The sequence below is a fragment of the Gemmobacter aquatilis genome (assembly GCF_900110025.1).
GTDB classification, from domain to species: domain Bacteria; phylum Pseudomonadota; class Alphaproteobacteria; order Rhodobacterales; family Rhodobacteraceae; genus Gemmobacter; species Gemmobacter aquatilis.
The window spans coordinates 520,241-575,190 of sequence record NZ_FOCE01000001.1 but is presented as its reverse complement, the minus strand read 5'-3'; the positions used below and the strand labels follow the sequence as shown (position 1 = coordinate 575,190).

General features: G+C 65.9%; 53 protein-coding genes, 1 tRNA gene and 1 riboswitch (2 of these 55 running past the window's edge). Of the genes, 32 read left to right on the top strand and 22 right to left on the bottom strand.

What is annotated here, in order from left to right:
• A protein-coding gene (gene dxs, locus BMX43_RS02885; protein WP_091296452.1) for a 1-deoxy-D-xylulose-5-phosphate synthase crosses the window boundary here: on the top strand, nucleotides 1-605 show its 3' end. 1,309 nt of this gene lie to the left of the window's left edge; the window shows 605 of its 1,914 coding nt (coding positions 1,310-1,914); its start codon lies off the left edge, out of view; the stop codon is at nucleotides 603-605.
• A gap of 306 nt (nucleotides 606-911) precedes the next feature.
• Complete coding sequence (locus BMX43_RS02880; RefSeq protein ID WP_091296450.1) at nucleotides 912-1,853, top strand: HNH endonuclease; 942 nt, start codon at nucleotides 912-914, stop codon at nucleotides 1,851-1,853.
• 84 nt (nucleotides 1,854-1,937) lie between these two features.
• Here BMX43_RS02880 and BMX43_RS02875 read toward each other — a convergent pair whose 3' ends face one another.
• Entirely contained in the window at nucleotides 1,938-2,225 is a 288-nt protein-coding gene (locus BMX43_RS02875; protein WP_091297141.1) for an HU family DNA-binding protein, read from the bottom strand.
• Nucleotides 2,226-2,372: 147 nt separating this feature from the next.
• Nucleotides 2,373-3,863, bottom strand: a complete 1,491-nt coding sequence (locus BMX43_RS02870) for an AMP nucleosidase (protein WP_091296447.1) — start codon at nucleotides 3,861-3,863, stop codon at nucleotides 2,373-2,375.
• Between the two features lie 144 nt (nucleotides 3,864-4,007).
• Here BMX43_RS02870 and BMX43_RS02865 point away from each other — a divergent pair, with 144 nt between their 5' ends.
• The 4 genes from BMX43_RS02865 to BMX43_RS02850 all read left to right on the top strand — a co-directional run bounded on the left by BMX43_RS02865 (nucleotide 4,008) and on the right by BMX43_RS02850 (nucleotide 7,521).
• Complete coding sequence (locus BMX43_RS02865) at nucleotides 4,008-4,862, top strand: SDR family oxidoreductase (protein WP_091297139.1); 855 nt, start codon at nucleotides 4,008-4,010, stop codon at nucleotides 4,860-4,862.
• A 70-nt stretch (nucleotides 4,863-4,932) separates the two neighbouring features.
• Complete coding sequence (locus tag BMX43_RS02860; RefSeq protein ID WP_091297136.1) at nucleotides 4,933-5,820, top strand: cation diffusion facilitator family transporter; 888 nt, start codon at nucleotides 4,933-4,935, stop codon at nucleotides 5,818-5,820.
• 90 nt (nucleotides 5,821-5,910) lie between these two features.
• Nucleotides 5,911-6,576 carry an exopolysaccharide biosynthesis protein gene (locus tag BMX43_RS02855; protein WP_091296445.1) on the top strand — a complete coding sequence of 222 codons (666 nt, stop codon included), beginning with the start codon at nucleotides 5,911-5,913 and terminating at the stop codon, nucleotides 6,574-6,576.
• A gap of 75 nt (nucleotides 6,577-6,651) precedes the next feature.
• Nucleotides 6,652-7,521, top strand: a complete 870-nt coding sequence (locus BMX43_RS02850; RefSeq protein WP_091296442.1) for a DMT family transporter — start codon at nucleotides 6,652-6,654, stop codon at nucleotides 7,519-7,521.
• 3 nt (nucleotides 7,522-7,524) lie between these two features.
• On the opposite strand, the gene BMX43_RS02845 is transcribed toward BMX43_RS02850, so the two are convergent.
• Nucleotides 7,525-8,133: a glutathione S-transferase family protein gene (locus BMX43_RS02845; protein WP_091296439.1), complete on the bottom strand. Its 609-nt coding sequence runs from the start codon at nucleotides 8,131-8,133 to the stop codon at nucleotides 7,525-7,527.
• 70 nt (nucleotides 8,134-8,203) lie between these two features.
• On the opposite strand from BMX43_RS02845, the gene BMX43_RS02840 reads away from it, so the two are divergent.
• Entirely contained in the window at nucleotides 8,204-8,884 is a 681-nt protein-coding gene (locus tag BMX43_RS02840) for a helix-turn-helix transcriptional regulator (RefSeq protein WP_091296437.1), read from the top strand.
• Here the strand turns inward: BMX43_RS02840 and aroC are convergent.
• The gene (gene aroC, locus BMX43_RS02835) at nucleotides 8,881-9,981 is read right to left on the bottom strand and encodes a chorismate synthase (RefSeq protein WP_091296434.1); all 1,101 of its coding nucleotides are present in this window, start codon (nucleotides 9,979-9,981) and stop codon (nucleotides 8,881-8,883) included. The genes BMX43_RS02840 and aroC overlap by 4 nt on opposite strands.
• 251 nt (nucleotides 9,982-10,232) lie before the next feature.
• Nucleotides 10,233-10,331: riboswitch (TPP riboswitch) on the top strand.
• Nucleotides 10,332-10,369: 38 nt separating this feature from the next.
• Here aroC and thiB point away from each other — a divergent pair.
• The 3 genes from thiB to BMX43_RS02820 are packed head-to-tail and all read left to right on the top strand — an operon-like array spanning nucleotide 10,370 to nucleotide 13,531.
• Complete coding sequence (gene thiB, locus BMX43_RS02830) at nucleotides 10,370-11,350, top strand: thiamine ABC transporter substrate binding subunit (RefSeq protein WP_091297128.1); 981 nt, start codon at nucleotides 10,370-10,372, stop codon at nucleotides 11,348-11,350.
• Nucleotides 11,326-12,864: an ABC transporter permease subunit gene (locus tag BMX43_RS02825; RefSeq protein ID WP_091296432.1), complete on the top strand. Its 1,539-nt coding sequence runs from the start codon at nucleotides 11,326-11,328 to the stop codon at nucleotides 12,862-12,864. Before thiB ends, BMX43_RS02825 begins: the two co-directional genes overlap by 25 nt.
• On the top strand, nucleotides 12,851-13,531 hold the full coding sequence (locus BMX43_RS02820) for a thiamine ABC transporter ATP-binding protein (protein WP_091297132.1): 681 nt from the start codon (nucleotides 12,851-12,853) through the stop codon (nucleotides 13,529-13,531). The genes BMX43_RS02825 and BMX43_RS02820 overlap by 14 nt, the downstream gene beginning before the upstream one ends.
• Nucleotides 13,532-13,656: 125 nt before the next feature.
• Here the strand turns inward: BMX43_RS02820 and BMX43_RS02815 are convergent, their stop codons facing one another.
• The 3 genes from BMX43_RS02815 to petA are packed head-to-tail and all read right to left on the bottom strand — an operon-like array spanning nucleotide 13,657 to nucleotide 16,348.
• Nucleotides 13,657-14,442 (bottom strand): cytochrome c1, encoded by a 786-nt coding sequence (locus tag BMX43_RS02815; RefSeq protein ID WP_091296430.1) that lies wholly within the window; start codon nucleotides 14,440-14,442, stop codon nucleotides 13,657-13,659.
• A 19-nt stretch (nucleotides 14,443-14,461) separates the two neighbouring features.
• On the bottom strand, nucleotides 14,462-15,775 hold the full coding sequence (petB, locus tag BMX43_RS02810) for a cytochrome b (RefSeq protein ID WP_091296428.1): 1,314 nt from the start codon (nucleotides 15,773-15,775) through the stop codon (nucleotides 14,462-14,464).
• Between the two features lie 12 nt (nucleotides 15,776-15,787).
• The gene (petA, locus tag BMX43_RS02805; RefSeq protein ID WP_091296426.1) at nucleotides 15,788-16,348 is read right to left on the bottom strand and encodes a ubiquinol-cytochrome c reductase iron-sulfur subunit; all 561 of its coding nucleotides are present in this window, start codon (nucleotides 16,346-16,348) and stop codon (nucleotides 15,788-15,790) included.
• Nucleotides 16,349-16,621: 273 nt separating this feature from the next.
• On the opposite strand from petA, the gene BMX43_RS02800 reads away from it, so the two are divergent.
• Nucleotides 16,622-17,215 (top strand): phosphatase PAP2 family protein, encoded by a 594-nt coding sequence (locus BMX43_RS02800; RefSeq protein WP_091296424.1) that lies wholly within the window; start codon nucleotides 16,622-16,624, stop codon nucleotides 17,213-17,215.
• A 29-nt stretch (nucleotides 17,216-17,244) separates the two neighbouring features.
• Here BMX43_RS02800 and BMX43_RS02795 read toward each other — a convergent pair whose 3' ends face one another.
• On the bottom strand, nucleotides 17,245-17,856 hold the full coding sequence (locus tag BMX43_RS02795; RefSeq protein WP_091296422.1) for a glutathione S-transferase: 612 nt from the start codon (nucleotides 17,854-17,856) through the stop codon (nucleotides 17,245-17,247).
• Between the two features lie 120 nt (nucleotides 17,857-17,976).
• Between BMX43_RS02795 and BMX43_RS02790 the strand changes: the two genes are divergently transcribed.
• Complete coding sequence (locus BMX43_RS02790) at nucleotides 17,977-18,543, top strand: peroxidase-related enzyme (RefSeq protein ID WP_091297124.1); 567 nt, start codon at nucleotides 17,977-17,979, stop codon at nucleotides 18,541-18,543.
• Nucleotides 18,544-18,629: 86 nt separating this feature from the next.
• Here BMX43_RS02790 and ykgO read toward each other — a convergent pair whose 3' ends face one another.
• Both ykgO and BMX43_RS02780 read right to left on the bottom strand, forming a co-directional pair.
• Entirely contained in the window at nucleotides 18,630-18,755 is a 126-nt protein-coding gene (ykgO, locus tag BMX43_RS02785; protein WP_050521456.1) for a type B 50S ribosomal protein L36, read from the bottom strand.
• Nucleotides 18,756-18,822: 67 nt separating this feature from the next.
• A tRNA-Val gene (locus tag BMX43_RS02780) sits at nucleotides 18,823-18,897 on the bottom strand.
• Nucleotides 18,898-19,040: 143 nt separating this feature from the next.
• Here BMX43_RS02780 and BMX43_RS02775 point away from each other — a divergent pair.
• On the top strand, nucleotides 19,041-19,913 hold the full coding sequence (locus BMX43_RS02775) for an N-formylglutamate amidohydrolase (protein WP_091296420.1): 873 nt from the start codon (nucleotides 19,041-19,043) through the stop codon (nucleotides 19,911-19,913).
• 83 nt (nucleotides 19,914-19,996) lie between these two features.
• On the opposite strand, the gene BMX43_RS02770 is transcribed toward BMX43_RS02775, so the two are convergent.
• Nucleotides 19,997-21,250: a DNA polymerase IV gene (locus BMX43_RS02770; RefSeq protein WP_091296418.1), complete on the bottom strand. Its 1,254-nt coding sequence runs from the start codon at nucleotides 21,248-21,250 to the stop codon at nucleotides 19,997-19,999.
• A gap of 147 nt (nucleotides 21,251-21,397) precedes the next feature.
• Entirely contained in the window at nucleotides 21,398-22,927 is a 1,530-nt protein-coding gene (locus BMX43_RS02765) for a D-amino acid dehydrogenase (protein ID WP_139201515.1), read from the bottom strand.
• A gap of 32 nt (nucleotides 22,928-22,959) precedes the next feature.
• On the opposite strand from BMX43_RS02765, the gene BMX43_RS02760 reads away from it, so the two are divergent.
• The 3 genes from BMX43_RS02760 to BMX43_RS02750 all read left to right on the top strand — a co-directional run bounded on the left by BMX43_RS02760 (nucleotide 22,960) and on the right by BMX43_RS02750 (nucleotide 24,534).
• Nucleotides 22,960-23,841 (top strand): SPFH domain-containing protein, encoded by an 882-nt coding sequence (locus tag BMX43_RS02760; protein ID WP_091296415.1) that lies wholly within the window; start codon nucleotides 22,960-22,962, stop codon nucleotides 23,839-23,841.
• Nucleotides 23,841-24,101 (top strand): NfeD family protein, encoded by a 261-nt coding sequence (locus BMX43_RS02755; protein ID WP_091296412.1) that lies wholly within the window; start codon nucleotides 23,841-23,843, stop codon nucleotides 24,099-24,101. The genes BMX43_RS02760 and BMX43_RS02755 overlap by 1 nt, the downstream gene beginning before the upstream one ends.
• Nucleotides 24,102-24,192: 91 nt before the next feature.
• Nucleotides 24,193-24,534: a hypothetical protein gene (locus BMX43_RS02750; protein WP_091296409.1), complete on the top strand. Its 342-nt coding sequence runs from the start codon at nucleotides 24,193-24,195 to the stop codon at nucleotides 24,532-24,534.
• 87 nt (nucleotides 24,535-24,621) lie between these two features.
• Here the strand turns inward: BMX43_RS02750 and pyrF are convergent, their stop codons facing one another.
• Entirely contained in the window at nucleotides 24,622-25,317 is a 696-nt protein-coding gene (pyrF, locus tag BMX43_RS02745; RefSeq protein ID WP_091296406.1) for an orotidine-5'-phosphate decarboxylase, read from the bottom strand.
• A gap of 226 nt (nucleotides 25,318-25,543) precedes the next feature.
• On the opposite strand from pyrF, the gene BMX43_RS02740 reads away from it, so the two are divergent.
• From BMX43_RS02740 to BMX43_RS02730, 3 genes are read left to right on the top strand one after another with little or no spacing between them, the layout of a single operon-like run.
• Nucleotides 25,544-26,317 carry a hypothetical protein gene (locus BMX43_RS02740; protein WP_091296404.1) on the top strand — a complete coding sequence of 258 codons (774 nt, stop codon included), beginning with the start codon at nucleotides 25,544-25,546 and terminating at the stop codon, nucleotides 26,315-26,317.
• Between the two features lie 4 nt (nucleotides 26,318-26,321).
• The gene (locus BMX43_RS02735; protein WP_091296402.1) at nucleotides 26,322-27,005 is read left to right on the top strand and encodes a hypothetical protein; all 684 of its coding nucleotides are present in this window, start codon (nucleotides 26,322-26,324) and stop codon (nucleotides 27,003-27,005) included.
• Nucleotides 26,989-27,843, top strand: a complete 855-nt coding sequence (locus BMX43_RS02730) for a TolB family protein (protein WP_245749349.1) — start codon at nucleotides 26,989-26,991, stop codon at nucleotides 27,841-27,843. Before BMX43_RS02735 ends, BMX43_RS02730 begins: the two co-directional genes overlap by 17 nt.
• Here BMX43_RS02730 and BMX43_RS02725 read toward each other — a convergent pair.
• Nucleotides 27,825-28,211 (bottom strand): hypothetical protein, encoded by a 387-nt coding sequence (locus BMX43_RS02725; protein ID WP_091296400.1) that lies wholly within the window; start codon nucleotides 28,209-28,211, stop codon nucleotides 27,825-27,827. The genes BMX43_RS02730 and BMX43_RS02725 overlap by 19 nt on opposite strands.
• Nucleotides 28,212-28,410: 199 nt before the next feature.
• Here BMX43_RS02725 and BMX43_RS02720 point away from each other — a divergent pair, with 199 nt between their 5' ends.
• Nucleotides 28,411-28,806, top strand: a complete 396-nt coding sequence (locus BMX43_RS02720) for a rhodanese-like domain-containing protein (protein ID WP_091296397.1) — start codon at nucleotides 28,411-28,413, stop codon at nucleotides 28,804-28,806.
• Between the two features lie 159 nt (nucleotides 28,807-28,965).
• A complete protein-coding gene (clpB, locus tag BMX43_RS02715) occupies nucleotides 28,966-31,581 on the top strand; it encodes an ATP-dependent chaperone ClpB (protein WP_091296395.1) in 2,616 nt (871 codons plus the stop codon).
• A 33-nt stretch (nucleotides 31,582-31,614) separates the two neighbouring features.
• Here the strand turns inward: clpB and BMX43_RS02710 are convergent, their stop codons facing one another.
• From BMX43_RS02710 to BMX43_RS02695, 4 genes are all read right to left on the bottom strand, one after another.
• The gene (locus BMX43_RS02710) at nucleotides 31,615-32,490 is read right to left on the bottom strand and encodes a transglutaminase family protein (RefSeq protein WP_091296393.1); all 876 of its coding nucleotides are present in this window, start codon (nucleotides 32,488-32,490) and stop codon (nucleotides 31,615-31,617) included.
• A gap of 4 nt (nucleotides 32,491-32,494) precedes the next feature.
• On the bottom strand, nucleotides 32,495-34,885 hold the full coding sequence (locus BMX43_RS02705) for a circularly permuted type 2 ATP-grasp protein (RefSeq protein ID WP_091296391.1): 2,391 nt from the start codon (nucleotides 34,883-34,885) through the stop codon (nucleotides 32,495-32,497).
• A 15-nt stretch (nucleotides 34,886-34,900) separates the two neighbouring features.
• The gene (locus BMX43_RS02700; RefSeq protein WP_091296389.1) at nucleotides 34,901-38,332 is read right to left on the bottom strand and encodes a transglutaminase family protein; all 3,432 of its coding nucleotides are present in this window, start codon (nucleotides 38,330-38,332) and stop codon (nucleotides 34,901-34,903) included.
• A 161-nt stretch (nucleotides 38,333-38,493) separates the two neighbouring features.
• Nucleotides 38,494-39,114, bottom strand: coding sequence for a thiamine phosphate synthase (locus BMX43_RS02695; protein ID WP_091296386.1), 621 nt, complete (start codon nucleotides 39,112-39,114; stop codon nucleotides 38,494-38,496).
• Between the two features lie 338 nt (nucleotides 39,115-39,452).
• Here BMX43_RS02695 and BMX43_RS02690 point away from each other — a divergent pair, with 338 nt between their 5' ends.
• The 5 genes from BMX43_RS02690 (at nucleotide 39,453) to BMX43_RS02670 (ending at nucleotide 44,893) form a co-directional block, all read left to right on the top strand.
• Entirely contained in the window at nucleotides 39,453-40,199 is a 747-nt protein-coding gene (locus BMX43_RS02690; RefSeq protein WP_091296382.1) for an RNA methyltransferase, read from the top strand.
• An 88-nt stretch (nucleotides 40,200-40,287) separates the two neighbouring features.
• Complete coding sequence (locus tag BMX43_RS02685; protein ID WP_091296379.1) at nucleotides 40,288-41,025, top strand: calcium-binding protein; 738 nt, start codon at nucleotides 40,288-40,290, stop codon at nucleotides 41,023-41,025.
• 65 nt (nucleotides 41,026-41,090) lie between these two features.
• Nucleotides 41,091-42,245 (top strand): heme A synthase, encoded by a 1,155-nt coding sequence (ctaA, locus tag BMX43_RS02680; RefSeq protein ID WP_091296375.1) that lies wholly within the window; start codon nucleotides 41,091-41,093, stop codon nucleotides 42,243-42,245.
• Nucleotides 42,245-43,714, top strand: coding sequence for a carboxypeptidase M32 (locus tag BMX43_RS02675; protein ID WP_091296372.1), 1,470 nt, complete (start codon nucleotides 42,245-42,247; stop codon nucleotides 43,712-43,714). Before ctaA ends, BMX43_RS02675 begins: the two co-directional genes overlap by 1 nt.
• Nucleotides 43,715-44,893: an MFS transporter gene (locus BMX43_RS02670; protein WP_091296369.1), complete on the top strand. Its 1,179-nt coding sequence runs from the start codon at nucleotides 43,715-43,717 to the stop codon at nucleotides 44,891-44,893.
• A gap of 2 nt (nucleotides 44,894-44,895) precedes the next feature.
• Here the strand turns inward: BMX43_RS02670 and BMX43_RS02665 are convergent, their stop codons facing one another.
• Nucleotides 44,896-45,930 (bottom strand): dipeptidase, encoded by a 1,035-nt coding sequence (locus BMX43_RS02665; RefSeq protein ID WP_091296366.1) that lies wholly within the window; start codon nucleotides 45,928-45,930, stop codon nucleotides 44,896-44,898.
• 155 nt (nucleotides 45,931-46,085) lie between these two features.
• Here BMX43_RS02665 and BMX43_RS02660 point away from each other — a divergent pair, with 155 nt between their 5' ends.
• Genes BMX43_RS02660 through BMX43_RS02640 form a run of 5 tightly spaced genes read left to right on the top strand, consistent with a single transcriptional unit; the run spans nucleotide 46,086 to nucleotide 51,270 of the window.
• Nucleotides 46,086-47,684 carry an ABC transporter substrate-binding protein gene (locus tag BMX43_RS02660; protein WP_091296363.1) on the top strand — a complete coding sequence of 533 codons (1,599 nt, stop codon included), beginning with the start codon at nucleotides 46,086-46,088 and terminating at the stop codon, nucleotides 47,682-47,684.
• A gap of 45 nt (nucleotides 47,685-47,729) precedes the next feature.
• On the top strand, nucleotides 47,730-48,785 hold the full coding sequence (locus BMX43_RS02655) for an ABC transporter permease (protein ID WP_091296359.1): 1,056 nt from the start codon (nucleotides 47,730-47,732) through the stop codon (nucleotides 48,783-48,785).
• Between the two features lie 4 nt (nucleotides 48,786-48,789).
• Nucleotides 48,790-49,692, top strand: coding sequence for a nickel transporter permease (gene nikC, locus BMX43_RS02650; RefSeq protein ID WP_091296356.1), 903 nt, complete (start codon nucleotides 48,790-48,792; stop codon nucleotides 49,690-49,692).
• Nucleotides 49,689-50,519, top strand: coding sequence for an ABC transporter ATP-binding protein (locus BMX43_RS02645; RefSeq protein WP_091296353.1), 831 nt, complete (start codon nucleotides 49,689-49,691; stop codon nucleotides 50,517-50,519). The genes nikC and BMX43_RS02645 overlap by 4 nt, the downstream gene beginning before the upstream one ends.
• 1 nt (nucleotide 50,520) lies before the next feature.
• Nucleotides 50,521-51,270 carry an ABC transporter ATP-binding protein gene (locus tag BMX43_RS02640; RefSeq protein WP_091296350.1) on the top strand — a complete coding sequence of 250 codons (750 nt, stop codon included), beginning with the start codon at nucleotides 50,521-50,523 and terminating at the stop codon, nucleotides 51,268-51,270.
• A 9-nt stretch (nucleotides 51,271-51,279) separates the two neighbouring features.
• Here the strand turns inward: BMX43_RS02640 and BMX43_RS02635 are convergent, their stop codons facing one another.
• Nucleotides 51,280-52,170, bottom strand: coding sequence for a LysR family transcriptional regulator (locus tag BMX43_RS02635; protein WP_175482001.1), 891 nt, complete (start codon nucleotides 52,168-52,170; stop codon nucleotides 51,280-51,282).
• 217 nt (nucleotides 52,171-52,387) lie between these two features.
• Between BMX43_RS02635 and BMX43_RS02630 the strand changes: the two genes are divergently transcribed.
• A complete protein-coding gene (locus BMX43_RS02630; protein ID WP_091296344.1) occupies nucleotides 52,388-52,900 on the top strand; it encodes a hypothetical protein in 513 nt (170 codons plus the stop codon).
• Between the two features lie 102 nt (nucleotides 52,901-53,002).
• Here BMX43_RS02630 and BMX43_RS02625 read toward each other — a convergent pair whose 3' ends face one another.
• The gene (locus BMX43_RS02625) at nucleotides 53,003-53,710 is read right to left on the bottom strand and encodes a response regulator transcription factor (protein ID WP_091296341.1); all 708 of its coding nucleotides are present in this window, start codon (nucleotides 53,708-53,710) and stop codon (nucleotides 53,003-53,005) included.
• Nucleotides 53,707-54,950: the 3' portion of a PAS-domain containing protein gene (locus tag BMX43_RS02620; protein ID WP_091296337.1), read on the bottom strand. 673 nt of this gene lie beyond the right edge of the window; only the last 1,244 of its 1,917 coding nucleotides appear in the window; its start codon lies beyond the right edge, outside the window; it ends in the stop codon at nucleotides 53,707-53,709. The genes BMX43_RS02625 and BMX43_RS02620 overlap by 4 nt, the downstream gene beginning before the upstream one ends.

The window sequence follows — 54,950 nt, the reverse complement described above, 5'->3', positions numbered from 1 at the left end:
ACGTGGCCTTCATGGCCAATCTGCCGGGCATGGTGGTGATGGCGGCGGCGGACGAGGCGGAGCTGGTGCATATGGTTGCCACCGCCGCTGCCTATGACGAAGGCCCCAGCGCCTTCCGCTTTCCGCGCGGCGATGGTGTGGGGGTGGAACTGCCGGAACGCGGTGTGCCGCTGGAGATCGGCAAGGGCCGGGTGGTGCGCGAGGGCAGCCGCGTGGCGCTGCTGTCCTTTGGCACGCGGCTGGCCGAGGTTCTGGTGGCGACCGAGGCGCTGGCGGCGCGCGGCATCGCCTGCACCGTGGCCGATGCGCGCTTTGCCAAACCGCTGGACCGCGCGCTGATCCTGCAACTGGCGCGGCACCACGAGGCGCTGATCTGCATCGAGGAAGGCGCCGTCGGCGGCTTTGGCAGCCATGTGGCGCAATTGCTGGCGGATGAGGGCGTGTTCGACCACGGGCTGAAGTTCCGCTCGATGGTGCTGCCCGACACGTTCATCGATCAGGCCAGCCCCGAGGCGATGTATGCCGTGGCCGGGATGAACGCGCCGCAGATCGAGGCGAAGGTGCTGGAAGCGCTGGGCGTCGCGGTGGTGGGGTTGCGGGCGTAGGGGGGCCGGTTGAACCCGCCCCCTGCCCGAGCAGGCCGCGATTAGCGATCCGGGCAGGCCTGCCCTGTGTGGGGGGTGCTTGTTTTGCAGGAGAGATATGGCTGGACTTTCGATGTGGTCGGGGTGGTGGCGTGGAGTGCCCGAAACGGACAAGATAACCACCGACTACCCTACCGCTAGAACGGCGATCATTGCTCCTGGGAAACAAGTCAACGTATAACCCTGTGGTCGCCCTCACCTCGGGAAGGTCGGGTTGCGCGGTAGGGGTGTAGGCCCTAGCATGATGCAACCCATTGTAGGTGCATCATGCCAACGGATCTTAAATCAGCATCCTTGTTAGAAATTTCGCAAGAACTCACCCGCTTCAATTATGAGTTGCGCGGGCTTTTTCGCTGCCCAACATGTCTTTGCGATTATCCAATTAATAGTAAAGAAATTACTGAGGAACATATTATTCCAGACTCAAACGGTGGAAGGATAACGACATTCCTTTGCAAGAAGTGCAACAGTTTGTTTGGCCACAAGCAAACGAGGTGGCTTTCTGATTGGATTGAGTTGAGTGAGAGCAATACACCATTTCATGTTGATCCAAAGAAGCAGCGCGCGCAGTTGATGGCCAGCGGTCTAAAACTTAATGGCGTGATCAAGATCGCAGAAGATGGGGCTATAGAGTTTCAAGCTGACAAAAAAAGATCAAACCCAATTGATTTTGAGGCGTATTGGAGCCGCCCAAAGTCATCCGAGATTACTATCAAAATGCAGGTGTCAGTTTTTGGTAATGAAAACTCGCTTAGGGTAGGATTCCTAACCGCAGCCTACGGACTCTGGTTTAAGAATTTCGGCTATTCATTTGTTCTGCAATCGTCTCTAAACGTCGTCCGGCAACAAATTTTGAATCCAGAGACTGACATAATGAACTGGAATTATCTGATTGAAATGCCGGCAAGAGAGATTGCCAATCCGTGCATTGGCCTAATGCGTTTCGGAGTTGATTATTTTCCGATTGCGCTGATCTATGACCAATTGGTCATTTTACCTTCTCCAAAGCGACCCCATCCATCAAGCACGTCACCTTCGAAAATGTCCAAGAAGGTCATCGGCTTTGCCGAAGCGATCGCCTCGCGGTATCAGCATCGTTGCGTCGGTCCTGCCGTGCTGATCTGCGACGGGCAAGAAGTCATCAATCCTGATCTGATCCCAAACGCAACTATTCCCCCTCAGTACAGTTGGGTTGATCGTTGGGACTGATGCGCTCCCACCCCAACCGCCCACCACCCCCAAAAACAAAAAGCCGCCCCGGAGGGCGGCCTCTGTCTTGCGCAGCACCTGCGATCAGGCGTTGACGCTGTCTTTCAGCGCTTTGGCGATGGTGAATTTCACCTGTTTGTCGGCCGGTTTGGTCACGGTTTCGCCGGTGGCCGGGTTGCGGACCTGACGCTCGGGGCGCTCGCGGCAGACGACCTTGCCCAGACCCGGCAGGGTGACGGCGCCGCCGGTGGCGACTTCGCGGGCCACGACCGAGGCGATGGCGTCCAGCGCGGTGCCGGCCAGTTTCTTGTCGGCGCCCATGGCTTCGGCAAGCGCTGCCACCAGTTGGGTCTTGGTCATCGGTTTGGACATGTCCTGTTCCTTATTCTTGTCCCGCGGACTCGCGGGGTGGCTCTGCCCCCGCAAGGGCAACATGGGCCGTGCTACACAGGGTTTTGCGGCGGATTTCAAGCCCCGATCGCCTGTTTGCGCGGCGTTTTGCCGTGTGGGAAACGCGGCTCAGAGGAATGCGGTTTCCTCGAAGCTGCGCAATTTGCGGCTGTGGATGCGTTCCACCGGCATCTCGCGCAGCGACTCCATCGCGTGGATGCCGATCAGCAGATGGCGCGCGACCTGCGTCTTGTAGAAATCGGTCGCCATGCCGGGCAGCTTCAACTCGCCATGCAGCGGCTTGTCGGACACGCAGAGCAGCGTGCCGTAGGGCACCCGGAAGCGGAAGCCGTTGGCGGCGATGGTGGCGCTTTCCATATCCAGCGCGATGGCGCGCGATTGTGACAGCCGCTGCACCGGTCCGGACTGATCGCGCAGTTCCCAGTTGCGGTTGTCGATGGTGGCGACGGTGCCGGTGCGCATGATGCGTTTGAGCTCGTAGCCCTCCAACTGCGTCACCGCCTCGACCGCGTCTTCCAGCGCGATCTGGATTTCGGCCAGCGCGGGGATCGGCACCCAGATCGGCAGGTCGTCATCCAGAACGTGGTCTTCGCGCAAATAGGCGTGGGCGAGGCAGAAATCGCCCAGCGACTGCGAGTTGCGCAGGCCCGCGCAGTGCCCGACCATCAGCCAGGCATGGGGGCGCAGCACGGCGATATGGTCGGTTGCCGTCTTGGCGTTGGACGGGCCGACGCCGATATTGACCAGCGTGATGCCCTGCCCGTCGGCGCGTTTGAGGTGATAGGTCGGCATCTGCGGCATCTTGGGGAAGACCGGCAAAGCCTCGTCAGGGGTGGTGATCTGGTGATTGCCGGGCGCGACGAAGGCCACATAGCCCGAGGCCGGATCGGCCAGAACCTTGCGGGCATAGGCCTCGAACTCGTCCACATAGAACTGGTAGTTGGTGAACAGGACGTGGTTCTGGAAATGCTCGGGCTGGGTGGCGGTGTAATGCGACAGGCGGGCCAGCGAGTAATCGACGCGCTGCGCGGTGAAGGGGGCGAGCGGGCGCGAGCCGTCGGGATATTCGATCAACTGACCGTTCACGATGTCGTCATTGGTGGTCGAAAGGTCCGGCACGTCGAACACGTCGCGCAGCGGGAAATCCAGCACGCCTTCTTGCGGCACGGTGATGCCCGGGCGGTTTGCCACGGCGAAATGGATCGGGATCGGGGTTTCCGACGGGCCGATCTGCACGGGGACGCCGTGGTTGTGGATCAGCAAGGTGATCTGCTGGATCAGGTAGTTGCGGAACAGATCGGGGCGGGTGATCGTGGTGACATAGGTGCCGGGCTGCGCCACATGGCCGAAGCTGAGCCGCGAGTCGGTCTTGGCGAAGCTGGTCGTGGTAAAGCGGATTTCCGGGTAATAGGCGCGCACGCGGGCTTCGGGCCGGATGCCGGAAATCACTGCGTTGAACTGTTGCGACAGAAAGCCGATTGCCTCGGCATACAGCGATTCCAGCCGGGCAACGGCGGCGGCGGCATCGGTGAAACTGTCATGCGCCGCATCGGACGGCGTGAGATAGGATTGCGAGATCTGGGTCACGTTCTTTTCCATTTTTTCATCGCCTGTTCTGCACCCGGAGCGCTGGGCAAATCAAGCCTTGCGTGACAGCGCTAACGGGGTGGCATCACGGGCGGATGACGCGGCTTGCATCGCGGCGGCAGCGCCGCGACAATGGGGCAAAACAGACGGGGCGGCATGACACAGGTTCTTCTTTCGCTTGGCCATGGCTATTCGGCGCAGGCCTTGGCGGCGCGGCTGCGCCCGCAGGGCTGGCGCATCATCGGCACCACGCGATCCGCCGAAAAGGCGGAGCGGTTGCGCGCACAGGGGGGGGAGCCGCTGATCTGGCCGGGCGACGACCTTGGCCCGGCGCTGGTGCAGGCCGATGCGGTGCTGCTGTCCATCGCACCTGATGCGGCGGGCGACCCGGTGTTCAATGCCCATGCGGCGCAGATCGCGGCGGCCCGGCCCGGCTGGATCGGCTATCTGTCCACCACCGGGGTCTATGGCGACCATGGCGGCGGCTGGGTGGATGAGGATACGCCGCTGACCCCCGGCACCCGGCGCGGGGAACAGCGGGTGCTGGCGGAACGGCAATGGCAGGGGCTGGCGGCGGCGCAGGACCTGCCGCTGCATATCTTCCGGCTGGCAGGGATCTACGGGCCGGGGCGCGGGCCGTTTTCCAAGGTGCGCGACGGCACGGCGCGGCGGATCATCAAGCCCGGCCAGATATTCTCGCGCATTCATGTGGAGGATATTGCGCAGGTGCTGGACGCCTCGATCCAGCGGCCCGATCCGGGGGCGATCTACAACGTCTGCGATGAAGACCCGACGCCGCCCGAGGATGTGCTGGCCCATGCGGCGGAATTGCTGGGTTTGCCGATTCCCCCCGCGATTCCGATCGACGCGGCCGAGATGAACCCGATGCAGCGCAGCTTCTATGCCGAAAGCAAACGGGTGCGGAATGAGCGGTTGGCCCGCGATCTGGGCGTTAAGCTGCGCTATCCGAGTTACCGTGAGGGGTTGGCGGCGCTGCTGGCCGCCGAGTGACTTGCGGCGGCTTGTCGCTGCGGTGCAGAATTGCTATGGCGCGGCCTTTGTCAGCCGCAGCGGGGTCCGCATGTCCTATGTTCTGAAACTCGCCATTGGCAGCATCGTCGTGGGCATCGTGGTACTGGGGCTGAAGGCGCTGGCCTGGTGGATGACCGGCTCTGTCGCGCTGCTGTCGGATGCGCTGGAAAGCACGGTGAATGTGGCCACGGCGATTGCGGCGCTGCTGGCGATCCGCGTGGCGGCGCTGCCGGCGGATGCGAACCACCCCTATGGCCACCACAAGGCGGAGTTCTTCAGCGCGATTCTGGAAGGGGTGATGATCATCATCGCCGCGATGCTGATCCTGAACGAAGCGTGGCAGGGCATGATGGCGCCGAAAGTGCTGCAGGCGCCGCTGGAAGGGCTGCTGGTCAACGGTCTGGCCAGCGTGATCAATGCGGGCTGGTGCTGGGTGCTGATTTCGCGGGGGCGGCGGCATCGTTCGCCTGCGCTGGTGGCCGATGGGCGGCATCTGCTGTCGGATGTCGTGTCTTCGGTCGGGGTGACCTTCGGGGTGCTGATCGCCATTGTCAGCGGCTGGGCCTTGCTGGACCCGCTGATGGCAGGGCTGGTGGCACTGAACATCCTGTGGTCCGGCTGGAAGGTGATGCGGGAATCGATGAGCGGGCTGCTGGATGAATCGGTGCCGGAAGACACGCTGGTACAGGTGCGCGCGATCATCGCCACCGAGGCGGTGGGCGCGGTGGAGGCGCATGACCTGCGCACCCGCCATGCGGGCAGCGCCACTTTCATCGAGTTTCATCTGGTGGTGCCGGGCGAGTTGACCGTTTCGGCCTCGCACGAGATCTGTGACCGGATCGAGGCCAAGCTGCGCCAGAAGGTGTCCGATTGCGTCGTGACGATCCATGTGGAACCCGAACACAAGGCGAAACACGCGGGGATCGTGGTGTTGTGACCGGCGGTCGGGCGCTTGTCGTCACGGCTGCTCTTGCGGGCGGCCCCGTGCGCGCCTAGCTGTTAGGGGGCCTGCAGCGGAGAGCGCGCGATGACCCCCGACGAGACTGACCGCGAGCTTGCGGCACCGGCCGAAAACCTGCCCGCCCTGCCCCCGAAAGTGCCGCGCTTTTCTGGCCTGCTGCGCCAGATCGCCGAGGCGCATGAGGACGAGCGGATGACGGTGGGCGATCTGCTGCGCGCGATGGAGGGGCGGGCCAGTGCCGCGCTGCTGTTCATCTTTGCCTTTCCCAATATCCTGCCCTCGCCCCCCGGTCTGGCTGCCGTGCTGGGGCTGCCGCTGATCTATCTGTCCACCCAGATGATGATGGGGCGCGACCCTTGGTTGCCGCAGTTCATCGCCGGGCGATCCATGTCGCGCGAGGCGTTCCGCAATGTGGTGTTGCGCGCCGCCCCGGTGCTGGACCGGGCGGAGCGGCTGTTGCGCCAACGCTGGTGGCCGCTGGTGACGCCGGCCATGGTGCGGGTGATGGGCTTTGTCTGCCTGTTGCTGGCCTTGCTGCTGTCGCTGCCGGTGCCGCTGGGCAATCTGATGCCCGCCACGGCGATCTGTGTCATCGCGCTGGCGCTGCTGGAGCGGGATGGCGTCTGGATCACGCTGGGGCTGGGGATGACCGTGGCCGCCTTCGGCTGGGTGGGCGGGATCGGCTATGGGCTGATCAAATCGGCGATCTATGTGGTGATCAACGCCTTCTGAGCGTCGCTGCGGTGATGGACATTCCGGCGCCCCGCCGTCACGGTGGCCGCAACTTGCGGGAAGGGGCCGGACGCGATGGATCTGCGGGCACTTGGGATGGGGCTGGCCTTTGCCCTGATCTGGTCATCGGCCTATGCCACGGCGCGGGTGATCGTGACCGATGCGCCGCCGCTGCTGGCACTGGCGATCCGGTTCAGCCTGTCGGGCGCGCTGGCGCTGGCGGTGGGGATCGCGCTGGGGCAAAGCCTGCGGCTGACCCGGGCGCAATGGCGGGCGACGCTGATCTTCGGCTTTTGCCAGAACGCGGTTTACCTTGGCCTGAATTTCGTGGCGATGCAGTGGATCGAAGCCTCGCTGGCGGCGATCATCGCATCGACCATGCCGCTGCTGGTGGCGACGCTGGGCTGGGCGTTTTTCAAGGAACGCATCCGCCCGCTGGGCATAGCCGGGCTGGTGCTGGGCTTTGCCGGGGTGGCGGTGATCATGGCGGCGCGGATGCAGGGCGGGGCGGCGCCGCTGGGGCTGGCGCTGTGTCTGGTGGCGGCTTTTGCGCTGGCGCTGGCGACGCTGATGCTGCGCGGGGCGGCCTCGGGGGGCAATCTGTGGATTGTGGTGGGGTTGCAGATGTGGGTCGGCGCGGTGGTGCTGGGTGTGGCCACGGCGCTGCTGGAGCCGTGGCAGATCCGCCTGTCGCCGCACTGGGTTGCGGCCATGGCCTATCAGATCGTCATGCCGGGGATCGTGGCGACCTTGCTGTGGTTCGGGCTGGTGCGACGGATCGGGGCGGTGAAAGCCGCGACCTTCCACTTCCTCAACCCGTTTTTCGGCGTGGTGATCGCCGCCCTGCTGCTGGGCGAGGCGATCCGGCTGACCGACATGATCGGCGTGGCCATCGTGATGGCGGGCATCCTGGCGGTGCAATTGTCGCGCCAGGTGCCCGCCTGACGGTCAGGCCGCGAGCAAGGCCTGATCGCGCGCCTTGGCGACCGCCGTTGCCGGGCGGGCCTGACAGCGCGCCACCCAATCGCGGATCAGCGGATCATCGGGCGTCGCTTCGGGGAACCAGGCGAAGGGCGAATGCATCAGAAGATCGGCGGCGGAATAGTGATCGCCCAGCAGCCAGGGGCCTTTGGCCAGCGCAGCGTGCAGCCGCGCCGCCAGTTCCGCCGGGCCGCGCCAGGTGGCGGTGAACATCGGGTGATCCACCCCGGCGCTGGCACAGATCAGCACCGGCTCCACCACCGCAGAATAGTAGAACAGCCAGGTCAGATAGTCGCCCCGCCGCGGATCGCCCGGTTTTGGCGCAAGGCCGCTGTCGGGGAACAGGGCGGTCAGATACAGGAAGATCGCCGGGGTTTCGGAGATCAGCGTGCCGTCGTGATCAAGCAGCGGCACCTTGCCGTCGGGGTGCGGGTTGGCCGGATCGCGCGTGCCCGACCCATCGAACCGGCGGATGGAGACGGCCTTGATGGTCACTTCGTCGGTGATCCCCAGCTCTTCGATCAGGGTCAGCACGCGGGTCGAGCGGGAAATCGGGCTGTGGTAGAGCGTGAGCATCTGGGCTTCCTTTGCTTTCCGTGTGGCTCTGGTATGCTGCACCCCTGCTGCCAGAACCTGTCAGGATGCCATGGGAAAGCCCGACCGCCTGTTTCGCCTGCTGGATGCGCTGCGCCGTCTGCCGCAGCCGGTGACGGCGGCGCGGCTGGCGGCCGAGATGGAGGTTTCGCCCCGCACGCTGTATCGCGACATGGCCAGCCTGCGCGCGGGCGGGGCCTTGATCGAGGGCGAGGCAGGGCTGGGCTATACGCTGCGCGAAGACCCGGCGCTGCCGCCACAGATGTTCACAAGGCTGGAGGTGGAGGCGCTGATGCTGGGTCTGGCCGAGGTGCGCATGGCGGGGGATGCCGCGCTGGCCCGGGCTGCCGAGATGGCGGGGGCCAAGATTGTGGCCAGCCTGCCGGAACGGGTGCAGCGGCAGGCGATCCATGCGGCGCAAGAGGTCTATCGGTTTGACCGGCGCGTGGCGCCGCCGCATCTGGGCCTGCTGCGCGAGGCGGTGTGGGAAGAGCGGGCCGTCGATCTGCGCTATCGCGACACTGCCGGGCAGGAGTCAGCGCGGCGAATCTGGCCGCTGTCGATCGTCTGGCTGGACCGTTCGCTGATGCTGCTGGCCTGGTGCTGCCTGCGGCAGGATTTCCGCCGCTTCAAGCTGGAGAGCATGGCGGCGGTGACGGTCAGCGACGAGAGCTTTCGCCCCCGCCGCGTGGCCCTGCTGCGCGAGTTTCACCGACAGTTGCGCGGTGGTTAGCCGATCTGGCCGCGCAATCCGCCGGTCTGGCCGCGATCCAGCAGCAGGTGATCCAGAATCACGCAGGCCATCATCGCCTCGCCCACCGGCACGGCGCGGATGCCGACGCAGGGGTCGTGGCGGCCCTTGGTGATCAGGTCCACTTCCTCGCCCGCCGTGGTGATGGTCTGGCGCGGGGTGAGGATGGAGGAGGTGGGTTTCACCGCGAAGCGCACCACCACATCCTGCCCGGTGGAAATGCCGCCCAGAATGCCGCCCGCATGGTTCGACAGAAATTCCGGCCCGTTCGGCCCCATACGGATTTCGTCGGCATTCTCGACGCCGGTCAGGGTGGCGGCCTCCATCCCCTCGCCGATCTCTACCGCTTTCACGGCGTTGATCGACATCATGGCGGCGGCCAGATCGCTGTCGAGTTTGGCATAGATCGGCGCGCCAAGCCCTGCGGGCACACCCGAGGCCGTGACCTCGATCACCGCGCCGACCGAGTTATGGGCCTTGCGCAGATCGTCGAGATAGACCGCCCAGTCGGCTGCGGCGCTGGCATCGGGGCACCAGAACGGGTTCTGGTCGATCTGGGTGGCATCAAAGCGGGCGCGGTCGATCTTGTGCGGGCCGATCTGCACCATGTAGCCGGTGATCTTCAGCCCCGGCACCAGTTGCGCCAGCACGGCGCGTGCCACGCCGCCCGCCGCGACCCGGGCCGCCGTTTCGCGGGCCGAGGATCGCCCGCCGCCGCGATAATCGCGCAGGCCGTATTTCTGGTGATAGGTGATGTCGGCATGGCCGGGGCGGAAGGCGCGGGCAATCTCGCCATAGTCCTTCGAGCGCTGGTCGGTGTTTTCGATCATCAACTGGATCGGCGTGCCGGTGCTGACGCCTTCAAACGTGCCCGACAGGATCTTCACCGCGTCGGGTTCCTGCCGCTGGGTGGTGAACTTGTTCTGCCCCGGTTTGCGCCGGTCCAGCCAGTGCTGCAGCGCGTCAGAGTCGATGGTCACGCCGGGCGGGCAGCCGTCCACGGTGGCGCCAAGTGCCGGCCCGTGGCTTTCGCCCCAGGTGGTGACGCGGAACAGGTGACCGAAGGTGTTGAAGCTCATGGCGCGGCACTCCTTTGCGGCTCTGTCCTTACTGGAAGGCGGGCAGCGGATAAACCCGTTTTCTAACGCCCGGACCGGCGAGGGGGCGCTGCCCCCGTCGCGCGCTGCGCGACTCCCCCGGAGTATTTTTGCCAGGATGAAGGGGAAGGCCCATCCTTTCATCCTGGCAAAAATACTCACTGTAACCGCAGGCCCAGGCGCCAGGCCGGAAGGGGTTCCCTCTTGCGCCCGGGTGGTATTCGCTTATGGTCGCTGGCACCTCGGGGTGCTCGGATGAGCTGAGATGCGAAAGCGGACCCGTTGAACCTGAACCGGTTAAGACCGGCGGAGGGAAGGTGTGGCCACTTGTGGCTTGCTCCATCTCCGCCCGTCGCAGATGGAGGATGAGATGAAATCACCGATGTTTGCTGCGGGTTTCCTGTGTGCGGCCACCATGGCGCAGGCGGAAACCCCGGTGTTGCATGTGCTGACCTATGACAGTTTCGTCAGCGAATGGGGGCCGGGCCCGGCCATCGAAAAGGCGTTCGAGGCCGAATGTGGCTGCGATCTGGTGTTCACCCCGGCGGGGGATGGCGCGGCGCTGCTGGCGCGGCTGCAACTGGAAGGCGCCAAGTCCGAGGCCGATGTGGTGCTGGGGCTGGATACCAACCTGACGGCGGCGGCGCGGGCGACCGGGCTGTTTGTGCCCCATGCCGGTGCCCCGAAGCTGGATCTGCCGGTCGCTTGGGAGGATGCCGATTTCCTGCCCTATGACTGGGGCTATTTCGCCTTCGTGCACAACAAGACGCTGGCGGCGCCGACGGATTTCAAGGCGCTGGCGGCATCTGATCTGAAGATCGTGATTCAGGACCCGCGCTCCTCGACCCCCGGTCTGGGGCTGCTGATGTGGGTGAAGGCGGCGTATGGCGATCAGGGGGCGCAGGTCTGGGCTGATCTGGCCGACAATATCGTGACCGTGACCCCCGGCTGGTCCGAGGCTTACGGCATGTTTCTGGAAGGCGAGGCCGACATGGTGCTGAGCTATACCACCTCGCCCGCCTATCACCTGATCGCCGAACAGGATGACAGCAAGGCGGCGGCGGTGTTCACCGAGGGCAATTACCTGCAGGTCGAGGTGATGGGCAAGCTGAAGGCGACCGATCAGCCGGATCTGGCGGATCGGTTCATGGCCTTCATGCTGGGCGACGCGGCGCAAGAGGTGCTGCCGGTGACCAACTGGATGTATCCGGCCAAGGTGCCTGCGGCGGGTCTGCCCAAGGGGTTCGAGACGCTGGCGCAGCCGGTGAAATCCTTGTTGCTGGGCGCGGATGAGGCCGAGGCGGCGCGCGGCCCGGCGCTGGAAGAATGGCGCGCGGCGCTGGCGCGCTGACGGCGCGGATCACGGCGGCGGCTCTGGCATTCGTGACGCTGGGGCCGCTGGCGGTGGTGATGGCGCAGGCGGGCAGCGGCGGCATTGGTGCTGCCGACTGGGCGGCGCTGCGCTTCACGCTGTGGCAGGCGGCGTGGTCGGCGGTGGCCTCGGTGGTCTGTGCGGTGCCTTTGGCGCGGGCGCTGGCGCGGCGGCGCTTTGCCGGGCGCAGCCTGCTGATTTCGGCGCTGGGGGCGCCGTTTCTTTTGCCGGTGATCGTGGCGGTGCTGGGGCTGCTGGCGGTGTTTGGCCGGGCGGGGGTGGTGAATGTGGGGCTGCGCGCTTTGGGTTTGCCCGAAGTGTCGATCTTCGGGCTGGGCGGCGTGGTGCTGGCCCATGTGTTTCTGAACATGCCTTTGGCGACGCGGATGATCCTGCAGGGCTGGCAGGCTGTGCCGGGCGAGCGGTTGCGGCTGGCCGAAAGCCTTGGCTTTGGCCCGCGCGAGATCTGGCGGCATATCGAGGTGCCGATGCTGCGCGATGTGCTGCCGGGGGCGCTGCTGGCGGTGTTCGCCATTTGCCTGACGAGTTTCGCGGTGGTGCTGGTGCTGGGTGGTGGGCCGGGCGCCACGACGGTGGAACTGGCGATCTATCAGGCGGTGCGGTTCGAGTTTGATCTGGGCAAGGCGGCGCTGCTGGCGGTGCTGCAGGTGCTGGCCTGCGGGGTGGCCGTGGGGCTGGCCGGGCTGTTCACCGTGCCGGGCGGCTTTGGCGCGGGGCTGGACCGGGCGGTGGGGTTGCCGCAGCCGGGCGGCTGGCGGCGGGTGTGCGATGCGGTGGTGATTGCGCTGGCGGCGGGGTTCATCGCCGGGCCGTTGCTGGCGGTGGTCTGGCGCGGGGCGCCGGGGCTGCTGGCCTTGCCGGGGTCGGTGTGGCCGGCGCTGGCGGCCTCGGTGCTGATCGCGGTGCTGGCGGCACCTTTGGCGGTGGGGGGCGCGCTGGCGCTGGCGCTGGGGCGGGCGCAGGGGCTGCGGTTGGTGGAGCCGGTGGCGATGCTGCCGATGGCGGGATCGTCGCTGGTGCTGGGGACCGGGCTGTTTTTGCTGGTGTTTCCCTGGGTGTCACCGGCCACGGTGGCGCTGCCGGTTACGGTGCTGGTCACGGCGGTGATGGCGCTGCCCTTCGCCTATCGCATATTACTGCCCGAGGCGCGGGCGCTGGTGGCGGATTACGGGCGGCTGGCGGCCTCGCTCGGGTTGCAGGGCTGGCCCGCGTTGCGGTTGCTGGTGGTGCCGCGGTTGCGGCGGGCGCTGGGGTTTGCGCTGGGGCTGGTGGCGGCGCTGGCGGTGGGAGATCTGGGCGTGATCGCGCTGTTTGCGGCGGAACGCGGGGCGACGCTGCCGCTGGTCATCCAGCGGTTGATGGGCGCCTACCGGATGGAGGCGGCGGCAGGGGCGGCGTTGCTGCTGGTGGCGGCGGCCTTTGCGGTGTTCTGGATCTGTGACCGATGGGGGCGTGGACATGCTGACGCTTGAGGGCCTGCGGGTGGTGCAGGACGATTTTCAGCTAGGCGCCGACTGGTCGGTGGGCGCAGGCGAGCGGGTGGCGGTGATCGGGCCTTCGGGGGCCGGGAAATCGACGCTGCTGGGGGCGATTGCCGGGTTTGTGCCGCTGACCTCGGGCGCCATTCGCTGGCAGGGCGCGCGGATCGACGGGCTGGCGCCGGGCGCGCGGCCCTTGTCGATGTTGTTTCAGGATCAGAACCTTTTCCCGCATCTGAGCGTGGCGCAGAACCTTGGGCTGGGGCTTGACCCCTCGCTGCGGCGGGTGGATTGGGCGGCGGTCGAGACGGCGCTGGAACGGGTGGGGCTGGCGGGGCTTGGCGCCCGGCGTCCGGGGCAGTTGTCGGGCGGGCAGGCCAGCCGGGCGGCATTGGCGCGGGCCTTGCTGCGGGCGCGGCCCGTGCTGCTGCTGGACGAGCCCTTTGCCGCGCTGGGACCGGCGCTGAAGGCCGAGATGCTGGCGCTGGTGGAGGAGCTTGCGGGCGCGGCACTGGTGCTGATGGTGACGCATGACCCGACGGATGCGCAGCGCTTTGCCGGGCGGACGGTGCTGGTGGCCGATGGCGTGGCGGCCCCGCCGGTGGAGACGGCGGCGCTGTTTGCCAACCCGCCTGCGGCGCTGGCGGCCTATCTGGGGTAGGCCCCCGAATTTTCTGCGAAAATTCGCCCCCCCGGGAAGATGCGAATTTTCTGCGAAAATTCAGATCGGGAAAAGAAAAAGCCCCGCCGATTGGCGGGGCTTTCTGTTGTCTGCCGCTGATTGGATCAGGCGGTTTTCTTGCCCTTCACCGCAGCCCAGATGCGCTTGTTGGTGAGGTAGAGCAGGACGGAAAGCAGGCCGAGGAACAGCACGGCGACGAAGCCCATATGCTTGCGGGCCATGAGCTTCGGCTCGGCGGTCCACATCAGGAAGGCGGTCACGTCTTCGGCCAGATGCTCCACATCGTTGGGCGAGCCGTCGGCGAAGGTCACCAGACCATCCGACAGCGGCGCAGGCATCTTGATCCAGCCGGTGGAGAAGGCGTGGTTCTCGTAGAAGGTGGACCCCGCTTCTTCCTTTTCCTCGCCCGAATAGCCGGTGAGCAGGGCGTGGATATATTCCGGCCCGCCGATGCCATTGACCAACTGGCTGATGCCGGTGCCATAGGGGCCATGGAACCCGGCGCGGGCCTTGGCCATCAGGCTGAGATCCGGGGCACCCGCATCGACATTGGCGGGGAACTTGTCCGAAGGCGTGGCCTCGCGGTCTTCGCCGGTGTCTTTGTCGACCACGGTGAAGTTCTTGGCATAGGCGCGCACCTGATCTTCGGGCAGCTGCGGGCCACCTTCATCAGACAGCGTGCGGATCGGCACGAATTTCAGGCCGTGGCAGGCGGCGCAGACCTCGGTATAGACCTGCAGGCCGCGCTGAAGCTGTGCCTTGTCAAAGGTGCCGAAAGGGCCTTCGAACGAGAATGCGAAATCCTCGATATGGGCGGTTTCAGCGGCAAGTGCGGCGCCGGACATCAGCCCGAGGGCAGAGACGGCGCTGATTACGAATTTCCGAAACATGTCGGTCAGTTCCTTTCTCTCACTCGGCCGCGGTGGGGTAATGGGCCTTGAAGTCTTCCTCGATCGTTGCCGGGATCGGCAGCGGTTTTTCGATCACGCCCAGAAGCGGCAGGATCACGAGGAAATAGGCGAACCAGTAAGCCGAAGCGATCAGCGAGATGTAGGGGTAGATCCCGTCGGTCGGCATGGCGCCCACCCACATCAGCACGACGAAGTCGATGGCGAGCAGCGCGAACCACCATTTGAACATCGGGCGGTATTTGCCCGACCGCACCGACGAGGTGTCGAGCCACGGCGCCAGCGCCATCACGGCGATCGCACCGAACATGGCCAGCACGCCGAAGAACTTGGCGTCGACGATGCCGAAGGTGACGAAGTTCACCAGTTGCACCACCCACACGTCAGCGGTGAAGGCGCGCAGGATCGCGTAGAACGGCAGGAAGTACCATTCCGGCACGATATGCGCAGGCGTCGAAAGCGGGTTCGCTTCAAGATAGTTGTCGGGGTGGCCGAGGTAGTTCGGCATGAAGCCGACGATGGCAAAGAACACCGCCAGAATCACGGCCAGCGCGAACAGGTCTTTCATCACGAAATAGGGGAAGAACGGCACGGTGTCCTTCTTCGCCTCTTCTTTCGAGGTGCGGCGCACTTCGACACCCGTCGGGTTGTTGTTGCCCGTGGTGTGGAAGGCCCAGATGTGCACGGCAACCAGCGCCGCGATCACGAAGGGCAGCAGGTAGTGCAGCGAGAAGAAGCGGTTCAGGGTGGCATTGTCCACCGCCGGCCCGCCGAGCAGCCAGGCCTGGATATCCGGGCCGATGCCGGGGATCGCGCCGAACAGGCCGGTGATCACCGTGGCGCCCCAGAAGGACATCTGGCCCCAGGGCAGCACATAGCCCATGAACGCGGTGCCCATCATGCACAGATAGATGATCATGCCCACGATCCAGGTCACTTCGCGGGGCGCTTTATACGACCCGTAGTAGAGACCGCGGAAGATGTGCAGGTAGACGGCGACAAAGAACAGCGAGGCGCCATTGGCGTGCAGGTAACGGATGGCAAAGCCGCCGTTCACGTCACGCATGATATGTTCGACCGAGGCGAAGGCCAGATCGACATGCGGCGTGTAGTGCATCACCAGCACGATGCCGGTGACGATCTGCAGCGCGAGGCAGAAGGTCAGGATGATGCCCCAGATCCACATCCAGTTGAGATTCTTGGGGGTTGGGATCATCAGGGTGTCATAAAGCAGCCCGACGATGGGAAGACGCTTGTGGAGCCATTGCTCGATGCCCGTCTTGGGCTCGTAATGGTCGTGCGGAATACCGGCCATCTGGTCTCTCCCTCAGCCCAGCTTGATGGTGTTTGCGTCGGTGAACTGCGCCACCGGCACGTCGAGGTTGCGCGGGGCAGGGCCCTTGCGGATGCGGCCTGCGGTATCGTAGTGCGACCCGTGGCAGGGGCAGAACCAGCCCCCGAAATCACCGGCGCCATCGCCCAGCGGCACGCAGCCGAGGTGGGTACACACGCCCAGCATCACCAGCCATTCGCCCGCTTCATCCAGCGTGCGGTTGGCATCGGAGGCATCGGCATCCGGCTTGTTGGCGTTTTCGCCCTTGGCATCCACAAGCTCGGTCAGTTGCACGGCACGAGCCGCTTCGATTTCCTGCGGGGTGCGGCGGCGGATGAAGACCGGCTTGCCGCGCCATTTGACGGTCAACTGGGTGCCCACGGCAACGCCCGACACATCGACAAAGATCGACGCAAGGGCGCGCACATCGGCAGAGGCGTTCATCTGATTGACCAGCGGCCAGACGGCGGCGCCGGCGGCGACTGCCCCGGCTCCGGCCGTGGCATAATACAGGAAATCCCTGCGGGTGCCTGCGTGATCTTCTGCGTGGGACACGAGATCTTCTCCCTCTCAAGGGCCGCCTCATGCGACCCATGCAAAATCCGGGCGGCGGTTTCCCGCTGCCTGACGGGCGGGTTTTAGCCAAGCGCCGCCGTCACGTCCAGCGGTCAAAGCCGCACAGGGCCTTGATGCAGGCGGTTTTGTCGGGGTGTGACCTTGAAGGCGCGCCCGCTGCTTCCTATGGCGGCGCTAACAGGATTTCATCGGCTTGTGAGGTTCCTGTCATCTGCATCTGCCAGCGCTGGGGGCAATCACGGCGGAGGGGCCATGCTGGCGGCGATATGGCGGGGGATCGGGCGGGTGCATCTGGTGCTGGCGGCGCTGGCGCTGTGCCTGACGGTGTGCGAACCCACGGTGCGGCGCTATGGCGACAAGTTGCAGGTGGCGCTGCCGCTGGTGGCCTGGGCCTGTGCTGCGACGGATGGTCGCGGGGCAGAACTGCTGGGCCGCTTTGCCGGGGTTCTGGTGGTCGCGCATGGCACCAAGGCGGTGCTGGGGCGGAGGCCGCTGAACCGGCGCCCAACGGGCGGGGGGCAGGGATTCCCGTCGGCCCATACGACGGCAGCGGCCTTCGGGGCGAGTGCGATCGTGCATGACTGCGTGGCAGGCCATCCGGTGGCGCGGGCGCTGGTGGTGATGGCGGCGGGTTTTGTCGGCGGATCCCGCATCGAGGTGCGGGCGCATGACATCTGGCAGGTGCTGGCGGGCGGGCTGCTGGGCTGGGGCGGCGACCGGCTGTTGCGGCGCGATTCGGCGCTGCGGCGGCAGATAATGCAGGGAATACGGGCGCTGGCCTGCCGGCTGGCCCGCGCCTTGCGGCGGGGCCGGGCCACCGAATCGCTGGCGCTGCCGGGGGGCTGAGCCGGTTCTGGCCCCCGGTTCTAGCGCGTTCAGGCCTCGGGCGGGCGGGTCGCCTGCAGCGAAGGCCGGGCGGCCATCGTCGCCTCCCACGCGGCAAGGCGCGGGCGGTTTTCGCGCCAGTCGCGCGCGCCATGGCGGAAATCGACATAGCCCAGCGCCACGGCCAAGGCCAGTTGCCCCATGTCCAGCGGCCCGGACAGATGATCCATCCAGCGGCTTTCCACGGTATCCAGCGCGCGGTCGATCTTGGCCCATTGGCCTTCGACCCAAGGGGCATAGCGCAGGTCTTCCGGGCGCAGCCGCGATTCGTAGACCATCAGCAACGCGGCATCCAGAATCCCGTCCGCCGTCGCCTCCAGCGTCAGGGTATCCCATTCCCGCGGGGCGGGCGGGTACAGCCCGGCGCCGGCCAGCGCATCCAGATAGCGGCAGATCACGCGGCTGTCATAGATTGCCGGGCCATCGTCGCGTTCCAGCGCCGGAATCTTGCCCAGCGGGTTCTGGCCCAGCGGCATCGTGCCGGGGTCGAGCGGTGTGCCGGCAGTGCTGATCAGTTCCACCTGCGGCAGAAGGCCGGTTTCATGCAGAACGACCATGACTTTGCGCACATAGGGCGAGGTGGGAGAGTGAAACAGACGCATGGATCCTCCGGTCAACTGGCTTGGGGGGATGCTAGGCGGGACGCGACGCAACGTAAATGGTGGCTGCGCTTCCGTCGGGGCTGCCGCTACGGCAGGCTGGGCGGAATGAGGGAGGATACCATGGACGAACCCGTTACCGCGCTGGATCTGGCGCCGCTGAACCCGCCGCCCGCCGACATTGGGGCCTATTTCGACAAATGTCAGGAAAAGCTGGGGCTTATCCCCAATGTGCTGCTGGCCTATGCCTTTGATGCCGACAAACTGCGCGCCTTCATGGCGATGTATAACGATCTGATGCTGGCGCCGTCGGGGCTGAGCAAGGCCGAACGCGAGATGATCGCGGTGGCAGTGTCGGCGCAGAACGAATGTGTCTATTGCCTGACCGCGCACGGTGCGGCGCTGCGGCAGTTGACCGGCGATGCGGCGCTGGCGGAAGTGATCGCGCAGAACTGGCGGGTGGCGCCGCTGCCGCCGCGCCAGCGGGCGATGCTGGCTTTCGCGGTAAAGCTGACCAACCATCCGGCAGAAATGGCCGAGGCCGACCGGGCGGCCCTGCGTGCCGAGGGATTCGCCGAGCGCGACATCTGGGACATCGCGGCAGTGGCCGCGTTCTACAACATGTCGAACCGCATGGCGGCGGCGGTCGAGATGCGCCCGAACCCCGAATATCACGGCATGGCGCGGTAGAGGCGGGGCGCGCCAAAGGGGGGCACAAAGAAAAAGACCGCCGGGTTTCCCGCGGCGGTCTTTTTGTAGCTGCTGAAGCCAGACGCTCAGCCCTGACGGGCTTTGTAGCGCTTCTGGGTCTTGTTGATCACGTAAACGCGACCCTTGCGGCGCACGACCTGGCAGTCGCGGTGACGCAACTTCAGCGAGCGGAGCGAGTTCTTGACCTTCATGGCCGTCTCCTTTTCGCGGCGCGCGTGCGCCTTGAATCCGATATGCCTTCTTGCGAAAGCGGTGAAATGGTGGGCGGTACTGGGATCGAACCAGTGGCCACTACGATGTCAACGTAGTGCTCTACCGCTGAGCTAACCGCCCACATCCTTTTCGGCCCCACCTGCGCACCGCGCCGAAAACGGCGTCGGCGCGGGCTGATCCGCGTCGGTGGGGGCTCTATAAAGAGACTCGCCGGGGTGTTCAAGGGGTTTTGGCGGAAGAAAAAACCGGGCTATATCTTTTGCATGACATTCAGGACCGTGACCGAAGCCTATTGCCTGCTGCGCCCGGCCCGCCGGGACAGCCCGGTCGTGTTTTCCTCGCCCCATAGCGGGCGGGACTATCCGCGCGCCTTTCTGGCGGCAACGGCGCTGGATACGCGGCTGATCCGGTCTTCGGAAGATGCGTTCGTGGACGAGTTGTTCGCCGGGGCGCCGGGGGTGGGGGCGCCGCTGATCGCGGCGCGGGTGCCGCGCGCCTATCTGGACCTGAACCGCGCCTGCGACGAGCTGGACCCGGCGGTGATCGAGGGGATCGTGCGCAACCCGCACAATCCACGCGTCACCTCGGGGCTGGGGGTGATTCCGCGGGTGGTGGCGCAGGGGCGGGCGATCTATCGCGGCAAGATCCCGCTGGCCGAGGCCGAGACGCGGCTGCGGCTGCACTGGCACCCCTATCACGACGCGCTGCGGCGGTTGCTGGACGAGGCACATCTGGAATTCGGGCAGGCGGTGCTGGTCGATTGCCATTCGATGCCGCATGAGGCGATCGAGCCGCAGGGCCGCCCCGGCCATCCCCGCCCCGAGGTGGTGCTGGGCGATCGCTTCGGCGCCTCGGCCGGGCGCGAGGTGATGGAGGTGATCGAGGCGGCCTTCCGCCGCGCCGGGCTGCGGGTGGTGCGCAATGCGCCTTTCGCCGGGGCCTATATCACCCAAAGCTATGGCCGCCCGTCGCGCCGCCAACATGCGGTGCAGATCGAGATCGACCGGGCGCTGTATATGGACGAGGTGCGGATCGAGAAACGCCCGGATTTCGCGGCCTTCCAGCGGCTGATCGCGGGCGTGGTAAGCGAGATCGCCGGAGCCTTTGGCAGCGGGCAGGCGCTGGCGGCGGAGTGAGGGGCAGAGGGGGCGCTGCCCCCGCCGCGCGTGCCGCGCGCCTCCCCCGGAGTATTTTGCCAGGATGAAGCTGCAGCAGGGGGTCAGCGCAGGGCGCGGCCCTTGATGATCGCATCCTTGCCAAAGCGGGCGCGGATCGCATCGGTGGCCTGTTCGGCGCGGCTGCGGGTGGCGGCGCTTGGGTCCAGCAGATCGTTGCTTTGATCGGCGCTGGCGCCGGGGGCCAGATCGGCGATGCCGACCCCGATCAGCCGGTAGGCGGCGCCCTTGGGCACCAGATCGAACAGCGCGCGGGCCTCGCGGTATATCCGGTCGGCGATCTGTGTCGGTTCGGTCAGGCTGTGGCGGCGGGTGATCTGGCTGAAATCGGCGCGTTTCAGCTTCAGCGTGACGGTGCGCCCGGCCAGATCCTTGGCCTTGGCCCGATCGGCCACCTGCACGGCAAGGCGCCAGAGGTGACCATCCAGCAGATCGGCATCGGCGGTATCTTCGTTGAAGGTGGTTTCCTTGGAAATCGACTTCATCTTTTCGTCGCGGCTGACCCGGCGCCGGTCCTCGCCCCGGGCCAGATGCCAGAGCCGTTCGCCCATCTGCCCAAAACGGGCGGTCAGGTCGGCGCGATCCCAACGCAGCAGATCGGCGATGGTGCGAATGCCGGCCTTTTCCAGCGCCGCCTGCGTAGCAGTGCCGACGCCCCAGATGATGCGCACGGGTTTGGGTTCCAGAAAGGCTTGCGTTTCCGCCCGGCCGATCACCGAAAAGCCGCGCGGTTTATCAAGGTCCGACGCGATCTTGGCGAGAAACTTGTTGTGGCTGAGCCCGATGGAGCCGGAAATGCCCAGCTCCGTCTCCATCCGCTGCACGAGGCGGGCCAGCATCACGGCAGGGGGCGCGCCATGCAGCCGGGCGGTGCCGGTCAGATCGAGAAACGCCTCGTCCAGCGACAGGGGTTCGATGGCGGGGGTCAGATCGTCCATCATGGCGCGAATGGCGCGCGACACTTCGACATAGGCCTGCATCCGGGGTTTGATGACCACCGCGCCGGGGCAGAGTTTCAGCGCCTGAAACATCGGCATGGCCGAGCGCACGCCGGAAATGCGGGCGATGTAGCAGCAGGTGGAGACAACGCCCCGCGTGCCGCCGCCCACGATCACCGGTTTGTCGCGCAGATCCGGATTGTCGCGCTTTTCGACCGAGGCATAGAAGGCGTCGCAATCCATATGGGCGATGGACAGGCTGAACAGTTCAGGGTGGCTGAGGATGCGCGGGCTGCGGCAGACGGGGCAACGCGCGCCGCTGTCAAAAGAGGTCAGGCAGGAACGGCAAAGCGCGGGCATGGCGCAGGATAGCACGGCGCAGATGCGGGGTCACGGGGGGCTGCCCCCTCACCCCGGCCCTCTCCCCCGGGGGGGGGAGAGGGAGGGCGTCGCGCGGAGAGGGGAACGCGCGCCCTCCCCCGAAACGGGGGAGGGTTGGGGAGGGGGTTACTCTGCCGGGACGGGGGACCGGGCCGGGGCGGCCATGCGGCCCTTGGCCTCGTACCGGGCATAGCCGAGGTCGCTGTGCTGGATGTCCGGCGCGCGGCCCGAGATGATGTCGGCCAGCAACCGGCCCGAGCCGCAGCTCATCGTCCAGCCCAGCGTGCCGTGGCCGGTGTTGAGGAACAGGTTGGCGATGGGCGAGCGGCCCACCACCGGCGTGCCGTCGGGCGTCATCGGGCGCAGCCCGGTCCAGAAGGTGGCCTGCGACTGGTCGCCCGCGCCGCCGAACAGATCCTCGACCGAGTGTTCCAGCGTGGCGCGGCGCTTGGCGGGCAGCGACATGTCGAAACCCGCGATTTCGGCCATGCCGCCGACGCGGATCCGGTCGCCCAGCCGGGTGATGGCGATCTTGTGGGTTTCGTCCATCACGGTGGACACCGGCGCGCGGTCGGCATCGACGATCGGCACGGTGATCGAATAGCCCTTGAGCGGATAGATCGGCAGCTTGATGCCATGCGGCGCGGCCAGCAGCGGCGAATAGCTGCCAAGCGCCAGCACGAAAGCATCGGCATGCAGCCGCCCTTCCGAGGTATCGACCGAGGAAACCCGCCCCATTTCGACGTTCAGCCGCTGGATCGCCACGCCCCAGCGGAAGGTCACGCCCGCCGCCGCGGCCATTGCGGCCAGGCTGTTGGTAAACTTGAAGCAATCGCCGGTCTCGTCGCCTGGCAGGCGCAGCCCGCCCGCGATCTTGTCGGCGGCATTGGCCAGACCCGGCTCGGCGGCGATGCAGCCCGCGCGGTCCAGCACCTCGAACGGCACGCCGTCCTGACGCAGCACCTCGATGTCCTTCGCGGCGCCTTCAACCTGTTTCTGGCTGCGGAACACCTGCAGCGTGCCCTGCGTGCGTTCGTCATAGCGGATGCCGGTCTCATTGCGCAGCTCGATCAGGCAATCGCGCGAATACTCCGCCAGCCGCACCATGCGCGACTTGTTCACATGATAGGCGTCGGCGGTGCAGTTCATCAGCATCTTCGCCATCCACGACAGTTTGGCGAGATCGGGCTTCGGCTGGATGATCAGCGGCGCATGTTTCTGGAACATCCACTTGATCGCCTTCAGCGGGATGCCCGGCGCGGCCCAGGGGGCGGAATAGCCGGGGCTGACCTCGCCCGCATTGGCAAAGCTGGTTTCCTGCGCGGGCGAGGGCTGACGGTCGATCACCGTCACCTCGTGCCCCTGCTGCGACAGATACCAGGCGGAGGTCACACCGATCACGCCTGCGCCGAGGATGACGATTTTCATGGGGATCTCCGCATGTTGAAAGGAATGAAAGAAGAATAGCGCATCTGGCGGAAATCTTTTGGCGTTCTGCGGCTGCGAAGGCGGGGGATGTGCAAGAAGCTGCGGCAATAGGCGGAACCTGCCGAATATTCTTCGGCTCTGCTTGAATCTTGCGCAAGGAAACCGTGGGGGACAAAGGTTCTGCGCCGGAATCAACTGCCTATTGCTTGGGCGCTTTGTGAAGGCCATGCTGGGGCATAGATTTCAGGAGTTTTGGCATCATGGACAACGAGGCCCTGTTGGGCGGCAATGCGATCTGGCTTGCGCTGGCCGCCTTCATCATCCTGTGCATCTTCCTTGGCGTGCGGATCGTGTCGCAAAGCGAGAAGCATGTGGTGGAGCGCTTTGGTCGGCTGCGCGCCGTGCTGGGGCCGGGCATCAATTTCGTGGTGCCGTTTCTGGACCGGGTGCGCCACAAGGTTTCGATCCTGGAGCGCCAGTTGCCCACCGCCTCGCAGGATGCGATCACCGCCGACAACGTGATGGTGAAAGTGGAAACCTCGGTCTTCTATCGCATCATCGAGCCGGAAAAGACCGTCTACCGGATTCGCGATGTGGACGGGGCGATTGCCACCACCGTGGCCGGGATCGTGCGGTCGGAAATCGGCAAGCTGGAACTGGATCAGGTGCAATCGAACCGCGCCGATCTGATCGCCAAGGTGCGCGAACAGGTTGCGGCGATGGTGGACGACTGGGGGATCGAGGTCACCCGGGCCGAGGTGCTGGATGTCAATCTGGACGAGGCGACGCGATCCGCCATGTTGCAGCAGCTGAACGCCGAACGAGCGCGGCGCGCACAGGTGACCGAGGCCGAGGGCAAGAAGCGCGCGGTGGAGCTGAACGCCGATGCCGAGCTGTATGCCGCCGAACAGGAGGCCAAGGCGCGGCGCATTCTGGCGGATGCCGAGGCCTATGCGACCGGCGTGATCGCCGAGGCGATCAAGATGAACGGGCTGGAGGCGGCGCAGTATCAGGTGGCGCTGAAACAGGTGGAGGCGATTGGCGAGATGGCCAAGGGCGGCGGCAAGCAGACGATCCTTGTGCCTGCCCATGCGCTGGAGGCGTTCAGCAATGCCTTCTCGCTGCTGAAGGGGCGCGGCTGATGGCATGGTGGCTGTGGATCGCGGGCGGCTTTGCCATCGGCATCGTCGAGGTGCTGGCGCCCGGCTATATCTTTCTGGGCTTTGCCATCGGTGCGGTGATGGTGGGGCTGGTGCTGTGGTCGGGCCTGATCGCCTTGGGGTTCTATGCACAGCTTGCGGTGTTTGCGGGGGTGTCGCTGCTGGGCTGGCTGGGCCTGCGCGCGGCCTTTCCGCAGCAGCGCGGCGCGGTGAAGCGCTGGACCCGCGACATCAACGACTGAGCGGGGTTTGGCCGGGGGCAAGCGGGGCGGGGGAACCCCGGCAGGGATCGGCGCGTTGACGGGCCATCAACTGTAACCCACGGAGACTGACATGGCCGAGCAACACACGACCTATACCCCGCCGGGAGGCAGCACCACCGTGATCGAGACCCGTCGCAGCAGCGGGATGGGCATCGTTCTGTTCATTCTGGGCGGCGTGGTGGCCGTTCTGGCGATCCTGTGGTTCACGCTGGGGGCGCCCGACAGCGCCAGCCGTCCGGCAGAGGGCGAGACCAATATCACCATCGAAAACGCCCCGCCCCCGGCCGCCGATGCCACCCCGGAAGGGACACCGGCCCCGGCGCCGATGACGCCGACCGAACAACCCGCCCCGGCCCCGGAGGCTGTCGCCCCGGAAGCCCCTGCGCCGACCCCGGCGCCGGTGGAGAACTGAGCCACGGCATCAGAGACAGGGTGAACCTGTCATGAAGGCGGCCCCTCGGGGCCGCCTTTTGCATGGCATGGCTATCGTGGGTTGGCGTCAGATCGCTGCCAGTTCGGCGAGCACGGCCTGGGCTGCGGCGCGCGGGTCGGCGGCCTGCCAGATCGGGCGACCGATCACGATATGGTTCGCACCGTCGCCAATCGCCTGTGCCGGGGTCGCCACGCGTTTCTGATCGCCCAGCGCCGACCCTGCGGGCCGCACGCCGGGGGTGACGATCAGCTTGCCTGCCGCTTGCGGCAGAGCGCGGATCATCGCGGCCTCTTGCGGGCTGGCGATCACGCCATCGGCGCCAGCCTCCAGCGCGCGGGCGGCGCGTTCCAGCGTGATGTCGTGAATGTCGCCGGGGATGATGAGGTTCGCATCCAGATCGGCGCGATCCAGCGAGGTCAGCACCGTGACGGCGAGGATCTTCAGATCCGATCCGCGCTTGCCTTCGGCGGCGGCGCGCACCACCTGCGGGTCGCCATGCACGGTGAGGAAATCGAGATCATATTGCGCGATGCCGCGCACCGCCGCCTCGACCGTGGCGCCGATGTCGAAGAACTTCATGTCCAGGAAGATGCGCTTGCCATGTTCCTGTTTCAATTCATTGGCCAGCGCCAGCCCGCCGCCGGTCAGCATCCCCAGCCCGATCTTGTAAAAGCTGACGGCATCGCCGATGCGTTGCGCAAGGTCGAGCCCTTGCACGACATTCGGCACATCGAGTGCCACGATCAGGCGATCATCGCTCATTTGAGGCTCCTTTGCGGTGGGTTGCAGCCCTTTGCGGCGGGGGGCGGGCGGAGTCAAGCTTTTGCGCCGCGCGGGGCGCGCGTCGCCGCAAAGGGGGGCTGTCTGCCCCCCTCTTGGCCTGCGGCCAATTCACCCCCCGAGGATATTTGCGCCAAGATGAAAGCGAGGGGGCCGGATTGACTTTGCAGGCGGGGGGCTTTTCTGTGGCGCAAAGGGCGAGGCATTCATGCAGATCACAGTGACGTTCGACCGACCCGAGGATGAGGGGCCGCGGTCTGGCCCGATCAGCGTCGGCTGGTTTCTGACTTCGGACAAGGGGGCGGTGCTGTATGATGCGCCGGAGCGGGTGAGTTTCCGCCAGACCAACAAGGCCCATGCGAAATCGGCCAGCCGTTGCCCCGGGGTGATTCAGCTGGAAAGCCGGTATTTCATGGTGAAATGCCCCTTCGACATCCATATCGGCTTTGGCCGGGACGACAAGGGCAAGGCGGTGCTGATCAACCGGGCGGGGGCGGCTTCGACCATCCGGGGCAACAAGCTGGGCGAGGTGCTGACGCTGGTGAACGAGGCGGAATGGCGTTACCCGGATCGCCCGACGGTGCAGCTTGCCACGCCCTACTGCTTCATCGCCGACGAGATGGTTTATGTGACGCAGCTTTCGGCCTTCATGCATTACCGCAAGGATCCGCTGCCCGGCACGATCTTTGGCGGGCGCTTTCCGATCAATGTCTGGCCACGCCCGCTGATGTGGGCGTTCGAGTGGCACGAGCCGGAAAAGGACATCATCCTGAAACGTGGCGAGCCGTTGTTCTATTGCCAGTTCGAGGGCGAGGGACCGGACCGCCCGGTGCAGGTGGTGGAGGCGGAGCGGACGCCGGAGTTGCAGAAATACCTCGATCAGATCGGCGGGGTAGTGAATTACGTCAACCAGACCTTCAGCCTGTTCAAGGCGGCCGAGGCATTGCGCCCGGCGAAGCTGCTGACGCGTAAGGAAAGCTGAGGCGATGACGGGGAGGGTTGTCGTCTCGGCACCGCGCAGCGGTATCAACTGGCTGCGCTTCTGGATCGAGGACAGCTATGGCCTGTCCACCGGGGGCGAGGGGGTGGCGCGGGGTGCTACGGGGCAGGTGCCCTGCATCGCGCGGTCGCATGATCCGCTGGGGCTGCGCCCGGTGCGGTTCTGGCGGCGCGACAGCCGATCCCGCGCCTGGACCCGGCTGGACCCGGCTGCGGCGGCGGGCGGGCGCGTGCTGCTGATCCTGCGCAATCCGCTGGAAGTGTTTGTGCGGGCGGCGGGGGGCAGCCGGTCGAAATTCCTGTGCTATGCCAGTTGCATCCGCTTTCTGACCGAGGCGCGGGGGGCGGAGCGGCTGGTGGTGCATTACGAGGATCTGATCGCCAAGCCCGAAACCATGGCGCAGGCGCTGGCGTTTCTGGCGCTGGAGCCTGCGCCGGGGTTTACCGCGCCGGATGTGGCGCAGATCGCGGCAGGCTGGGCTGATGCGGGGCGGCGCAGCCGGGAGAATTACAGCAGCCGGCACAGCAGCGGCACCAAGACGGCGTGGAACCCGCTGGATTTCACCTTTCACAGCCGGGCGCTGAGCGCGGCCAAGGCGCAGCGGGTCTGGGCCGAACTGGATGCGGCGCTGGATGCCGAGGGGAGGGCGCTGCTTGACCGATACCGCTGAACCGGGCTGGCGATCCTCGCTGGAGACTTACGATCTGGCGCGCGGTACTGTGCGGGTGGTGCTGCGCAGCGCCGCGTTGATCGAGGCGCCGAACTGGCACCCCGATGGCTGGCTGATGGTGAACGGCGCCGGGCGGCTGTGGCGGGTGCCGCTGGCGGCACCGGACTTGCTGCCGATCGACACGGGTGGCTGTGATCGGTGCAACAATGACCACGGCTTTCTGCCGGATGGGCGGATCGTGCTGACCCATCACACCGGCGCGGGGGCAGCGATCTATGCGTTGCGCGAAGGCGAGACGCCGGAGCTGCTTGTGGGCACGCGGCCAAGCTGGTGGCACGGGGCGGCGGGGGGCCGCATCGTTTATGCCGCAGCCCGCGACGACCGGCGGGTGGTGGGCCTGTGCGAGATGGATCTGGCGACGGGGCAGGAGCGGCGGTTGACACCTGTCAACAGTGGTCTCGACGGGGGCCATTGCGATGGGCCGGATTATTCGGCCTGCGGCGGCTTCATCTGGTTCAATTGCGATGTGACGGGACAGGCACAGATCTGGCGGATGCCGCAGGACGGTGGGGCGGCGGTGCAGGTGTTTGCCGATGATCGGGTGAACTGGTTTCCCCATCCCTCGCCCTGCGGCCAGCATGTGTTGTATCTGTCTTACCCGCCCGGCACCGAGGGACATCCGCGCGATGTGGATGTGCAGCTGTGCCTGATGGACCCGCAGGGAGGCAACCGGCGGGTGGTTGTGGAGCTGTTCGGCGGGCAGGGCAGCATCAACGTGCCCTGCTGGGCGCCCGATGGCAGCGCCTTTGCCTTCATGCGTTACGCGCCCGGCACCTGACCGAAAGGCGGCGGGCGGAACAGCACCGGCTCTGGCACGCTCCAGACCGAGACATGTACTTCGGGCCCGGTGGCGCCCGCCAGATGTTCGGGCGTCAGGCCGACGATGCGGGCGCGCAGCGGGGCGTCGCGGTCGATCAGCGGGGCGACCAGTGCCACGGCATGCGGGCCGAGCAGGCCGAGCCGCGTCTGCCTGCGCCGGGGGATCAGCCCGAGGAAGGGGCGGTGCAGCCGGGCGAGCACGACGATGTCATCACCCTCGCGCCGCAGCTCCACCGTGTCGTTCAGGCACAGGCCGGACCGGGCGACATGCAGGGCCAGCTGCTGAAGCCGGGTCTTGTGGATGATCGGCTGGAACTGGGTCTGCATCTGGGCCTGTCCGGTTGCGGAGGGAGAGGACAGCATCGGCGCTGTGGATGACAGCGGCAAGACGGGGATTGCCGGGGTGCAAAGGGTCAGCCGGAAGCCGCGCAAATGCCCCGGCGCGATGAGCGGGATTTCACCGGCGCTTGCCGGATGGGGCAGACCGGGCCTAGGGTCGCGCAGGATGCAAGCAAGGAAGATACCGATGCCCGTGACCCTGAAAGACCTGATGGCCGTGGCCAATGCCGAGGTGCCCCGTATCACCACCGAGGCGGCGCAGGCGCTGATCGCGGACAAGGGCGCGCTGCTGCTGGATGTGCGCGATGCGCCGGAACTGGAAAAGGCCGGGCGGGCCGACGGGTCGCATCACATCCCGCGCGGGATGCTGGAATTTCGCGCCGACCCCGATTCACCCTTTCACGACCCGGCATTGCGGCGGGACCGGCCTGTGGTGCTGCACTGTGCCTCGGGTGGGCGGGCGGCTTTGGCAGGTAAAGTTCTGAAGGATATGGGATATTCCGAGGTCTATAACCTCGGCGGGCTGAAGGACTGGGCGGCGGCGGGTGGCCCGGTGGAAGAACCGATGGACCCGGGCATGTAACCCCGGCAGGTCATTTTCGCGTTGCCCGAAAAACTTGCTCTGCGTCAAGGCGCGCCTCTTGCGGGGGGCGCAGGATGGCCCCATCTGAACCGCAAGGCCGAAGCGGCTGTGCCTAGAAAGGGCAGTCGCGGGCGGTGCTGCAAAAAGGGAGAATGACCGATGAATTTGGACAAATTCACGGAGCGCTCGCGCGGGTTCCTTCAGGCCGCGCAGACGATTTCGATGCGCGAAGGCCACCAGCGGGTGTTGCCGGACCATCTGCTGAAGGCGCTGATGGATGATGATCAGGGGCTGGCTGCGAACCTGATCCGCAAGGCAGGCGGCGCGCCGGAACGCGTGGTCGAGGCGATCACCCTTGCCCTTGCCAAATTGCCCAAGGTTTCCGGCGGCGACGGCCAGACCTATATCGACCCTTCGCTGGTGCGGGTGCTGGACGAGGCCGAACAGGTGGCCAAGAAAGCTGGCGACAGTTTCGTTCCGGTGGAACGGCTGCTGACGGCGCTGGCGCTGGTGAATACCCGCGCCAAGGATGCGCTGACGGCGGGGGCGGTGACGGCGCAGGCGCTGAACTCGGCGATCAACGATATCCGCAAGGGGCGCACGGCAGATTCGGCCAGTGCCGAAGAAGGCTTTGACGCGCTGAAGAAATATGCCCGCGATCTGACCGAAGCTGCGGCTGAAGGCAAGATCGACCCGATCATCGGGCGCGACGAGGAGATTCGCCGCGCGATGCAGGTTCTGTCGCGGCGCACCAAGAACAACCCGGTGCTGATCGGCGAACCGGGCGTGGGGAAAACCGCGATTGCGGAAGGGCTTGCGCTGCGCATCGTTGATGGCGACGTGCCCGAATCCTTGCGCAACAAGAAGCTGATGGCGCTGGACATGGGCGCGCTGATCGCCGGGGCCAAGTATCGCGGCGAGTTCGAGGAACGGCTGAAAGCCATTCTGAAAGAGATCGAGTCGGCATCGGGCGAGATCATCCTGTTCATCGACGAGATGCACACGCTGGTCGGCGCGGGCAAATCGGATGGTGCGATGGATGCGGCCAACCTGATCAAACCGGCGCTGGCGCGGGGCGAGCTGCATTGCATCGGTGCCACCACGCTGGATGAATACCGCAAATATGTGGAAAAGGACGCGGCGCTGGCCCGCCGGTTCCAGCCGGTGATGGTGTCGGAGCCGACGGTGGAAGACACGATTTCCATCCTGCGCGGCATCAAGGAAAAGTATGAGCTGCACCACGGCGTGCGGATCAGCGACTCGGCCCTGGTGGCGGCGGCGACGCTGAGCCATCGCTATATCACCGACCGTTTCCTGCCCGACAAGGCGATCGACCTTGTGGACGAGGCCGCATCGCGGCTGCGGATGGAAGTGGACAGCAAGCCCGAGGAGCTCGATCAACTGGATCGCCAGATCCTGCAATTGCAGATCGAGGCCGAGGCGCTGAAGAAAGAGGATGACGCGGCCAGCAAGGACCGGCTGGAGAAGCTGCAGAAGGAACTGTCGGACCTGCAAGAGCAATCGGCGACGCTGACGGCCAAATGGCAGGCGGAGCGCGACAAGATGGAAGCCTCGCGCGAGCTGAAAGAGCAGTTGGACCGCGCGCGGGCCGATCTGGATCAGGCGAAGCGCGAGGGTAATCTGGGCCGCGCGGGCGAGCTGTCTTATGGCATCATCCCGGGGCTGGAGAAGAAGCTGGCCGAGGCGGAGGCCCGCGAGGGCGATGCGCTGGTCAGCGAGGCGGTGCGCCCCGAACAGATCGCCGAGGTGGTGGAGCGCTGGACCGGCATCCCGACCACGAAGATGCTGGAAGGCGAGCGTGAAAAGCTGCTGCGCATGGAGGACGAGCTTGGCAAGCGTGTGATCGGCCAGAAGCAGGCGGTTCATGCGGTGGCCAATGCGGTGCGCCGCGCCCGGGCCGGGCTGAATGACGAGAACCGCCCGCTGGGGTCTTTCCTGTTCCTTGGCCCGACCGGGGTGGGGAAAACCGAGCTGACCAAGGCCGTCGCCGAATATCTGTTCGACGATGAAAACGCGATGGTGCGCATCGACATGAGCGAGTTCATGGAGAAACACTCGGTCAGCCGCCTGATCGGGGCGCCCCCCGGTTATGTCGGTTACGATGAAGGTGGCGTGCTGACCGAGGCGGTGCGGCGCCGGCCCTATCAGGTGGTGCTGTTCGACGAGGTGGAAAAGGCCCACCCCGATGTGTTCAACGTGCTGCTGCAGGTGCTGGATGACGGCGTGCTGACCGATGGTCAGGGGCATCGGGTGGACTTCAAGCAGACGCTGATCGTGCTGACCTCGAACCTTGGCGCGCGGGCGCTGTCGGAACTGCCGGAAGGGGCAGATACGGCGGCGGCGCGGCGGCAGGTCGAAGAGGCGGTGCGGGTGCATTTCCGGCCGGAATTCCTGAACCGTCTGGACGAGCAGATCATCTTTGATCGGCTGGACCGGGGCGATATGGGCGCGATTGTCGAGATTCAGCTGAAGCGGCTGGAAAAACGGCTGGTGTCGCGCAAGATCACGCTGGAGCTTGACGCCGAGGCCAAGGCATGGCTGGCGGATGAGGGCTATGACCCGGTGTTCGGCGCGCGTCCGCTGAAACGGGTGATCCAGCGGCATCTGCAAGACCCGCTGGCCGAGATGATCCTGGGCGGCGACGTGCTGGACGGCAGCACGGTGACGATTTCGGCCGGACCGGAGGGGTTGCGCCTGGGCGACCGGGTGAGCGCCTCGCGCCGGGTGCGGCCCGACGAGGCGGTCGTGCATTGAGAGACGGAAAGGGGGCCGGAAGGCCCCCTTTTCTTATCCCAGCGGGATCACATCCACCGCCTGATGGCTGTCCTGCCCGCCCGCCGTGCGGATCGCGCCCTTGACCGGCGCCACATCGGAATAATCGCGGCCATGGGCGACGGTGATGTAGTCTTCGCCCGCGAACTGGCCGTTGGTCGGATCATATTCCACCCAACCCAGTTCTTCGCCACACCAGGCGCTGACCCAGGCGTGCATCGCATCCACCCCTTCCAGCCGGGGCTGGCCTTCGGGCGGATAGGTGCGCAGAAAGCCCGACACATAGCCCGAGGGCACGCCAAGGCTGCGCAGGCAGGCAATCATGATCTGCGCGAAATCCTGACAGACGCCGTGACGGTTCTCGAACGCCTCGGCAATCGGCGTGTTCACATCCGTCGCCTCGGCATCGTATTTCATGTCCTTGTACAGCGCATGGCCCAGCGTTTTCACCAGCGCCAGACAGGTTTGCCCTTCGGCCAGATACTCGCGGGCATAGGCGATCATGTCGGCATTGGGGGTGATCAGCGGCGAGGGCGGCAGGAAATGCTGCGGTGACAGTGGCCCCAGATCCTGCACATCGTCGATCTCGGCGGCCAGATCCTCCAGATCGGGCGAGGTGTCGGGTGCCTTGCGCAGCGGCAGCCGTTCGGCCTTTGCCCGCAGGCGCAGGGTGATCTGGTCGATCGGTTCGTGCCACGCGATCGAGGTCATGTCGTTGCCGAAGAAATCCACGCTGTCGCGCCGTTCATCGGGGGCGGGGGCGATGGTCAGCATTCGCGACAGAACCCGCTGGTTCGGCCCGTCGGACGGCAAGAGCCGCAGCACGTTGCGCACATGATCCGATGCGCTGTGATAGCTGTAGTCGATCACGAGTTTGATATCATACAGCATGGGCCTACCGGAGATAGGTTGCAGCAAGCAGATCGAACACCTCGCCCAGCCGGGCGCGGAGTTCGAGCAGCGTGTCGGTGTCAAGGTCGGACGGCCCGGCCACCCGCAGATCGGTGTCGAGCGTCAGCAGCGCGCGTTCCAGCGGGGTCAGCCGTCCGCCGGTGCTGGCCTGTGGCAGGCGGCGCAGGTGGCGGCGCATTTCCGAGATCTGATACAGCACGGCGCGCGGGTTGCTTTCATCCAGCACCAGCAGATCCAGCACGGTTTCGCGCGAGGGGCCAAAACGGTAGCGGCGCTGGTGGGTCATCACGCTGTCGCCCACCTCGATGGCGATTTCCAGAGCGCCGGGTTCGGCATGGGGATCGGCCAGCGCCGACAGCAACAGCAGCAGCCCGTCGGCCCGTTCCTGCGCGCGCCCCAGTGCCAGAAAGCGCCAGCCCGCAAAATGATACATGTTTTCATGCACCAGCCCGGTAAAGCCGCTGATCTTGCGCAGCAGGATGCTCATCGCCAGGGCCGCGTCATCGCCCGCCACCACCTTGGCGGCCAGTTTGCCCGCCGTCTTGGCCATGTCGTTCAGCGCGCCCCAGCCATCGGGCGAGAAGCGGTCGCGGATTTTCGAGGCGGTGCCGCGTGCCGCACTGATCAGGCCCAGCAGCGCGTCGGGCACCGGCCTGTCCAGCGTCAGACCCAGCCCGGCCATGTAATCGGCCAGCTCCAGCAGGCGCGGTTCCTTGGCCGAGCCGGATTCGGCCAGCCGCAGGTGATAGGCGCGCAACATGCGGATCGCGCCCTCTGTCCGCTCCATATACCGGCCCAGCCAATACAGGTTGTCGGCGGCGCGCGCGGGCAGGATGCCGGGGGCGGCGCGTTCGAAACTGTTCTGGCCGACAAGGCTTTCCGGCGGCACCGGCTTTGGCGCCATGATCCACACATCGGAAACCGAGCCGCCCGCCTGCATTGCCAGCGCGGTGACATCCTCGCTTTTGCCGATGCGGGCATAGCCGCCGGGCATGAAGGTCCACCCGCTTTCGCTGCGCGCGGCGAACACCCGGATCGTCATCGGGCGCGGCACCAGCCGACCTTTTTCGTAGGCGGGGGTGGTGGACAGCGTAACCGCCTCTTGTCCGACCAGCCGGGCGCCATCGCGCGCCAGCCAGTCGCGGATGGAGCCGCGGCCTTCGCCCCGGAAGGCGCCGCCAAGCGCGGTATTGGCATCCACGGCGAAGGGCAGGGCACTGTCCATCGCCTCGCCGATCATCATGCGGGCGGCGTTTTCGCGCACATAGGCGCGTTCCAGCGGCTGGCCGCACCACCAGGTGGCGATGTTGGGCAGCGCCAGCTTTTCGCCCAGCAGCACTTCGCTGATCTTGGGCAGGAAGGCCATCATGGCGCGGGCTTCCAGCACGCCCGACCCCAGCGCGTTGATCAGGCTCAGATTGCCCTGCCGCAATGCCTCCAGCAAGCCGGGGGTGCCGATATGCGAGGTCTCGTTCAGCTCCAGCGGGTCGGCAAATTCGCTGTCGATCCGGCGCCACAGCAGGCCAAGCGGTTTGAGCCCGTTGACCGTGCGCACCATGGCCTGACCGTTCTGCACGATCAGATCCTCGCCCTCCAGCAGGGTCATGCCAAGGTAGCGGGCGATATAGGTGTGTTCGTAATAGGTGTCGTTGTTCGGCCCCGGCGTCAGGATCGCCATGCCGCGCCCCGGCCCGGCCAGATCATCCATCGCCTCGCGGAAGGCGCGGAAGAAGCCGGCCAGACGGCGCAGATTGGCGCGGGGGAACGGGTCGGAAAACACCCGCTGCGTGGCCATGCGGTTTTCCAGCGCGAAGCCGGAGCCGGAGGGCGCCTGCGCCCGGTCGCCCAGCACGAACCATGACCCGTCGGGCGAGCGCCCGATCTCGAAGGCCAGATGGTGCAGGAAGTTGCCCGAGCGCGGCACCACCCCCACCAGCGGGCGCAGCCATTGCGGATTGCGCGCCACCAGTTCGGCGGGCAGGTGGCCATCGCGCACCAGATGCCCCGGGCCGTAAAGATCGGCCATGACCTGTTCCAGCAGTTCCGCGCGCTGCGTCAGGCCCGCGCAGATCTCGGTCCATTCCTGTTCGGCCAGCAGCACGGGGACATGGCTGAGCGGCCATTCCCGTTCCTGCGCCGGGCCGGTGGAATATTGCCGGAAATACACGCCCGCATCGCGCAGATACTGGTCGCCCCGCGCGAAACGCTGGGCGACCTCTTCCGGCTTCAGCCCGGCGAGATGGGTGATGAACGGCGCCCAGACCGGGCGCATCCGGCCTTCGGCATCAAAAAGCTCGTCCGCCACGCCGGATTGCGGCGTGTAATCCCGCAAAAGCGCGGGGCGCGGGGCCGAGGGCACCGGTTTCAGCGTCATGTCATCCCGCCGATCTTACACCCACGGCGCGCGCCGCAGGTCGAGCGTCATCGGAAATTCCGGGTGCGGCACTTCCGTCACCGGGGCATAGCCGCCCGGCGAATGGCCATACGCCTCGAACCGCGCCAGACGGCGGGCCTCGGCCTCGTTGCCGTTCACCGGGAAGGTGTCGTAGTTGCGCCCGCCCGGATGGGCCACGTGATAGACGCAGCCGCCGATGGACCGGCCTGTCCAGTCGTCATAGATGTCGAAGGTCAGCGGCGCATTGACCGGCAGCACCGGATGCAGGGCGGCGGCAGGTTGCCACGCCTTGAACCGCACCGCCCCCACCGAGGCGCCCGAGGTATTGGTGCGTGTCATCGGCACCGGGCGGCGGTTGCACATGATGCGATAGCGATCCTGCGCAAGGCTGGTCATCTTCACCTGCAGCCGTTCAACCGAGCTGTCGGTATAGCGCACCGTGCCGCCGATGGCGCCGGTTTCGCCCAGCACATGCCAGGGTTCCAGCGCCTGACGCAGTTCCAGATGCACGCCTTCCACCTCGATCTGCCCGCAGAAGGGGAAGCGGAATTCGGCCTGCGCCTCGAACCAGACCGGGTCCATCTTGAAGCCGTGCTGGCCCAGATCTTCCAGCAGGCTGAGGAAATCCTGCCACAGGAAATGCGGTAGCATGAAGCGGTCATGCAGCACCGTGCCCCAGCGCACCGGCTTGCCCTGCACCGGCGCGTTCCAGCAGCGGGCGATGATCGCGCGGATCAGCAGTTGCTGCGCCAGGTTCATGCGCGGATGCGGCGGCATCTCGAACCCGCGGAACTCCACCAGACCCAGACGCCCGGTCGGCCCGTCGGGGGAATAGAGCTTGTCGATGCAGATTTCGGCGCGGTGGGTGTTGCCGGTGACATCGGTCAGCATGTTGCGCAGCAGCCGGTCGATCAGCCAGGGCGGCGGCAGCGGCCCGCCGCGCACCGGATCGCCGATCTGGCTCAGCGCGATTTCCAGTTCATAGAGCGTGTCATGCCGCGCCTCGTCGATCCGGGGGGCCTGGCTGGTCGGGCCGATGAACAGGCCCGAGAACATGTAGGACAGTGAAGGGTGGCGCTGCCAGATCAGGATCAGCGATTTCAGCAGATCGGGGCGGCGCAGGAACGGGCTGTCGCCCATCGTCTCGCCCCCGACCACCACATGGTTGCCGCCGCCGGTGCCGGTATGGCGCCCGTCGATCATGAACTTGTCGGCGCCAAGGCGGCACTGGCGCGCCTCTTCATAGATCGCCTCGGTGGTGGCGACGCAATCTTCCCAGCTATGCGCCGGATGGATGTTCACCTCGATCACGCCCGGATCGGGGGCGACGCGGATCACGTTCAGGCGCGGGTCATGCGGCGGGGCATAGCCTTCGATATGGATCGGCAGGTTCAGCTCTGCGGCGGTAGCCTCGGCGGTGGCCAGCAGTTCCAGATAATCTTCCAGCGTTTCCACCGGCGGCATGAACAGGCACAGCCGCCCGTCGCGCGGCTCGATGGCGATGGCGGTGCGCACATAGCCCTGCGACGGGTCCACGCCTTCCTGCGGCACATAGCGCTGGCGGCGGGCCTTTTCGGGTGTGGTCGAGAAGCCCTGCGCATGGCCCCCCGAAACGGGGGGCATCATCGCGGCCATTTCGGCCTCTTCCTGCGCCAGCCGGTCGATTTCTTCCTGCACGGCCTGACGGCGGCGTTCGCTGATTTCCACATAGAAATCCGGCATCGGCGCATAGGGCAGCGAGGGGTCGGACGGATAGGTGTAGGGATATTGCGTCGGCGGAATATAGGGCAGCGAGCCCAGCGGCAGGCGGTAGCCCACCGGGCTGTCACCGGGCACGAGGAAGATATGACCGCGCCGGGGCTTCCACATCTCTGACTGCCAGCGCGGGCCCCAGGCATTGGGTTTCGACTGCCAGCGCTGCACCGGCAGGATGAAGCCCGACGGCTCGGTCAGCCCGCGCGAAAACACCCGGGCAAAGCGCGAGCGTTCCTCGGGATCCTTCAGTTTGGAGTTTTCGGGGCTGACATTGCTGGGCAGATTGGCTTCCTTCAGGATCCATTCGGCTGGATCTTCATAAGCGGGCTGCGCATGTTCGGGGGCGATGCCAAGGCGTTCGGCGAAATGCGCCATGAAATCATGGGCTTCATCGGCGCCCACCTTGTAATCCTGCGCCTCTTGCGCCACCAGATCGGGGTTGCGCCAGACCGGCACGCCATCGCGGCGCCAGTACAGCGAGAAGGTCCAGCGCGGCAGGGTTTCGCCGGGATACCACTTGCCCTGCCCGTAATGCAGGAAGCCACCCGGCGCAAAACGGTTGCGGATGCGGCGGATCAGCTTGTCGGCCAGATCGCGCTTGGTGGGGCCGACGGCGGCGGTGTTCCACTCTGCCCCCTCGAAATCGTCGATCGACACGAAGGTCGGCTCGCCCCCCATGGTCAGGCGCACGTCGCCCGCCGCCAGTGCGGCATCGACCGTGCGGCCCATCTCGTTCAGCTTGTCCCAGGCCTCGTCGCTGAACGGCTTGGTGATGCGCGGATGTTCCGAGACGCGGCGCACCTTCATGTCGAATTCGAAATCGACCTTGGGGGTGCCCACCGCCGCAAAGCCGCCCGAAATCGGCGCGGCATTGCGGTAATGCGGGGTCGCGGCCAGCGGGATATGGCTTTCGCCGGTCAGCAGGCCGCTCGTCGGGTCCAGCCCGATCCAGCCGGCGCCGGGCAGATAGACCTCGACCCAGGCGTGCAGGTCGGTGAAATCGACCTCGGTGCCCGACGGGCCGTCCAGCGATTTCACATCGGGCGAAAGCTGGATCAGATAGCCCGACACAAAGCGCGCGGCAAAGCCCAGATGGCGTAGCGTCTGCACCAGAAGCCAGCTCGAATCGCGGCACGAGCCGGAGCGGATGTCGAGCGTCTGTTCCGGCGTCTGCACGCCCGGCTCCAGTCGGATCGTGTAATTCACCACCTGCGAGATTTTCGCGTTCAGCCCGACAAGGAAATCGGTGGTGCGCATCCGGTCGCGCGGGATGCTGTCGATGAACTGCTGCAGGAACGGACCGGCGGGTTCCGGCGTGCGGTAGATCACCAGATCGTCGGCCAGATCCAGCGGATAGTCGAAGGGGAACGTCTCTGCGCTTTCCTCGACGAAAAAGTCGAACGGGTTGTAGACCGACATGTCGGCCACCAGATCGACCTCGATCTTGAATTCCATCACCGGCTCGGGGAACACGAATCGCGCCTGCCAGTTGCCGTAAGGGTCTTGCTGATGGTTCACGAAATGTCCGCCGGGCGAGACCTTGAGAGAGTGCGAAATCACCTTGGTGCGCGATTGCGGGGCGGGGCGCAGACGGATGATCTGCGGGCCCAGCGTCACCGGCCTGTCATAGCGGTAATGCGTGAGATGGTGGATGCTTGCATAGATCGCCATAGTCTTCCCCGGCCATGAGGTTGTCAGTCCATGGCAGACCGTAGCGGCCCGCGCCGCGCAAGGGAAAACCTCTGTGCATCCGGCGTGAAATGTCTTGCTGTGGCGGAATTTCCGCCCTATTTCGCGCCGTTTGCTGTGAGGTTGATTAAAAAGTGGGCAGATCAGCCGAGCGGGGCCAGCAGCGCCTTCAGCGCCGCCGCCGCATCCTCGGTGTTCCAGATCTCTTCGCCGACCCCGAAGAAGTCCGTCACCGGCCCCAGCTTCTCGACCAGAGCGACCGACAGCGCGCCTTCGGCCACCACCGGCACCTCGACCATTTCCGACCACCACTGGAACAATTCCAGTTCGGCGCGCGAGCCGTCGCCCAGCGGCGTTTCGCCCACCGGACCGAAGGCCACATAATCCGCCCCGGCCTCGCCCGCCGACAGGCCCTCGTGCCGGGTGGTGCCGCAGAAGGCGCCGACAATCGCCTCGTCCCCCAGATCCTTGCGCACCTTGCGGATCGAGCGCGACCCGTCGGTCAGATGCACCCCGTCCAGGCCCAGACGTTCGACCAGCAGCACATGCTTTTCAATCACCAGCGCCACATCGCGGGCATGGGCGACCTCGCGCAGCGCATCCGCCGCCCGCGCCACGCGATCCTCGTCGCGCGAAGCCAGCGCCAGCCGCACGCAGGCCACCTCTGCCGTATCCAGCACCGCCGCCAGACGCTGCGGAAACACGTCCAGATCGAACTCGGGCGGGGTGATGAGGTAAAGCTGCGGGCGGTCGATCTCGGACATGGCGGATTCCTGCAAACGGTTCGCCGCCGTTTAGCGCGTTTTGCGGGCCTTGGCTACCGGCTGGACTGCGCGGGTGTGCGGCAAGGCAGGGGGCGCTCGCGCCCCCTCTTGGCCTGCGGCCAATTCACCCCCGAGGATATTTGGGAACAGAAAATGAAGGAAGAAGGCCCTCTTTCCTATTTTCTGTTCAAAAATATCCTCGGGGGGAGGCCCGCAGGGCCGTGGGGGGCAGACAGCCCCCCTCTGACCGCGGCGCAGGTGCAACGCCGCGGCCTTGCGCTTGTTTCGCTGGGGCTTCGCGCGTATCAGGCAGGGCCTTAACCACAGATGGACCCGCCATGATTGACCCCACGATGATCCTCGTCCGCCCGCAGATGGGCGAGAATATCGGAGCGGCGGCGCGGGCGATGCTGAATTTCGGGCTGACGCGGATGCGGGTGGTGGGGCCGCGCGACGGCTGGCCGAACCCCAAGGCGGTGGCCATGGCCTCGGGCGCGGGACGGGTGCTGGACAATGCGGGGCTGTTTGACGATGTGCCCGCCGCGATTGCCGATTGCGATTTCGTCTTTGCCACCACCGCCCGCGGGCGCGAGTTGACCAAGCCGATCATGACGCCCGAACGCGCGATGGACTATGCCCGCGCGCTGTCGGCCGAGGGCAAGCGGGTCGGCATCCTGTTCGGGCCGGAACGGGCGGGGCTGGAGAACGAGGACGTGGTGCTGGCCAATGCCATCGTCACCGTGCCGGTGAACCCGGAGTTTCCCTCGCTCAACCTTGGGCAATGCGTCTTGCTGATGGGCTATGAATGGGCGCGCCAGAAGGCGGAGGTGGCGCCCGAGGTGGTGAATTTCGCCCGCACCGAATATGCGCAGGCGCACGAGATCGAGGCGCTGGCGCGGCATTTCGAGGAACGGCTGGAGCTTGCGGGGTTCTTCTTCCCCGAGGCCAAGGCGCCGGGCATGAAGGTCAGCCTGCGCAACATGTGGTCGCGTCTGCCGCTGACCACCGCCGAGGTGCGCACCTTCCACGGCATGCTGCGCCAGATCGCCTTCAAGCTGGGCGAGGGCGGACAAAAGAAAACGTGAGCGGCGCGGGCTGTCGAGGGGGCTGCTCCTTGCCTGAGGCCGTGATATGTTTGCGGGTAATGAAGCAGCAAAAAGCAGCAGGCACATCATGGCAAACATCACAGGCACGCCGATCTATGATCGGTTGAGCGGCACGCATCGCGGCGACTGGATCATGGGCCTTGACGGTTCGGATACCATCTATGGCTCGGGTGGGGACGACAGTCTGGAAGGCAATGACGGCGACGACCGTCTGCATGGTGGCAAGGGCGATGATACGCTGGTCGGGGGGCTGGGGGAGGATCGGCTTTGGGGGCGCGCGGGCAGCGATCTGATGATCGACGACAGCGGCAGCAATGAAATTTACGGCGGTCAGGGCCATGACACGATCCGCAGCGGCGTCGGCAATGACACGATCTTTGCCGGCAATGATGGCGATCTGGTCGAATCGGGCGGCGGCAATGATCGGGTGCGTGCGGGTTTTGGCGACGATACCGTCTGGGGCGGCACCGGCGATGACAGCCTGCAGGGCAACGAGAAGGACGACCGGCTGTATGGCGAGGATGGCAATGACACGCTGGACGGCGGCTCGGGCAGTGATGTGTTGACCGGCGGGGCGGGGGCGGATCGGTTCATCTTCACCGCCGGGCGTGATCAGATCACCGATTTTACCCAAGGCGAGGATCTGATCCAGCTTCAGGGTTTTGCCAAGATCGACACCTATACCGATATTCTGGAGCGCCTGTCGCAGGATGGCGCCGATGTGCTGCTGCGCATCGGCAATCACCGGCTGTGGATCGAAGATACCGATCTGACCGATCTGACCTCGGGCGATTTCATCTACTGACGGGGCCCCACCTTGAACCTGCGCCGTGCGGGCCCTAGTCTGCGCGGCGAAGCAGGAGGGCCCCGATGGCACAGAAGCGCAGCATCTTTGAAGAGGTTGGCGGCGAGGCAAGGCCCGTCTCCGTCCCGACCCCTGGCCTGATCGACCGGGGCACGGCGGGCGCGCGGCGGGCGATCCGGCTGTGGCTGCTGCTGATCTTTGCGCTGGTGGCGGCGATGATCGTCGTGGGTGGGCTGACGCGGCTGACCGACAGCGGGCTGTCGATCACCGAATGGCGCCCGGTCACCGGCGCCTTGCCGCCGATGGATGCGGCTGGCTGGGAGGCGGAGTTCGCCAAATATCAGGCCAGCCCGGAATACCAGCTGCAGAACAAGGGCATGACGATTGACGCCTTCAAATCCATCTATTGGTGGGAATGGGGGCATCGCCAGTTGGGCCGGGTGATCGGGCTGGTCTGGGCGCTGGGCTTCGCGGGCTTTCTTGTGGCGCGCAAGATCCCGGTGGGCTGGACGGGGCGTTTGCTGGGGCTGGGGGCGCTGGGCGGGCTGCAGGGTGCGATCGGCTGGTGGATGGTGGCCTCGGGTCTGAGCGGGGCGATGGTGGATGTGGCCTCTTACCGGCTGGCCACGCATCTGGGGCTGGCCTTTGTCATTCTTGGCCTGACCGCATGGTATGTGCTGCTGCTGGGCCGCAGCGAGGGCGCGCTGTTGCAGGCCCGGCGCGGGCGCGAGGCGAAGCTGGTCAGCCTGTCCACCGGGCTGATGCATTTCGCCTTTCTGCAGATCCTGCTGGGCGCGCTGGTGGCGGGCATCGACGCGGGCCGCGCTTTCCCGACATGGCCCGACATGAACGGCCAGTTCTTCCCGGCGGATGCCTTCTATGTGCCGGGGCGCCCGGTCTGGGCGGCATTCTTTGAAAATGCCGGGCTGGTGCAGTTCATTCACCGCATGGCGGGCTATCTGCTGCTGGCCTTTGGCGTGGTCGCCTTCCTGAAGGGGCGCCGGTCCACCCATGCCGCCACGCGCACGGCCTTTCTGGCGGTGATCTGCATGATGGCGCTGCAGGTGGGGCTGGGCATCGCCACCGCGCTGACCGCCGCACATCTGCATGTGGCGATCACCCATCAGGTGGGGGCGATCCTGCTTTGGGTGCTGATCCTGCGCGCCCGTCATCTCAGCCAGTACCCGATTGTCGGGTCGATCCGGGAAGGAACCCAATGATGAGCGCTTATGACGAGCTGATGGCCTTCCAGCGGGAAACCGAGGCGCTGGCGCAGATCGCGGGCCGCCTTGGCTGGGATCAGGAAACCATGATGCCGCGCGGCGCGGCCGAACAGCGCGGCGAGGAAATGGCGGCGATCGAAGGCGTGTTGCACGCCCGACGCACCGATCCGCGCCTTGCCGACTGGCTGGAGGAGGCGGAGCCGGAGGATGACGAGGCGCAGGCGCAGCTGCGGCTGATCCGCCGGTCTTATGATCGGGCGACCAAGATCCCGGCTGAACTGGCGCAGGCGCTGGCCCGCGTCACCTCCACCGCCCAAGGCATCTGGGCCGAGGCGCGGGCGGCGGAGAACGTCGCCGATTTCCTGCCGACGCTGGCCGAGGTGATCGACCTCAAGCGCGAAGAGGCGGCGGCGCTGGCGCAGGGCGGCGATCTGTATGACGCGCTGATGGATGATTACGAACCGGGCGCCACCGCCGAAATTGCGGCGGCGATGTTCGACCGGATGCGCCCGCGTCTGGTGCGGCTGCGCGAGGCGGTGCTGGCCGCCCCGGCACCCGCGCCGCTGAACCACCATTTCGGTGAAAATGCGCAACTGCGCTTCGCCCGCGATCTGGCGGCGCGGTTCGGTTATGATTTCACCCGCGGGCGGCTGGATCTGGCGGTGCATCCGTTCAGCTCCGGCTCTGCCAATGATGTGCGGATTACCACGCGGGTGGTGGAAACCGATCCGTTCAACTGCTTCTATTCCACCATCCACGAGGTCGGCCACGCCTGTTACGAGCTTGGCATCGACCCCGATTATCTGTTCACCCCGCTGGGCGCGGGCGTGTCGATGGGCGTGCATGAAAGCCAGAGCCGGATCTACGAAAACCAGCTTGGCCGCAGCCCGGCCTTCACCGGCTGGATGTTCCGCCAGATGCTGGATCGGTTCGGCGATTTCGGCGTGACCTCGCCCGAGGATTTCGCCCGCATCGTGAACCGGGTGCAGCCCGGCTTCATCCGCACCGAGGCGGACGAGGTGCATTACAACCTGCATGTGATGATGCGCTTCGATCTGGAACGCGCGCTGATCCGGGGCGATCTGCAGGTGGGCGATCTGGAGGCGGCCTGGAATGACCGTTTCCTTGCGGATTTCGGCGTGGCGGTGGATCGGCCGGCCAATGGCATGTTGCAGGACGTGCATTGGTCTTGCGGGCTGTTCGGCTATTTCCCGACCTATACGATGGGCAATGTCTATGCGGGCTGTCTGCATCAGGCGCTGCGCGCGGCGGTGCCGGATCTGGATGCGCAACTGGCGCAGGGCGAGCTGGGCGCCGCTACCGGCTGGCTGCGCGAGAACGTGCAGCGCCATGGCGGGCTGTATACGCCCGGTGCGGTGATCGCCAAGGCCTGCGGGTTCGAGCCGACCGAAGCGCCGCTGCTGGATTACCTCGACGCCAAGTTCGGCGCGCTTTACGGGCTCTGAATGCGGGGCGAGGGGCTGGCGGTCTGGCTGCTGGCCCTTGGCCAGACGCTGACTTACGCGGCACTGTATTACAGCTTTGCGGCCCTGCTGCCCGATCTGGAAACCGCGACGGGGTGGAGCAAGGCGCAGCTTGCCGCAGGGCCTACCTTTGCCTTTCTGATCACCGCCGTCCTGACGCCGTTCACCGGGCGGCTGGTGGATCACGGGCGGGGGGGCGAGATGCTGGTGGGCCTGCCGCTGATCGGTGCGGCGGGGCTGGTGGCGCTGGCCTTTGCGCCGGGGCCGGGGGGGTGGTTCTGGCTGTGGGGGCTGATCGGGCTGGCGCAAGCGGGCAGCCTGTATGAAACCTGTTTTGCCTTTCTGACCCGCCGGTTGGGCGAAGGCGCGCGCGCTGCGATTACCCGGGTTACGCTGGTGGCCGGCTTGGCCTCGACCCTTGCCTTTCCGCTGGGCGATCTTTTTGGCCGGGTGTTTGGCGGGCGCGGCGCGTTGATCGCCTTTGCGCTGATCGTGGTGGCGGGGGCGGTGCCTGCAAACCTGTGGGGCGTGCGCATCTTGCGGCGGATGGAGCGGGCAGGCGGCGCGCGCCCGGCTCCCGAACCCGGTGCGCTGCAGGCGGCGCTGCGCCACCCGGCCTTCTGGCTGGTGGCGGCGATATTTGGGGCGATCTGGCTGAACCATGCAATCCTGATCACCTATGCGCTGACGCTGTTTGCCGACCGGGGGGCCGCGCCGGGGCTGGCGGTCTTGGCGGCAAGCTGCATCGGCCCGTCGCAGGTGGCGGGGCGGCTGTTGCTGATGCTGAATGAAACGCGGGTGGGCAACCGGGCGGCGACGCTGCTGTCGCTGGGGGCCATCGGCGTGGCCTCTGGCCTGCTGTGGCTGGCAGGCTTTGCGCCGCTGCTGATCTTCGGCTTTGCACTGACGCAGGGGGCGGGGGCGGGGCTGCTGTCGATCCTGCGCCCGGTGCTGCTGGCGCAAACGCTGGGGCGGCGCGGCTTTGGCGCGATTTCCGGTGCGGTGGCGGTGGCCCCGATCCTTGCCACGGCGGCCGGGCCATCGGTCGGCGCCGCCCTGCTGGAGACGGGCGGGCCGGGCGCCGTTTACGCCTGCTGCCTTGGCCTTGCCGCCCTTGGTCTGGGCCTTGGCTGGGTTCTGGTGCGCCGCCCGCTGGGCTGAGGTTAACCGATCACCCGGCGCAGAAGATCCATCCAGTTGCCCCAGCAGATGCGCTCGATCAGCGCCGGGCCATAGCCTGCTGCCTGCATCCCCGCCACCAGTTTGGGCAGCCCGGCGGCGGACTCCATCCAGCCGGGGATCATCGTGCCGTCGAAATCCGACCCCAGCGCCACGCCGCCTTCGCCCAGATGCGCCATCAGGTGATCCAGGTGCCGCACCATGCGTTCGACCCCCATATCCGGGTTCTTCACCCCGTCTTCGCGCAGGAAGGCCACGCCGAAATTCAGCCCCACCAGCCCGCCACGTTCAGCCATGGCATCCAACTGCCGGTCGGTCAGGTTGCGGGTGGCGGGGCAGAGCGCATGGGCGGCGGAATGGGTGGAGACGAGCGGCTTGCTGCTGATCGCCGCGACATCCCAGAACCCGACCTCGTTCAGATGCGCCAGATCGACCAGCACGCCCAGCCGGTCACATTCCGCCACCAGCCGTTTGCCTGCCTCCGTCAGCCCCGGCCCGGTATCGGGGGAGGCCGGAAAGTTGAACGGCACGCCATGGCCAAAGATGTTGTCCCGGCTCCAGACAGGGCCAAGGCTGCGCAGACCTGCGGCGTGATAGACCTGCAATTCGGCCAGATCGGCACCGATCCCCTCGCATCCCTCGATATGCAGGATCGCGGCCATGGCGCCTGCCTGCCGCGCCGCCGCGATTTCGTCCACCGTCCGGCACAGGCGGATCGCGTCGGGCCGCGCCTCGGCCATGCGGATCAGGATCGCCGCCTGTTCCATCGTCACCCGATGCGCCTTGTCCACGTCGATCGGCGTGAAGGCGCGGTAGGTCGCCATCGGATCGGGGGCGCCCGCCTTCTCGCCCGGTGCCCAGATCGCGAAGAATCCGCCTGCCATGCCCCCCGCCCGGCAGGCCTGCAGCGAAATATCCCCTGTGCGCCCGGAAAAGAAGCTTGCGCCGCAGTGATCGCCATCGGCCCAAAGCTGCGAGAGAAGGTCGTTGTGGCCGTCGAAAATGGCGGGCAGGGTCATGGAAGCTCCAATTCCGGGCAGGGAAGGGTGCGGCGATCACGCCACGTTTCAAGCCGGTTGACAAGGTGGCGCGAAAATTGCCCAATCGGTCAAGGTTTCCGGTGGCCACAAGCCGGACCCGCAAGAAAAATATAGATAAAACATGGGAGTTACTGATGTTGCTTGATCCGTCTCTGCGTCGCGTTGGCGGGGCTGCCCTTTCGGCCCTGCTGCTGTGCACCGCGCCCACCGCCCTTCTGGCGGCCACCCCCGCCGATACGCTGGTGATTGCCGATGCCATTGATGACATCGTATCGCTGGACCCGCAGGAGGCTTACGAGTTTTCCGGCCTCGACGTGGTGAACAACGTCTATGACGGGCTGGTGGAGCTTGATCCGGCCAAGCCCGGCGACCCCGTGCCCGGCCTTGCCGAAAGCTGGTCTGTGGCCGAGGATGGCACGACTTTCACCTTCAAGATGAAGTCCGGCATCACCTTTTCGTCGGGCAATCCGGTAACGGCGGCGGATGCGGCCTTTTCGTTGCAGCGTGCGGTGAAGCTGGACAAATCGCCTGCGTTCATCCTGAACCAGTTCGGCTGGACCAAGGAAAACGTCGATACGATGGTCACGGCGGATGGCGATACCCTGACGCTGAAAACCGACAAACCCTATGCGCCGACCTTCCTGTACAACTGCCTCACCGCCGGGGTGGCCTCGGTCATCGACATGAAGACAGTGATGGAACATGAAGCCAATGGCGACATGGGCAACGAATGGCTGAAGACCAACTCCGCCGGGACGGGTGCCTATATCCTGAAATCCTTCAAGCCGAATGAAGGCTATCTGCTGGAGGCGCGCACGGGCTATTGGCGCGGCGATGCGGTGCTGAAAAACGTCTTCATGCGCCATATCCCCGAAGCCGCCACCCAGCGCCTGCTGCTGGAAAAAGGCGATATCGACGTGGCGCGCGAGCTGACGCCGGTGGATATCGAAGGCATCAGCAGCAACCCCGATGTGAAGATCCAGCCCGATGTCGGCGGCCAGATCTTCTATCTGTCGTTCAACCAGAAGAACGAGAATTACAAGAACGAGAAATTCCTCGACGCGATGCGCTATGCTATCGACTACAAGGGAATGACCGACACCTTCCTGAAGGGCAACATGGTCGTCCATCAGGCGTTCCTGCCGAAGGGCTATCTGGGCGCGCTGGAAGACACGCCCTATAGCCTGGATGTCGAAAAGGCCAAGGCGCTGCTGGCCGAAAGCGGCGTGGCCGCGCCGAAGATCGTGATGGATGTGCGCAACGCCGCCGACCGGATGGAAATGGCGCAGTCGATCCAGAACACCTTCGGGCAGGTGGGCATCACGGTGGAGCTGAACATCGGCGAAGGTGCCGAGCAGCTTAAACGCTACCGCGCGCGCCAGCATGACATGACGCTGCAAAGCTGGGGCCCCGATTATCCCGATCCGCAGACCAACGCCGGTTCCTTCGCCTGGAACCCCGACAATACCGACGAGGCGAAGGTCGGCACGCTGGCCTGGCGCAACGCCTATGATCCCGGCCCGCTGAACGCGATGACCGAAGCAGCGGTGATGGAGCAGGATGCCGCCAAGCGCAAGGCGATGTATGAAGAGCTGCAGACCAAGCACCGCGAAACCTCGCCCTTCATCGTGATGTTCCAGATCGGCTATCAGTCGGCGATGGGCAAGAGCGTGAGCGGGTTCTACACGGGCGGCGCCATCGACAGCGCAGCCTACTGGCTTGTCACCAAGTAAGCAGTTGCCCCCGGCGCCTTGCCGCGCCGGGGGCATCCATTTCGCATGACCGCATCCCCCTCCGCTTCGCTGCGCCTTGGCGCCTATCTGCGGGCCGCTGGCTCCATGTTGATCTCGCTTGCCGCGACGATCCTGGGCCTGCTGCTTGTCACCTTCATCATTGGCCGCGTCGTGCCGATCGACCCGGTTCTCGCCATCGTGGGCGAGCGCGCCACCGAGGCGCAGATCGAGGCCGCGCGCGTGGCGCTGGGGCTGGATCTGCCGCTGTGGCGGCAATTCCTCATCTACGCCTGGGATGCGCTGCATGGCGACCTGGGCCAATCCATCCGCACCGGCCAGCCGGTGATCGAGGCGGTGGCGCGCCATTTCCCCGCCACGCTGGAACTGGCGACGCTGGCCACCATTCTGGGCGTGATTGCCGGGGTGCCCGCGGGCGTGCTGGCGGCCACGCGGCCCGGCAGTCTGGCCGACCATGTGGTGCGGCTGGTGGGGCTGATGGGCTATTCGATGCCGGTGTTCTGGCTGGGGCTGATCGGCCTCTTGCTGTTCTACGGCATTCTGGGCTGGGTCGGCGGGCCAGGGCGGCTCGATGCCGTTTTCGACATGATGTATGAATTCGAGGTGACGCCGGTCAGCGGCATGATCCTGATCGACACGGCACTGGCCGGGCGCTGGGACATGTGGGTCAATGCGATCAGCCATATCATCCTGCCCGCCGGGCTGCTGGGCTATGTCTCCATGGCCTATATCAGCCGGATGACCCGCAGCTTCATGATGAACGAGCTGAGCCAGGAATACATCACCACCGCCCGCGTGAAGGGGATGCCGGAATGGCGGGTGATCTGGGTTCATGCCATGCGCAACGTGCTGGTGCCGCTGATCACCGTGATCGCGCTGAGCTATGCCTATCTGCTGGAAGGATCGGTGCTGACCGAGACGATCTTCGCCTGGCCGGGCCTTGGCAGCTATATCACTGACGCGCTGATGGTGAATGACATGCCTGCCGTGCTGGGCGGCACCGTGGTCGTCGGCGTGGCCTTCGTGCTGCTCAACCTGTTTTCCGACCTGCTGTATCGGCTGGTCGATCCGCGCGCGAGGTAAGGCCATGACATTGACAGACTGGCTGCGCGACCCGAACCCGACCTCGCGCCGGCAGGCCAAGCTGGGGCAGCTTTGGCTGGGCTGGCTGCGGCTGCGGCGCAACCCGCTGGCCATGGCCGGGCTGGTGATCATCCTGCTGTTGCTGGTGCTGGCCGCCTTTGCGCCTTGGCTGGCGACGCAAGACCCGATCACCCAGAACCTGCAAAACCGCCTGATGCCGCCCGGCACGGCGGGGCATTGGCTGGGCACCGACGATTTCGGCCGCGATATCTGGAGCAGGATCGTCTTCGGCGCCCGTATCACGCTGTATATCATCGCGCTGGTCGCGGTGACGGCGCCGCTGATCGGGATGCTGGTCGGCACGGTGGCGGGCTATTTCGGCGGCTGGGTCGATCAGGTGCTGATGCGGATCACCGACATTTTTCTGGCCTTCCCGCGGCTGATCCTCGCCTTGGCGCTGGTGGCCGTGCTGGGGCCGGGGATCGGCAATGCCGTGCTGGCCATCGCGCTGACCGCATGGCCGCCCTATGCCCGCGTGGCGCGGGCCGAAACGCTGACGGTGCGCCATTCCGATTACATCGCGGCGGTGCGCTTGCAGGGCGCCGGGGCGGGGCGGATCATCTGGGGCCATATCGTGCCGATGTGCCTGCCCTCGGTCATCATCCGCGTCACGCTGGACATGGCGGGGGTGATCCTGATCGCGGCGGGGCTTGGCTTTCTGGGCCTTGGCGCGCAGCCGCCGTTGCCGGAATGGGGGCTGATGATCTCGGCCGGGCGCAAATATCTGTTTGAACAATGGTGGGTTGCCACCATGCCGGGGCTGGCCATCTTCATCGTCTCGCTGGGATTCAACCTGCTGGGCGATGGCTTGCGCGACGTGCTGGACCCGAGGAGTTCCGGGAAATGACCCTTCTGTCGGTGAAAAACCTGCGCGTGACCTTCGATACCGAGGCGGGGGTGGTGGAGGCCGTGCGCGGCGTGTCGTTCAGCCTTGGCCGCGAGCGGCTGGGCATCGTGGGCGAAAGCGGTTCGGGCAAGACGATGACCGGGCGATCCGTGCTGCGGCTGATCCGCCCGCCGGGGCGGATCGCGGCGGACGAGATGCTGTTCGACGGGCAGGATCTGATGAAGCTGCCCGAACGCGAGATGCGCGCGCTGCGCGGGCCGCGCATGGCCATGGTGATGCAAGACCCGAAATATTCGCTGAACCCGGTGATGAAGGTCGGCGCGCAACTGATGGAAGGCCTGCGCCAGCGCGACCGCGTGGGCCGGGCCGAGGCGCATGGCAAGGCCGTGGCCGCGTTGGAGGCGGTGCAGATCCGTGACCCGGAACGCGTGATGGAGGCCTATCCGCACGAATTGTCGGGCGGCATGGGCCAGCGGGTGATGATCGCCATGATGCTGATCCCCAACCCCGATCTGCTGATCGCGGATGAACCGACCAGCGCCTTGGATGTCACCGTGCAGGCCGAGGTTCTGTCGATCCTTGACGGGCTGGTGCGCGACCGCGGCATGGGGTTGATCTTCATCAGCCATGACCTGCGGCTGGTGGCGCGGTTCTGCGACCGGGTGCTGGTGATGTACAAGGGCCGCGTGGTCGAGGAACTGGCGGCGCAGGATCTGCTGCACGCCAAACACCCCTACACGCAGGGCCTGTTGAACTGTCTGCCGCGTATCGGCGGGGATCGCGGGCCGCTGCCGGGGCTGGACCGCAACGCAGAATGGGCGCGCTGATATGGCATTGATCGAGATTGAAAACCTGTCGGTGATCTTCAACGCCAAGGGCCGCGAGGTCCGCGCGGTGGAGGGCGTCAGCCTGTCGGTCGAGGCGCGCGAAAGTTTCGGGCTGGTCGGGGAAAGCGGGTCGGGCAAATCCACCATCCTGCGGGCGATCTGCGGGCTGGCGCCGGTGTCGGGTGGCACGATCCGCCTCGGCGGGGCGCCGGTGGCGCGCGGCAAGGCGTTTTCGCGCCGGGTGCAGATGGTGTTTCAAGACCCCTATGCCAGCCTGCACCCCCGCCACACGCTGGACCGCACGCTGAGCGAGCCGCTGGCGATCCATGGCCTTGGCGATGCCGACCGCCGCGTGATGCAGGCGCTGGAGGATGTGGGCCTGCCCACCTCGTTCCGTTTCCGCTATCCGCACCAGTTGTCGGGTGGGCAGCGGCAGCGCGTGGCCATTGCGCGGGCGCTGATGCTGGAGCCGGAGATCCTGCTGCTGGACGAACCCACCTCGGCGCTGGATGCCAGCGTGCAGGCGGAAACGCTGAACCTTCTCAGCCGGTTGCGGGACGAACGCGGGCTGACCTTCCTGATGGTCAGCCACGATCTGGCGGTGATCGACCATATGTGCGACCGGGTGTTGGTCATGCAGCATGGCCGCGCGGTGGAGGAGTTGTCGCGCGAAGCCTTGGCCGGGGCGCAGATGAAAACCGCCTATGCCCGCAGCCTGTTCGAGGCCAGCGCCGACCGGATGCTGGGTTGAGCCGCACCCTCAGCCGTGTGTCCGCAACTCCAGCCCGGCAGTGAAATCGAGAAAGGCGCGCAGGGCCGCAGTCATGTTCTTGCGCGTCGGATAGACAAGGCTGATCGGGATTTCCGGCAGGCTGTAGTCGCTGAGCAACGGCACAAGCGCGCCCGAGCGCAGATCCTCTTCGATCATGAATTCGGGCATCAGCGCGATGCCCTTGCCCGCCAGCGCGGCGGCCCGGATCAGGTCGCCGTTGTTGGCCGAAAAGACCGGATGGATTTTCTGGTAAACGATCTCGTTGCCATGCTGGAACGGCCAGGTGCCGGAGCCGCGCATGTTGGTGTAATACAGGCAACGGTGGTTCGACAGGTCCGAAGGTTTCTGCGGCACGCCATGGTCGCGGACATAGCCGGGCGATGCGATCACATAGACGCGCGATCCATGCAGGCGCCGCACATAGAGGCTTGAATCGTCCAGCTCGCCGATGCGGATCGCGGCGTCGAACCCGTCGCCGATCAGATCGGTGCAACTGTCATCCAGCACGGTTTCCAGCAGCACATCCGGGTAGTCTTCGGTAAAGCGCATCAGATAGGGTTGCAGCACCCGCAGCGTGTAAGAAATCGGCGCCCCAACCTTCAGATGCCCCGAGGCATGGCTGGAGGTGCTGCGCACCGTCTCGTTCGCCTGTTGCAGCCGGTCAAGGATTTCCTTGACCTTGCCGTAATATTCCATCCCCAGCGTGGTCGGCTTCACCGACCGGGTGGAGCGGGTCAGCAACCGCGCGCCAAGGCTGGTTTCCAGATCGGAAATATACTTGCTGCACATGCTTTTGGAGATGCCCATGCGCCGGGCGGCGGCGGCAAAACTGCCTTCGTCAACGATGTGGACATAGGTCTGCAAAATGGCGGTATCCAAGGCGGCCTCATGTCTGTCCAATCGTGTGTAGGTGCAGCTAGGGGAGCGCGGACTGTTGCACCAGTGGTGTTGACACAAAAGTTACATGAATTGACCGTTCGATCAGAACGCACAGAGAGTTCGAAAATCCGGTCATTCACTACGCAAATGCACAGGCCTATCTCAGTCTCACCGAAACAGACGACGCCTCGATGCAGAGGCAGACAAGGATAAGACCATGAAACGTATCGCAATTATCGCACTGGCCGCTGTTGTTGCCGCAAGCGGTGCCTCCGCCAGCGTGACGAACCCGGGCAAAGCGCAGATCGCGGCCCAACTCGGCCTCGACGCATCGGAATACAGCTCGACCGAGTTGTCGCTGATCGCCAAGGCCCGCAAGGACGCCGACCATAAGGCCGAAGCCTTCTACCTGTCGCACACCAACCGTGAAGTGCGGGATGCGGTGGGCCAGGTGAATCCCGGCAAGGCGCAGATCGCGGCGCAACTGGGCCTTGATCCGGCCGAATTCACCTCGGCGGAACTGTCGCTGATCGCCATGGCTCGCGAGGATGGTGACCATCAGGCCGAAGCCTTCTACCTGTCGCATACCAACCGTCAGTCCCCCGAGGATGCCAGCATCGTGACCCCGGCCAAGGCGCAGATCGCGGCCCAACTTGGCGTCGATGCGTCGGCCTACACTTCGGCGCAACTGGCGCAGCTTTCTGCGGCGCGCTCTGTCGCTGACGAATGATGGGTCGTGGCGGGTGAAAGCGGCGAGCAGACGCCGCAACCCGGGACCATGCCTCGCAAAACCCCGACTGGTTCAAGCCAGCCGGGGTTTTTTGTCTGTGCGTCAGCCCCAGTGTACATCGCCCAGAAAGATATAGCCCGCGCCGTAGATCGTCTTGATCAGGGTGGGGTTCTTCGGGTCTTCGCCCAGCTTGGTACGCAGCCGTGAAATGCGCACATCCATCGCCCGGTCAAAGCTTTCGCCTGCCACGCCGCCCAGGGATTCCTGCATTTGTGCTCGTGAAATCAACCGTTTGGGGGCATCCAGGAACAGGCGCAGCACCTCGCCCTCGGCGTGGCTGAAGGGCACCTCGGTTCCATCCGCCGCCAGCAGCACATAGCGGTCGAACAACGCCGTCCAGCCGTTGAAATGTGCCACCTGCGTGCCCCGATCCGGTTCGGCGCGGGCCTTGCGCAGCCGGGCGCGCACGCGGGCCACCACTTCGGCGGGGTCGAACGGCTTGATGATATAGTCATCGGCGCCCAGCTCCAGCCCGGTCACCCGATCCTGCACCTGCGCCCGCCCCGAGATGATGATGATCGAGGCGCCGGATTCCAGCGCCAGCCGATGCACCACCGCCAGCCCGTCGCGGTCCGGCAGGCCCAGATCGACAAGGCAGACATCCGGCGCCATCCGCTTCAGCGCGGCTTCAAACTCGGTGGCGCGGCCATGAGTGGTGACGCGGAACCCCGCTTCTTCCAGCGCATCGGCCAGCATCCGGCGAATCTCCGGCTCGTCGTCCAGAATGGCGATATGTGGCGGGCGGCTCATGCAAGGGCCTCGGCTATGGCGGTGGCGAGGGTGGCGGCGTCGAAGGGTTTGGTCAAGACCGGGGCGGGGGCCGTGGCGCGGCGCGGGTCGGCGGGGGGCAGGGCGCTCATCAGCAGGCGGCGGGCCGGGTGGTCGCGCGCCGCCAGCGCCGCTTCCAGCGCCGCGCCGTTCATGCCGCCACCCAGTTGAATATCCGACAGCACCAACCCGATGCCCGGCACCTCGGCCAGCGCCAGCGCCTCTTCGCCAGTCGCGGCCTCGATCACCGCATGGCCCAGCGAGCGCAGCATCCCGCGCACGGTTTCGCGGATGTCGGGATCATCTTCGACCAAAAGCACCAGCAGCGGCGGTTGTGCTTCGGCCACCGGGCGGAACGGCAGGCGCAGCGACACCAGAGCGCCACCCTCGGGCCGGTTGGCCAGCCGCACGGTGCCGCCTGCCAGCGTGATCTGGTCATAGACCATCGACAGGCCAAGCCCCGATCCGCCGCCGCCCTTGGTGGTGAAGAACGGGTCCAGCGCCTTGTCCAGCGCCTCGGCGGTAAAGCCGGGGCCGTCATCCTCGACCCGGATTTCCAGCCATGTGTCGCGCAGGTTGCGGGCACAGATGCGGATCAGCCCGCCTGCCGCGCCCATCGCATCGCGGGCATTCAGCACAAGGTTCAGGAGCGCATCCTGCAAGGCCCCGGCATCCAGCAGCAGCAGCGGCAGGTGGCCGCCCAGATGGGTTTCAACCCGCGTCTGCACCGGCAGGGTGGGGGTGACCAGCAGGCTCAGATCCGCCAGTAGCGACTCCAGATCGGTGGCGACGGGGCGCAGCGCCGGGCGGCCCGAGATCGAGGCGATCCGGTCCAGCAGCACCCCGCCGCGCCGGGCCGCCGCCAGCGTGCCAGCCACCAGTGCGCGGCCTTCTTCGGGCAGGTCCAGCCGTTCCAACCGGCCTTGCAACCCCATGATGATGGTCAGCAAATTGGCAAAATCATGCGCCACGCCCGAGGTGAGCTGCGCCGCCAACTCGCGCTTGCGGGTCTGGGCCAAAGCGGCGCGGGCCTGCGCTTCGGCGGTGACATCCATCGACAGGATATAGACGCCGTTGATCGGCCCGTCGCCGATCTGATCGGGGGTAAAGGCGCCCCGGATGCGCCGACCGGATTCATCATCGGTGAATTCCAGCACCGAGGCCTCGCCTTCCAGCGCGCGCATCAGGCAGGGGCGGATTCTCTCGAACGTCGCCTCTCCCA

Bases quoted from the DNA above. Each gene is read 5' to 3' on its own strand.
- BMX43_RS02880 (WP_091296450.1), top strand. From the start codon at position 912: ATGCCAACGGATCTTAAATCAGCATCCTTGTTAGAAATTTCGCAAGAA.
- BMX43_RS02875 (WP_091297141.1), bottom strand. From the start codon at position 2,225: ATGTCCAAACCGATGACCAAGACCCAACTGGTGGCAGCGCTTGCCGAA.
- BMX43_RS02870 (WP_091296447.1), bottom strand. From the start codon at position 3,863: ATGGAAAAGAACGTGACCCAGATCTCGCAATCCTATCTCACGCCGTCC.
- BMX43_RS02865 (WP_091297139.1), top strand. From the start codon at position 4,008: ATGACACAGGTTCTTCTTTCGCTTGGCCATGGCTATTCGGCGCAGGCC.
- BMX43_RS02860 (WP_091297136.1), top strand. From the start codon at position 4,933: ATGTCCTATGTTCTGAAACTCGCCATTGGCAGCATCGTCGTGGGCATC.
- BMX43_RS02855 (WP_091296445.1), top strand. From the start codon at position 5,911: ATGACCCCCGACGAGACTGACCGCGAGCTTGCGGCACCGGCCGAAAAC.
- BMX43_RS02850 (WP_091296442.1), top strand. From the start codon at position 6,652: ATGGATCTGCGGGCACTTGGGATGGGGCTGGCCTTTGCCCTGATCTGG.
- BMX43_RS02845 (WP_091296439.1), bottom strand. From the start codon at position 8,133: ATGCTCACGCTCTACCACAGCCCGATTTCCCGCTCGACCCGCGTGCTG.
- BMX43_RS02840 (WP_091296437.1), top strand. From the start codon at position 8,204: ATGGGAAAGCCCGACCGCCTGTTTCGCCTGCTGGATGCGCTGCGCCGT.
- aroC (WP_091296434.1), bottom strand. From the start codon at position 9,981: ATGAGCTTCAACACCTTCGGTCACCTGTTCCGCGTCACCACCTGGGGC.
- thiB (WP_091297128.1), top strand. From the start codon at position 10,370: ATGAAATCACCGATGTTTGCTGCGGGTTTCCTGTGTGCGGCCACCATG.
- BMX43_RS02825 (WP_091296432.1), top strand. From the start codon at position 11,326: ATGGCGCGCGGCGCTGGCGCGCTGACGGCGCGGATCACGGCGGCGGCT.
- BMX43_RS02820 (WP_091297132.1), top strand. From the start codon at position 12,851: ATGCTGACGCTTGAGGGCCTGCGGGTGGTGCAGGACGATTTTCAGCTA.
- BMX43_RS02815 (WP_091296430.1), bottom strand. From the start codon at position 14,442: ATGTTTCGGAAATTCGTAATCAGCGCCGTCTCTGCCCTCGGGCTGATG.
- petB (WP_091296428.1), bottom strand. From the start codon at position 15,775: ATGGCCGGTATTCCGCACGACCATTACGAGCCCAAGACGGGCATCGAG.
- BMX43_RS02800 (WP_091296424.1), top strand. From the start codon at position 16,622: ATGCTGGCGGCGATATGGCGGGGGATCGGGCGGGTGCATCTGGTGCTG.
- BMX43_RS02795 (WP_091296422.1), bottom strand. From the start codon at position 17,856: ATGCGTCTGTTTCACTCTCCCACCTCGCCCTATGTGCGCAAAGTCATG.
- BMX43_RS02790 (WP_091297124.1), top strand. From the start codon at position 17,977: ATGGACGAACCCGTTACCGCGCTGGATCTGGCGCCGCTGAACCCGCCG.
- ykgO (WP_050521456.1), bottom strand. From the start codon at position 18,755: ATGAAGGTCAAGAACTCGCTCCGCTCGCTGAAGTTGCGTCACCGCGAC.
- BMX43_RS02775 (WP_091296420.1), top strand. From the start codon at position 19,041: ATGACATTCAGGACCGTGACCGAAGCCTATTGCCTGCTGCGCCCGGCC.
- BMX43_RS02770 (WP_091296418.1), bottom strand. From the start codon at position 21,250: ATGCCCGCGCTTTGCCGTTCCTGCCTGACCTCTTTTGACAGCGGCGCG.
- BMX43_RS02765 (WP_139201515.1), bottom strand. From the start codon at position 22,927: ATGGCCTTCACAAAGCGCCCAAGCAATAGGCAGTTGATTCCGGCGCAG.
- BMX43_RS02760 (WP_091296415.1), top strand. From the start codon at position 22,960: ATGGACAACGAGGCCCTGTTGGGCGGCAATGCGATCTGGCTTGCGCTG.
- BMX43_RS02755 (WP_091296412.1), top strand. From the start codon at position 23,841: ATGGCATGGTGGCTGTGGATCGCGGGCGGCTTTGCCATCGGCATCGTC.
- BMX43_RS02750 (WP_091296409.1), top strand. From the start codon at position 24,193: ATGGCCGAGCAACACACGACCTATACCCCGCCGGGAGGCAGCACCACC.
- pyrF (WP_091296406.1), bottom strand. From the start codon at position 25,317: ATGAGCGATGATCGCCTGATCGTGGCACTCGATGTGCCGAATGTCGTG.
- BMX43_RS02740 (WP_091296404.1), top strand. From the start codon at position 25,544: ATGCAGATCACAGTGACGTTCGACCGACCCGAGGATGAGGGGCCGCGG.
- BMX43_RS02735 (WP_091296402.1), top strand. From the start codon at position 26,322: ATGACGGGGAGGGTTGTCGTCTCGGCACCGCGCAGCGGTATCAACTGG.
- BMX43_RS02725 (WP_091296400.1), bottom strand. From the start codon at position 28,211: ATGCAGACCCAGTTCCAGCCGATCATCCACAAGACCCGGCTTCAGCAG.
- BMX43_RS02720 (WP_091296397.1), top strand. From the start codon at position 28,411: ATGCCCGTGACCCTGAAAGACCTGATGGCCGTGGCCAATGCCGAGGTG.
- clpB (WP_091296395.1), top strand. From the start codon at position 28,966: ATGAATTTGGACAAATTCACGGAGCGCTCGCGCGGGTTCCTTCAGGCC.
- BMX43_RS02710 (WP_091296393.1), bottom strand. From the start codon at position 32,490: ATGCTGTATGATATCAAACTCGTGATCGACTACAGCTATCACAGCGCA.
- BMX43_RS02705 (WP_091296391.1), bottom strand. From the start codon at position 34,885: ATGACGCTGAAACCGGTGCCCTCGGCCCCGCGCCCCGCGCTTTTGCGG.
- BMX43_RS02700 (WP_091296389.1), bottom strand. From the start codon at position 38,332: ATGGCGATCTATGCAAGCATCCACCATCTCACGCATTACCGCTATGAC.
- BMX43_RS02695 (WP_091296386.1), bottom strand. From the start codon at position 39,114: ATGTCCGAGATCGACCGCCCGCAGCTTTACCTCATCACCCCGCCCGAG.
- BMX43_RS02690 (WP_091296382.1), top strand. From the start codon at position 39,453: ATGATTGACCCCACGATGATCCTCGTCCGCCCGCAGATGGGCGAGAAT.
- BMX43_RS02685 (WP_091296379.1), top strand. From the start codon at position 40,288: ATGGCAAACATCACAGGCACGCCGATCTATGATCGGTTGAGCGGCACG.
- ctaA (WP_091296375.1), top strand. From the start codon at position 41,091: ATGGCACAGAAGCGCAGCATCTTTGAAGAGGTTGGCGGCGAGGCAAGG.
- BMX43_RS02675 (WP_091296372.1), top strand. From the start codon at position 42,245: ATGAGCGCTTATGACGAGCTGATGGCCTTCCAGCGGGAAACCGAGGCG.
- BMX43_RS02670 (WP_091296369.1), top strand. From the start codon at position 43,715: ATGCGGGGCGAGGGGCTGGCGGTCTGGCTGCTGGCCCTTGGCCAGACG.
- BMX43_RS02665 (WP_091296366.1), bottom strand. From the start codon at position 45,930: ATGACCCTGCCCGCCATTTTCGACGGCCACAACGACCTTCTCTCGCAG.
- BMX43_RS02660 (WP_091296363.1), top strand. From the start codon at position 46,086: ATGTTGCTTGATCCGTCTCTGCGTCGCGTTGGCGGGGCTGCCCTTTCG.
- BMX43_RS02655 (WP_091296359.1), top strand. From the start codon at position 47,730: ATGACCGCATCCCCCTCCGCTTCGCTGCGCCTTGGCGCCTATCTGCGG.
- nikC (WP_091296356.1), top strand. From the start codon at position 48,790: ATGACATTGACAGACTGGCTGCGCGACCCGAACCCGACCTCGCGCCGG.
- BMX43_RS02645 (WP_091296353.1), top strand. From the start codon at position 49,689: ATGACCCTTCTGTCGGTGAAAAACCTGCGCGTGACCTTCGATACCGAG.
- BMX43_RS02640 (WP_091296350.1), top strand. From the start codon at position 50,521: ATGGCATTGATCGAGATTGAAAACCTGTCGGTGATCTTCAACGCCAAG.
- BMX43_RS02630 (WP_091296344.1), top strand. From the start codon at position 52,388: ATGAAACGTATCGCAATTATCGCACTGGCCGCTGTTGTTGCCGCAAGC.
- BMX43_RS02625 (WP_091296341.1), bottom strand. From the start codon at position 53,710: ATGAGCCGCCCGCCACATATCGCCATTCTGGACGACGAGCCGGAGATT.